This window comes from Variovorax endophyticus (assembly GCF_025376855.1).
In the GTDB taxonomy this organism is placed as follows: domain Bacteria; phylum Pseudomonadota; class Gammaproteobacteria; order Burkholderiales; family Burkholderiaceae_C; genus Variovorax.
The window spans coordinates 112173-168487 of the sequence record NZ_JAHUTH010000005.1; the positions used below are offsets into that span (position 1 = coordinate 112173).

Here is a 56315-nt window from a genome sequence, read left to right on the forward strand (position 1 = left end):
CCAACCTCGCCATCGCGACGCTGTGGGTGCATGCGCTGCGCGAGGACGGCGTGGCCGCGACGGTGCAGCGCGAGTACCTGGGCGCGGCGGCCGGCCAGCTGCCGCCCGACCAGTGCCTGCCCGAGATCTGGATCGACGACGAAAGCCAGTTCGAGCTCGCGCAGCGGCTGCTGCATGCGTTGCAGCACCGGCCGCAGCGCAGCTGGCAGTGCGTCTGCGGCGAGCGGATCGAGGGCGGCTTCGAGCAGTGCTGGCAGTGCGGCGAGATGATGCCGCACTGAGACGCCGGGCTTACTTCCAGCGCAGCAGCTCGATGTCGACGCTGTTCGCGCCGTCGCCGAGCGTCAGCGTGTTCTCCTGGATCGTCGCCTGCAGCTGCATCGAGCGCTGCGCCAGCGCCGCGAGCGCCTGCGAGGCCGCCGTGGGCACGCGGTAGACGCTCAGGTTCTGCGGCCGCGAGAGCTTGTTCTCGATGCCGCGCCACCAGATCTCGGCCGCGTGGTTGAAGCAGTAGACGATCACCTGGTCGGCCTTGCCGCAGGCCTTGATGACGGGCTTGTCCTCGGGCTGGCCGACCTCGATCCACAGCCGGGTCTGGCCCGTGAAGTCGCGCAGCCAGACATCGGGCTCGTCCACGTTCGACAGGCCGGCGCCGAAGGCCAGCGTGCCGTCGCCCTTGCAGATGTCCTGCAGCTGGTGCGCGTTGAGCGCCAGCGCGACCAGCCGGATCATCATCCGCTCGTCGGTCTCGCTCGGATGGCGCGCCAGCGTGAGCGCGTGGTCGGCGTAGTAGCCGTGGTCGATGTCGGCCACCGCGAGGCTGGCCTTGAAGATGGTGGATTTGAGCGCCATGGGTGCGCGAGTGTATGCGCGCGCTCCCGGGCCGGCGCCGGCCCGGGAGCTGCCCGCCGGCCGATCAATAGGCGACCGAGGCCTGCAGGTACACGGTGCGCGGCTGGCCCACGTACTTGCCGCCGTTGTTGTCCACCGAGCGGTTGAAGTAGCGGCGGTCGAACAGGTTCTTCACGCCCACGGCCAGCTTGAGGTTGCGCATGGTCGGGCCGAAGTCGTAGCCCGCGCGCAGGTTCATCACCGCGTAGCCGGGGATGTTGCCCAGGCGGCCGGTGCTGTCCTCGAGCGTGACGTAGCGCGCATTGGTGTCGGGCGAGCCCGGCGAGCGCTGCTTCGACTGCGCGTAGACGTCGGCGTTGAAGGTCCACGGGCCGCGCTCGTAGCGCGCGCCCAGCGTGGCCACCTGGCGCGAGTAGAACGGCAGGTCGCGGCCCGCGAAGGCGCCGGCCTTCTGCGTGGCCTGGGTGTAGGTGTAGGTCGCCGACAGCGACAGCCCCTTGAGGGCCGGGCTCAGGTCGCCGAGCTCGTAACGCAGCGCCGATTCCAGGCCGCGGTGGCGCGTGGCGCCCAGGTCGGTCCACTGGCCGACGTCGCCGGTGATCGAGCGCGCGAGCTGCAGCTCCTTGTCGAAGTCGATGTTGAACAGCGTGAGCTCCGAGCTCCAGGCCTCGCCCTTGTAGTGCGTGCCGATCTCATAGGTCTTCGCCTTCTCGGGATGCAGGCCGTCGGTGGACTGCGCGAGCTGCGCGTACTGCTGCGGCCCGAAGGACACGCCGGCGTTCGCGAACAGCGACCAGCGCTCGTTCATGCGGTACATCACCGACACGGTCGGCAGCCATTCGTTGGAGTCGATCTTCGGCGCGATCACGCTGGTGATGCGGCCGCTGGTGAGTCCCACCACGTCGTTGTGCGAGCGGATCGCCTCGTAGCGCACGCCGGGCGTCACGGTCCAGTTGCCGAAGTCGATGCGGTCGTCGATGTAGAAGGCGTTGGCGGTGGTGCCGCCGGCGCTGGTCTGGTAGGCCGGCTGCGCCAGCGTGCTGGCGTCGAAGCCCAGGCGCGGCCGGTAGTAGCTGCTGCGCGTGGCCACCTCGGAGCTGGCCTCCTTGAGGTAGCGGTAGCCCACGCTGACTTCCTGCACCACGCTGCCCGAGTCGATCAGGCGCGAGTAGCGCGGTTCGATCGCGAAGGTGTAGTACTCGCGCGGCGCGGCGGTCAGGCGGCGCTGGCCGGCGCTGGTGCCCGTGCCTTCCTGCTCGAGGTGGCTGCCGCGGAACGAGTCGGTGTAGTAGGTCAGCAGCTCGAACTTGTTGATGCCGTCGTTGTGCGTGTAGCGCAGCGAGCCGTCGGTGCGCCGTCCGGTGAATTCGTCGAAGGGACGGTCCGACTGGAACGGGTTCAGTGCGTACTGTGCCGTCGTCAGACCGCCGGGCATGCGGCCCTGGCCCTCGAAGTGGTGCAGCGACACCGCGATGTCGTCGGTCTTCGAGAAGCGGTAGCTGCCCTTGAGCATCAGGTCGTCGATGTTCGTCTTGTCGTTGCTCTGGCGGAAGCCCTCGCCGTGCGTGCCCGAGTACAGCAGCGCCAGGCCCAGGCCCTTGTCGTTGGTGCCGCCGACGAACACGCTGGGCGTCGACTTGGTGCCGCCGCCATGGCCCGCGCTCTCCACGCCGACGCTGGCCTCGGCGGCGAAGGTCTCGGGAATCGAGCGCGTCACGAAGTTGATGATGCCGCCCACGTTCTGCGGTCCGAAGCGCACCGAGCCGGCGCCGCGCACCACGTCCACGGTCTCGATGTTGCCCAGCGACAGCGGCGCGAGCGACAGCTGCGGCTGGCCGTAGGGCGCGTAGGCCAGCGGCACGCCGTCCATCAGGATGGTGGAGCGCGGCGACAGGCGCGAGGTCAGGCCGCGCACGCCGACGTTCAGCGAGATGTCGCTGCCGCCGGTGCCGTTGCTCTCCTGCACCTGCACGCCGGGGATCTGGCGCAGCACGTCGCGCACGCTGGACGAGCCGCTCTCGCGGATCTGGCGCTGCTCGACGATGGTCCGCGCGCCCGGATGCTCGACGACCTTCTTCTCGGTCGGGCTGCCGAGCCAGTCACCGGTGACGGTGATGGCCTCGAGCGCCTTGCCGTCGGCGCCCGCGGGCGCATCGCCCTCGGCGGCGAAGCCGGGCAGGCTCAGGGGAAGCAGGGCCATCGCGATGGCGGTGCGTTTGAAAGCAGACACGGGAACTCCTCGGTTTTTGAAATTGCAAAAGGAACGGGCGGGCGTGGGGCGCGTCGTTCGGGCAGGCCGGCGTCGTCGCGCCGTCGTCGAATCGTTTGGGCTCAGGAGGTGGGGCGCGCGACCGCGTCGCGGCGCGCCGTCGCGGCCGTGCGGCGGCGCCGCCACCAGAGCCAGATGCCGCTGAAGCCCAGGCCGCCGAGCGCCAGGCCCAGCAGCGCGGTCACGATCTCGTGGACCACGCCGCCGAGCTCGCCGGTGTGCAGCGGGAAGATCACCGCCACCGAGCCGTTGCCGGCATCGAGCTCCTGCCACTTGCGCGCGGCCAGCACCTCGCCCGTGACCGGGTGGAGCCAGGCCGAGCCGATGCCGTTGGGATGCGGGTCGTCGGGCAGCTTGAAGCGAACGCGCACGGGCCGGTCGGCCTTGCCGGGCACCGCCACGTAGCCGATCGGCTGGCCCGGGTAAACCTGCTGCGCGCGCGCCACGATCTCGTCCAGCGGCAGGCGCGGGCCCTGGGCCGTGCCCTTGGCGATCGTCGGCGCCTTGACCGGCTGTTGCCCCATGGCGGCGGAAATGAAATCGCCCAGTGGCCGCCAGGCCATGTAGGCGCCGGTGGCGACCGACACCGCGATCAGCAGGCCGAGCACCGCGCCGCCCGTGCGATGCAGGTCGAACAGCCCGCGCAGCAGGCCGCGGTTGAGCACGATGCGCAGCGACGGCGGCCAGCGCGTCGGCCACCACAGCACCAGGCCCGTCACCAGCAGCACCAGGTAGGCCAGCGCCACGAAGGCCAGGATGCCCTTGCCGGTCTTGTCGAGCAGCAGGCTGTTGTGGATCTTGTAGATCAGGCTGTAGGCACCTTCCTGGGTGCCGCGCCGGCCCTGTTCGGCGCCGGTGAAGGGATCGAGGTAGACCGTGCCGTCCCAGGGGCCGCGCACCAGCACCCAGTAGGTGTCGCCGGGCTGGCGCGGCGGTCGCAGGGTCAGGTTGGTGTCGGGGCCGAACTCGGCCAGCAGGCGCTGGCGCAGCGGTTCCAGCGGCAGCCGTGCCGCGGTGGCGTCACCGGCCGTGCGCGCGACGAAGAGCTCGGGGTGGGCCTGGCGGTCGAGGGGCTGGCCCACGACCAGCGCCGCGCCGAGCAGCGCGGTGACGGCGAGGATCGGGCCGAGCGTGAGGCCGACCCAGCGGTGGATCTTGAGCCAGAGACGTCGCAGGGAAGCGCGCAGCATGGACGACGGGGACGCCGAGGCGTCCCGCACGGAAGTGTTGCTGGCTGGCGCACGGCCGGCATGCGGCGTGCGTTGGCTAGGAAATTGGAAGGAAACCGGAAAGGGCGATCGAAACGAATCGCCCGCCCCTTAATTGGCCTCAGGCGGCCTCAGCGAGCGAACCAACCGCTTGGGAAAAGCGGTTGGTGCATCGATGCACAGGGCGTCAGATTCTACCGGCGAGTTCGGCCGCCTTGCCCACGTAGCTGGCCGGCGTCATGGCCAGCAGGCGGGCTTTTTCCTCTTCGGGAATCGCGAGCGAGCGGATCAGGCCATGCAGCGCCTCGGCCGTCACGGTCTGGCCGCGCGTCACTTCCTTGAGCTGCTCGTAGGCGCCCTGCACGCCGAAGCGGCGCATCACGGTCTGGATCGGCTCGGCCAGCACTTCCCACGAGGCGTCGAGGTCGGCCGCGAGCGCGTCGCGGTTGAGCTCGAGCTTGCCCAGGCCGGTGGCCAGGCTGGCATAGGCCAGGGTCGCGTAGCCGAAGGCCACGCCGATGTTGCGCAGCACGGTGCTGTCGGTCAGGTCGCGCTGCCAGCGGCTGATCGGCAGCTTCTCGCTCAGGTGGCGCAGCAGCGCGTTGGCCAGGCCCAGGTTGCCCTCGGCGTTCTCGAAGTCGATCGGGTTGACCTTGTGCGGCATGGTCGAGGAGCCGATCTCGCCCTTCTTGAGCCGCTGCTTGAAGTAGCCCAGGCTCACGTAGCCCCAGACGTCGCGCGAGAAGTCGACCAGGATGGTGTTGGCGCGCGCCACGGCATCGAACAGCTCGGCCATGTAGTCGTGGGGCTCGATCTGGATGCTGTAGGGCTGGAAGCTCAGGCCCAGGCCCAGCGGCGCCGGGGTTTCGACGACCTTGCGGCTGAAGGCCTCCCAGTCGAAGTCGGGCCAGGCGGCCAGGTGGGCGTTGTAGTTGCCGACCGCGCCGTTCATCTTGCCCAGCAGCTGCACCGAGGCGATCTGCGCGCGCGCCTTCGACAGCCGCACCGCCACGTTGGCGATCTCCTTGCCGACCGTGGTCGGGCTGGCGGTCTGGCCGTGGGTGCGCGAGAGCATCGACACGTCGGCGAACTGGTGCGCCATCTCGCGCAGCTTGGCGATCAGGCCGTCGATCGCGGGCAGCAGCACGGTGTCGCGCGCGGCCTGGATCTGCAGCGCGTGGCTGGTGTTGTTGATGTCCTCGCTGGTGCAGGCGAAGTGCACGAACTCGGCCGCGGCCAGCAGCTCGGGGCGGGCCTCGAACTTGGACTTGATCCAGTATTCGACCGCCTTCACGTCGTGGTTGGTGGTCTTCTCGATCTCCTTGATGGCCAGCGCGTCGGCCTCGGAGAAGTGCGAGACCAGGCCCATCAGGTACTTGCGGGCGCCGCCGGTCAGCGGCTTGAATTCGGCGAAGCCGCAGTCCGACAGCGCGATGAACCACGCCACTTCGACCTGCACGCGCCGGTGCATGTAGCCCTGCTCGCTCATCAGGGGGCGCAGGGCCGCGAGTTTGGCCGCGTAGCGGCCGTCCAGGGGGGAAAGGGCGGAGACGGTGGAGAAGCTCATGCCCGAATTTTAGGCGGGCCGCCCGGGGACGAACCCGGTACACCGAAAGCCGGGCTTTGGCGTTCCCCTAAAATGATTATGAACAAACGTTATCAAAATCGAGGGAGAGCGCCTTCATGAAACTGATCGGATCCGCCGCCAGCCCCTATGTGCGCAAGGTGCGCGTGGTGCTGGCCGAGAAGCGGCTCGACTACCAGTTCGTGATCGAGGACGTCTGGTCGCCCGACACGACCATCGCCCATTCCAACCCCCTGGGCAAGGTGCCGTGCCTGATCATGGAAGGCGGCGAGGCGATGTTCGACTCGCGCGTGATCGTCGAATACATCGACACCCTGTCGCCGGTCGGCAAGCTGATTCCGCAGCAAAGCCGCGAGCGCGCCGAGGTCAAGACCTGGGAAGCGCTGGCCGACGGCGTGATGGACGCCGGCGTGCTGTGGCGCCTGGAGCGCACCTGGTCCGGCCGCGCCGACGGCGAGCGCAGCGAGGCCTGGATCGACCGCCAGCGCGCCAAGGTCGAGGCCGGCGTGGCCGCCATGGCCAAGGGCCTGGGCGACAAGCCCTTCTGCAGCGGCATCCACCTGAGCCTGTCGGACATCGCGGTGGGCTGCACCCTGGGCTGGCTGAACCTGCGCTTCCCCGAGATCGAGTGGCGTGCCGACTATGCGAACCTCGCGAAGCTCTACGACAAGCTGATGCAGCGGCCGAGCTTCATCGACACCCAGCCCTGAGCGGCTGAACCGTTCTCGCCCATGAAAAAAGCGCCTCCCGGCGCTTTTTTGCCGTGGGCCCGGCCTCAGGGCTTGCGCAGCGTGTACTGCACCACGTCGATGCTGCGCTCGGCGAAGGCGGCCTCGCAGTAGGCCAGGTAGAACTCCCAGATCCGCATGAAGCGCTCGTCGAAACCGAGCTGCAGCACCTGGGCGCGCTGCGCCAGGAAGCGCTCGCGCCAGCGCCGCAGGGTCTCGGCGTAGTCGGCGCCGAAGGCGAATTCGTCGATCACCTCGAGCCCCGCGGCCTCGGCGGCGCGCCGGAACTCGCGCGGGCAGGGCAGGCAGCCGCCCGGGAAGATGTACTGCTGGATGAAGTCGGTGGCGTCCACGTAGCGCTCGAACAGCGCGTCGTCGATCACGATGCTCTGGATGCAGGCGCGCCCGCCCGGCTTGAGCAGCCGGCTCACGCTCGCGAAGTAGGTCGGCCAGTATTCGCGGCCCACGGCTTCCACCATCTCGATCGAGCAGATCGCGTCGAAGGGCGCGTCGCCGGTGGTCCGGCCGATGTCGCGGTAGTCCTGCAGCCGCAGGTCGACCGGCAGGCCCTCGGTGCGCCGGCGCGCGTGGGCGAGCTGTTCGTGCGAGAGCGTCACGCCGGTCACGGCGGCGCCGAATTCGGTCGCGGCCTTCTCGGCCAGCGCGCCCCAGCCGCAGCCGATCTCGAGCACCCGGTCGCCGGGCCGCACGCCCGCCATGGCGAGCGCGCGCCGCACCTTGGCGTGCTGCGCCTCGGGCATCGGCCGCGTCAGGTCGCCCTCGAACCAGGCCGACGAGTAGTTCATCGTCTCGTCGAGCCAGAGTTCGTAGAAGGCATTGCCCAGGTCGTAGTGCGCCTGGATGTTGCGCGCGCTGCCGGTCCTGCTGTTGCGGTTCAGCAGCAGGTGGCGCAGGCGGTAGAGCAGGCGGCCGGTCCAGCTGCCGTAGAACACGTTCTCGATCGCGCGCCGGTTCGCCACGAACACGCGCAGCAGCTCGACCAGGTTCGGCGTGGTCCAGTCGCCCGCGATGTAGCTCTCGGCGAAACCGATGTCGCCCGATTTCAGCGCGGCGCTGCACACCGTCCAGTTGCGCAGCGTGAGCGAGGCGGTCGGGCCCTCGCCCGGCGCGGCGCCAAAGTGGCGCACTGAATCGTCGGGCAGCCGCACGGTCAGCGAGCCGTGCGCGAGGCGCTGCAAGAGGCGCAGCACGCTGCGGGCCGCGCGCGGCGCGTCCTGCGGCAGGTGGAAGCCCGAGGCGGGCGAGTCGGCGGTGGTCGTCGTCGGGGTCATGGATTCGCCTGCGGCTGGCGCGGCTCGCCGCGCGACACGGAATGAAGCGGCGGGGCCGGCTTGTGGACGAAGGGCACGCGCTTGAGCCACAGCCGCGCGGCCTGCCAGTGGATGCGCGCGATCAGGCCCAGCGTCATCGCCGGGTAGCGCCAGAGCGCGCGCCGCAGGCTGGCCGCGTCGAGCGCCTGGAGTTCGCCACCGACGCTGGTCTGCAGCAGCGGGCCGTCGGCGTCGTCGTGGTCGATGCGCACCAGCGTGCGCGTGCGTTCGGCGTCGGTGAAGAAGCGGAAGCGGTAGCTGCCGTCGATGCGGCAGAACGGCGAGACGTGGAAGGCCTTGGTCGCGCGCAGCTCGGGGCCGAAGGCCGGCCGGTCGAGCAGGTAGCAGTGGCGCTCGCCGAAGGTGTTGTTGACCTCGACCACGATCGCGCGCAGCGCGCCCGCGCGGTCGTGGCAGTACCAGAAGCTGACCGGCTTGAAGGTGTAGCCGAACACCCGCGGATAGCAGTGCAGCCAGGCCTCGCCGTCGGCGTCGTCGATGCCGTGCGACGCCAGCAGCTCGTCGAGCCAGGCCAGCGCGCCGCCGGCACCGGGCGCGCGGCCGTCGCCATGGTCGACGTCGTGGAAGGACAGCGCGCCGCGGCGGTTGAACGCGAGCGCCGGGCTGCCGTCGCGGCGCAGGGCGCGCATCGGCAGCATGAGGAAGAAGGTGGGATAGGCGAAGGCGTTGCGGGCCGGGCGCAGCCGCGCATGCCGGACCTCGCCGAAGCCGATCAGCGGCAACGGCCCCGCCGTGGTCATGGGGCGTCTTTCCCGGTCGCCAGCTGCGCCTGCAGGCCGCGGGCCGCGGCCAGGCCGGCCTTCAGGCCGTCCTCGTGGAAGCCGTAGCCCATCCAGGCACCCGCGAACCAGGTGCGGCGCTGTCCCTGCAGCGCGGGCACCCGCGACTGGGCGTCGATCGCTTCGAGATCGAGTACCGGGTGGGCGTAGTCGTATTCGGCCATGACCTCACTACGCGCGATCTCGCGAACCGGATTCAGCGAAACGATCACCGGTTGCGACCAGGGCAGCGGCTGCAGCCTGTTGAGCAGGTAGTGCAGGCAGACCCCGCCCGATTCCCGCGCGCCGTCCGCGCGCTGGTAGTTCCAGGCCGCCCAGGCGGAGGGCCGCTCGGGCAGCACCGAGGCGTCGGTGTGCAGCACCGCGTGGTTCGGCTGGTAGCGGATGGCGCCGAGCACCGCGGCCTCGGCGGCGCTGGGCTCGGCCAAGAGAGCCAGGGCCTGGTCGGAATGGGTGGCGAGCACCAGATGGTCGAAGGCCTCGGTGCCGGCATCGGTGGCGATGCGCACGCCGTCGACATCGCGCTCGATGCGCCGCACCGGGGTGTTCAGCCGCGCATCGGACAGGCCCGCGACGATCTTCTCGACGTACTGGCGCGAGCCGCCGCGCACGGTGCGCCACTGCGGCCGGTTGGCGATCTGGATCAGGCCGTGGTTGTGGCAGAAGCGGATCATGGTCGCGACCGGGAAGGCCAGCATCTGCGCGGTCGGGCAGCTCCAGATGCAGGCCATCATCGGCAGGAAGTACCAGTAGCGAAAGGCCGGGCCGAAGCGGTGGGCATCGAGGAAGTCGCCCAGCGGCTGGGCCAGTTCGCCTTCGGTGCCGGCGAGCGCGATGCGCGTCGTCAGCCGGTTGAAGCGCATCAGGTCGGCCAGCATGCCCAGGAAGCGCGGGTCGACGAGGTTGCGGCGCTGCGCGAACACGGTCGCGAGGCTGCTGCCGCTCCATTCGAGCCGGCCGCCGCCGGGCCGCGTGGCCTGGACCGAGAACGACATGTCCGAGTCGGCGGTCGCCACGCCCAGGTCGGCGAACAGGCGGATCAGCTCGGGGTAGGTGCGGTCGTTGTAGACCAGGAAGCCGGTGTCGACGCCGTGCGCGACGCGTTCGCCCGAACCGGGCGAAACCGGCAGCGAGATCGTGGCCGTGTGGGCGTGGCCACCGAAGTAGTCACTGGCTTCGAAGAGGGTGATGCGGGCCGAGTCGCGCAGCGCGTGGGCCGCGGCCAGTCCCGAGATGCCGGCGCCGACGATGGCGACCCGGGCCGGCGGCCTCATGGCACCGCCCCGGGTTGGCTGGAAGACAAAAATGCTGCGAGGCGCCCCGACGCGAAGGAGGGAGGGAGGGAGGAGGAGAAGAATCGCCTCGGGATTTCGACCGGACGGCAGGCGCCCGGAAGACCTCGCAACATGAAAACCGTGGGGCATTCACTGCCCACGCGAGTTATGAGCGAGGACCTCGCCGCACGGTTCCCACCGCAGTGGTAAGCGTTTGTGACGATCGGTTCACAATCTGATTGACGCATCGGTAAATAATATTACCGATACGTCTCGGTGTGAACTGATCAGTTTCTATTTACATCGCTGGTGCGAACTCGCCGGCATCAGCCCGGATTGGCCGCCAACTGCTTCTCGATGATCGCGATGAAGGCGTTCTCGTCGGGCGCTGTCATGCTCGACCAGGCCTGCACGACCTTGCCGTCGCGGCCGATCAGGTACTTGTAGAAGTTCCATTTGGGCGTGGTGCCCGAGGCCTGGGCCAGTTGCTTGAACAGCGGATTGGCGTCCGAGCCGCGCACCGAGGACTTGCCGAACATCGGGAATTTCACGCCGAAAGTGCTTTCGCAGAAGTCGGCAATCTCCTTGTTCGAGGCCGATTCCTGGGCGAAATCGTTCGACGGGAAGCCCAGCACCACCAGCCCGCGCGCGCGGTACTTGGCGTCGAGTGCCTCCAGTCCCTTGTACTGCGGGGTGAAGCCGCAGAAGCTGGCCGTGTTGACCACCAGCACCACCTTGCCCGAGTACTGGCACAGCGACTGTGGTTTTTCGTCCTGCAGCCGCGGGAAGGTGTGTTGCAGTATGGCGGGACAGCCCGCCGCCTGGGGCGCGGCGGCCGGCGCCGGTGCCGCGGGTTGCTGGGCGAGGGCCGTTGCCGCGGTCAACAGGCCGGCCATCAGGGCCATTGCCGACGTACGGAGCATCGGGACCGACAATGGGGTGGGGGTTCGCATGGCGGGCTCCTGGTTCACAAAGGGGGGGCGCATCCGTGCCGCGACGGCGCACGTATCCGCATCATCGCGCGCTTGTCATGGACGCGCCAAACGTGCCGTTTAAAATCGGCGGCCTTAGAAAGATATAGATGCTCTATCCGGAACTCTTCAGACAACTCGAATCCGTCCGCTGGGACATGGACAAGGACATCCCGTGGCAGTCGTTCGACGCTTCGCTGCTGTCCGAAGAGCAGGCGCAAACCATCAAGATGAACGCCATCACGGAGTGGGCGGCGCTGCCGGCCACCGAGATGTTCCTGCGCGATAACCGCCACGATAGCGATTTTTCCGCTTTCATGTCGATCTGGTTCTTCGAGGAGCAGAAGCACTCGCTGGTGCTCATGGAGTACCTGAAGCGCTTCAGCCCCCAGCATGCGCCCACCGAGGCCGAGCTGCACGAGGTGCGCTTCGACTTCGACCCGGCGCCCCCGCTCGAAACCCTGATGCTGCACTTCTGCGGCGAGATCCGCCTCAACCACTGGTACCGCCGTGCCGCCCAGTGGCACACCGAGCCGGTCATCAAGCACATCTACACCACGCTGAGCCAGGACGAGGCCCGCCATGGCGGCGCCTACCTGCGCTACATGAAGCGTGCGCTCGAGAAGTTCGGCGACGAGGCCCGCTCGGCCTTCACCAAGGTCGGCGTGCTGATGGCGAGCGCCCGGCGCACCGCCCAGGCGCTGCACCCGACCAACCTGCACGTGAACAAGGCGCTGTTCCCGAACGACACCATCCAGAGCCGCATGCCCGATCCGGACTGGCTCGAGCACTGGCTCGACAAGCAGATCAAGTTCGACGCCGTCTGGGAAACCAAGGTCGGCGAGCGCATCCTGCACAACCTGAGCCTGCTGATGAACCGCAGCTTCAAGACGGTCCAGGAACTGAACCGCTACCGCAAGGAACTGGCGGCCAGCCTCGGCCCCAAGCCCGAATACCAGGGCGCGTAAAGCCAGGACCGCAGAAAATCGCCCCGCACGCCGGGGCGTTTTTTTTGGGGCGCCCCTGTCACAAACCGGGAACGCCAGCCGTCTTGGCCTCATGGACGCCGCCACCCTCGCCTTCGATCGCCACCGCCCGCGCCTGCAGGGCATCGCCTACCGCATGCTCGGCTCCGTGGCCGAGGCCGAGGAGGTCGTGCAGGACGCCTGGCTGCGCTGGCACGAAACCGCCACCGAGGCGCTCGACAGCACCGAGGCCTGGCTGGTCACGGTCGTGACCCGGCTGTCCATCGACCGGCTGCGCGCGGCCAAGGTGCAGCGCGAGCACTACAGCGGCCACTGGATGCCCGAGCCCATGCTCACCGAGTCGCCGGTCACGCCCGAGCAGATGCTCGAACGCGCCGACGACGTCTCGGTGGCCTTCCTGACCGTGCTCGAGCGGCTGGCGCCCGAGGCGCGCGCGGCCTTCCTGCTGCGCGAGGTGTTCGACACCGACTACGACGAGATCGCGCGCATGCTCGGCAAGAGCGAGGCCGCCTGCCGCCAGCTCGTGCACCGCGCCAAGACCCAGGTGCAGGAGGGGCGGCCGCGCTACCGCGTCTCGCGCGAGACCCAGATGCGGCTGCTGCGCAGCTTCGCCGAGGCCTCGGCCAAGGGCAGCGTGCGCGAGCTCGAGGCCTTCTTCACCGAGGAGGCCGAGCTGGTCGGCGACGGCGGCGGCAAGGTCCAGACCTTCACGCACGGGCTGGTCGGCGCGCGCCGCATCGCGCAGCTCTACTTCGCGGTGCAGCGGCGCCACGCGGGCGGCGAGCCGGAACGCAGCGTGCGCACCGAGCTGGTCGACCTCAACGGCGAGCCGGGCCTGCTGCGCTTCATCGGCGGCGTGCTCGAGTCGGCCCAGACCTTCGAGTTCGACGGCGACCGCATCGCGCGCGTGCGCGCGCAGCGCAATCCCGACAAGCTCGCGCGCATCGCCGCGGCCTTCGCGCGCTGATTTTTTTCGGACTTCGTGTCACAGGCCGGCAGGCCGGCGCGTCTTCAGTGTGTAGCCCGATTTCATCGTCAACCACTGGAGAACATCGCCATGAGCACCACCCCCCGCCTCAACTGGTTCAAGACCGTGCCCAAGGCCTTCGAGGCCCTGCTGTCGGTCAACACCGCCATCGCCAACACCACGCTCGAGAAGAAGCTGGTCGACCTCGTGTTCGCCCGCGTCTCGCAGATCAACGGCTGCGCCTACTGCCTCGACATGCACGTGCGCGACCTGCGCAAGGAGGGCGAAGGCTGGCAGCGCATCAACAGCCTCCCGACCTGGCGCGAGATGAGCTTCTACGACGCGCGCGAGCGCGCCGCGCTGGCCTGGGCCGAATCGCTCACGCGCATGGCCGATCGCCACGATGCGCGCGATGCCGAGTACGAGGCGCTGAAGGCGGCCTTCAGCGACCTCGAGATCGCCGAGCTCACGGTCGCGGTGGCGCAGATCAATTCGTGGAACCGCATGAACGTCGCGATGCACGTGCCCGTGCCGGTCAAGCCGCTCGAATAAGTGCAGCGGCCGGGCGCTCCTAGCGCCGCTCGACCACCATCGGCGAGATGCGCAGGCTCTCGCGCACCTGCGACACGGCCTCGCCCGCTTCGCCGCGCGATGCGAAGGGGCCGGCCTGCAGCCGGTGCGTGCCGGCTTCGCTGAACACGCGCAGCTGCGGCGCGAGCGAGGGCAGGCCGCGCGCGGCCTGGGCGCGCAGGGTCTCGGCGCCGCCGCGTTCGCGGAAGGCGCCGAGCTGGACCCAGAAGCCGGCCGAGGGCGTGTCGGGCCCGGCCAGCGAAGCCGCGGCCGCGGCGGCCACGGCGGCGGGCGACGGCCCGCTCGGCGGCGCGGACGCGGCCGGTGCCAGCGGCGGCAAGGTGTTCACCACCATCGGCGGGCGCGGTCCCGGCGGCGGCTCGACCTCGTCGTCGGCGCCGGGTGCGGGCCCAGCCATGGTGGATGGCGCCACCGGCATCGTCGAAGCCTCGGGCGCGTTCGTTCCCACCGTCGAGACCCAGGCCGAGGGCACGGCCACCGGGGCGGCCACTGGTGCGGGAGTTGCGCGCGCCGGCATCGGCGGTGGCGGTATGTAAGCCGGTGCCGCGGGCGAGGGCGCAGGAACGGGCGCCGCGGCCAGCATCGTGTCCGACCCGCGCCGCCACGCGCCGGTGCGGATGTCCTCGTTCGTGATGCGCTCGATCTCCACCGGCGCCACGCCGCGCAGCAGGTCGAGCTTGAGCGCGGCCGTGTAGCTCAGGTCGATGACGCGGCCGTCGACGAAGGGCCCGCGGTCGTTCACGCGCACGATCGCCTCGCGGCCGTTGGCCGGGTTGCGCACGCGCACGTAGCTCGGCAGCGGCAGCGTCTTGTGGGCCGCCGTCATCGCGTACATGTCGTAGGGCTCGCCGCTGGCCGTCGAGCCCGCGTGGAACTTGTGCCCGTACCAGGAGGCCAGGCCCGATTCGCGGAACGGCCGGTCGTCGGTGATCGGCGTGTAGCCGCGGCCGAGCACGGTGTAGGGCTTGCTGGTGCCGCCGCTGCCGCGGATGGGCTCGATGCGGGGCTCGGCGTCGGGCACGCGCTCGAGGTTGGACGGCGGGCTGGTGCCCGGACCGTCGCGGCCACCGCCGCCGCGCGGGCCGCTCGCGCATCCCGCGAGCACGATGGCGACAGCCACCGCACAGGCGGCGCCGGCCGCGCTGGATCGGCGGGCGCCGCGCGCCTCAACCAAACACGGCCCTCCACAGCGCCAGCATCGCCTCGCGCTGCGTGGCCAGCGCGGGCGGCGTCACCTGCGTGGGTTCTTCGTTGAGGCGTGCGCGGTGCTGCACGCGCCGCAGCTCGCGGTAGGCCGCGGCCGCGTTGCGGCCCACGCCCGGAGGCAGCAGGCCGGCGTCTTCGGCGCGGATCAGCAGCGCGATGTTGCCGAGGTTGGGGATCAGTTCGGGATGCTCGCCCGAGGCCGACAGCACCAGGAACTGCACCGCGAACTCGGCATCGACCATGCCGCCAGGGCTGTGCTTGACGTCGAAGCGGTCGGCCTTCACGGGCCGCGCGCCGCGCAGCTTGTCGCGCATCGCGATGATCTCGGCCTTCAGCGCCTCGCGGTCGCGCGGCGCCACCAGCACGGCCTCGCGCACCTGGTCGAAGCGCGCGCCCAGTTCGGCGCCGTGGTCCTCGCTGCCGAGCACGAAGCGCGCGCGCGTCATGGCCTGGTGTTCCCAGGTCCAGGCGGTGTTGCTGCCGCGGCCGAGCTGGTACTTCTCGTAGGCCTCGAAGCTCGTGGTCAGCAGGCCCGAGTTGCCGTTGGGCCGCAGCGCGGTGTCGATCTCGAACAGGTCGCCCTCGCGCGTCTTCACCGTGAGCCAGTTGATGAGCTTGCGCACGTAGGCCGCGTAGACCTCGCCGGCGCGCTCGTCGTCGTCGTCGTAGACGAACACGATGTCGAGGTCGCTGCCGTAGCCGAGCTCTTTGCCGCCCAGCTTGCCGTAGCCGATGATCGCGAACTGCGCCACCTCGCGGTGCCGGTTGCGCACATGCGGCCAGCACCAGCGGGCGGTCACGCGCAAGGTGGTGTCGGCCAGCGCACTCAGGTCGTCGGCCACCTGCTCGACGCTGATGCGGCCGTCCACGTCGCGCGCCAGGGTGCGGAACACCTCGGCATGGTGCGCGTGGCGCAGCAGGTTCAAGAGGCGCTCCTCGTCGGCCTCGCCGGTGCGGCTCAGCGAGGCATGGCGCGCCTCGAGCTCGCGCTCGAATTCGGCGGCCACGAAGCGGCCCGACAGCATCTCGTCGCTGGCCAGCTCGTCGATCACGCCCGGGTGCTGCATCAGGTAGCGCGCCGGCCAGCGCGCCGAGCCCAGCAGCCGCAGCAGGCGTTCCTGCACCGCGGGCCGCTCGACCAGCAGCGCGAGGTAGCTCTCGCGGCGCAGCAGCGGCTCGATCCAGTCGGCCCAGCGCAGCGCGGCATCGACGTGGTGCGCGGTCTGGCCCTGGCCGTCGCCGTCGGGTTCGCGCAGCCACTGGCCGGTGCGCTGCACCAGCTGGCGCAGCCGCGCGCGCGTTTCATCGCGCAGCGCCATCATGCGCGGCGTCTCGCACCAGTCCTTGATGCGTTCGGCGAAGGCCGGCGGCAGCTCGTCGAGCAGGTCCGAGAGCTCGGCCGGCGCGGCCGCCTTGCGCGCGCCGTTGCACTTGCCGTTGCAGGGCTTGTCGCCGCCCAGCAGCTTGTCGAACTCCTGCGCGACGAACTCGCGGTGGGTGTCGAGCTGGGCCAGGAACGGGCAGCAGTCGGCATAGCCGAGGGTCTGCGCGATCCAGCGCAGGTCCTCGTCGGCCACGGGCAGCGCATGGGTCTGCTGGTCGTCGAGGTACTGGATGCGGTGCTCGACCCGGCGCAGGAACTCGTAGGCCGCGGCCAGCGTGTCGGCGGTTTCCTGCGGCATCAGGCCGGCGCGCGCGAGCCGCTGCAGCGCATCGAGCGTGGGCCGGGTGCGCAGCTCGGGGAACTGGCCGCCGCGCACCACCTGCAGCAGCTGCACGGTGAATTCGATCTCGCGGATGCCGCCGCGCGACAGCTTGACGTCGTTCGCGCGCTCGGGCCGGCCCGCGCTGCGGCGCGCCGACTGCTCGCGGATCTGGCGGTGCAGCACGCGCAGCGAATCGAACACGCTGTAGTCGAGGTAGCGGCGGAACACGAAGGGCAGCACCGCGCCGCGCAGGCCCTGGGCCTGGCCTTGCGCAACCACCTCGGTGGGCGCGACCACGCGGCTCTTCATCCAGGCGAAGCGCTCCCACTCGCGACCCTGCACCTGGAAATACTCCTCCAGCGCATCGAGCGAGACCACGGGCGGCCCCGAGTTGCCGTTGGGCCGCAGCGCCAGGTCGACGCGGAACACGAAGCCGTGCTCGGTGGTGTCGCCCACCAGCGCGTAGATGCGCTTCACGGCGCGCGCGAAGTACTCCTGGTTCGCGAGCTTGCCGCGGCCCTGGGGGTCGCCGGCGGTGTCGCCGTCCTGGTCGTAGAGGTAGATGAGGTCGATGTCGCTCGACACGTTGAGCTCGCGCGCGCCGAGCTTGCCCATGCCCACGATCCACAGCTGCGAGCGCTGGCCGTCGGCGCCCTGCGGCGCGCCATGCGCGGCGTCGAGCTCGGCGCAGGCCTCGCGGCAGGCGGTGTCGAGCGCGAACTCGGCGAGCTCGGTGACCGCGGTGGTCACCACGGCCAGCGGCGCCTGGCGGTCGCAGTCGAGTGTGACAAGGCGTTCCATCACCAGCTGCCGCACGATGCGCAGGGCGTCGCCCACGCCGTCGCCGCGCGCGCGCAGTGCCTCGTAGGCCTGCGTCATCGATGCGCGGCGCGGTTCGCCCTCGGGCAGCAGCGCGAGTTCGCCCGCATAGCGGCGGCGCAGGCGCTGCACGAAGCGCGAATAGGAGGACAAGGCGGGCTTGTCCGCGTCGGGGTTCGTCGATGCTGTAGCTGACAACTGATTCAAACTGGTGCTGGTTGCGGCGGAACCCGTCCCGATGGTGGCGGTCATAATTCCCGGCACAGCGCGATCCTCAATGAACGACACGGTGTCTTCCCCTTCACGTCTGCTCAAGATCACCGCTGTGACGGCGCGCTGGCTCCTGGGTCTTCTCGTGGCTGCGTGGCTTCTCCTGGCCCTGGCAGTCGTGGTCCTGCACGCGTGGATTGTGCCGCGAATCGGCGATTACCGTGGTGCGCTGGAAGCGCAGGCCAGCAAGGCGATCGGGGTGCCGGTGCGCATCGGTTCGATCACGGCCCGTTCGGGCAGCCTGTTCCCCGCCTTCGAGCTGCGCGACGTGGTGCTGCAGGACGCGCAGCAGCGCGAGGCGCTGCGCCTCGTGCGCGTGGTGGCCAGCGTCTCTCCGCGCTCGCTGTGGCGCTTCAATTTCGAGCAGCTCTACATCGAGGGCCCGGCGCTCGACGTGCGCCGCGACACTCAGGGAAAACTCCATGTCGCGGGCCTGCACATGTCGACCGATACGACCGGAGAAACCCGCGCCGCCGACTGGTTTTTCGCGCAGCGCGAACTGGTGATCGAAGGCGGCACGGTGCGCTGGACCGACGAGCAGCGCCAGGCCGAGCCGCTGATGCTGACCGACGTGCGCTTCGTGGCGCGCAACGGCGGCCGCCGCCATGGCCTGCGGCTCGATGCCACGCCGCCGGCCGGTTGGGGCGATCGGTTCACGCTGCGCGGCGAGTTCCGCCAGCCGCTGCTGTCGGTGCGCACCGGCCGCTGGCAGACCTGGGACGGCCAGATCTACGCCGACCTGCCCTACATCGACGTGACCCGGCTCGGGCGCTATGTGTCGATCGACGCGCGCATCCGCGAAGGCAACGGCGCGCTGCGGCTGTGGGCCGACGTGGACGACGGCCAGATCGTGGGCGCGGCCGCCGACCTCGGGCTCGACCGCGTCGATGCCTCGCTCGGCCAGGGACTGCAGCCGCTGGTGCTGCGCGCGGTCACGGGCCGGCTCGCGGGCCGGCTCACGGTCGACACGATGGAGTTCTCGACCACCGCGCTGCAGTTCGACACCGCCGACGGCCTGCGCTGGCCCGGCGGCAACCTCTGGCTGCAGCACACGCCCGCCAAGGGCCGCACGCCCGAGCACGGCGCCTTGCGCGCCGACCGCCTCGACCTTGCGGCGCTGGCGCTCATCGCCGACCGGCTGCCGCTCGGAGACGCCACCCACCGCGTGCTCGATGCCTACGGCCCGCGCGGGCTGGTCGAGCGCATCGACCTGAACTGGCAGGGCTCGCTGGGCGCGCCCGACCGCTACCAGGCCAAGGGCCGCATCAGCGGGCTGCGCATCGCCTCGCAGCCAGGTGCGGCGCCGGCCGAGACCCCCGCTGCCGCGCCCGCCACGCCCGCGGCCAAGCCGCCCGCTCCGGCACCCTCGACGAGCGGCGCGACCGCGGCCGCCCCGCCGCGCGTGCACCCCGGCACCCCGGGCCTCAGCGGTGCCACGCTCGACTTCGACGCCAGCCACACGGGCGGCAGCGCCACGCTCGCGATCGCGCAGGGCGGGCTCGAATTCCCCGGCGTGTTCGAGGAGCCCGCGATCCCGGTCGACCGACTCTCGGCCCAGCTGCAGTGGAAGATCGACAACGGCAACACGCAGCTGCAGGTATCGAAGCTGCGCTTCGCCAACGTCGATGCCGAGGGCGATGCCGAGGCCAGCTGGCGCACCAGCGACCCGGCCACCTCGAGCAGCAAGGCGCGCTTTCCCGGCGTGCTCGACCTGCGCGGCAAGCTGACCCGGGCCGACGGCACGCGGGTCTACCGCTACCTGCCGCTCGACATCCCGCAGCACACGCGCGACTACGTGCGCGACGCGGTCACCAAGGGCGTCGCGAGCAGCGTCGACTTCCGCGTGCGCGGCGACCTGCACGACATGCCCTTCATGGACCCGCGGCTCGGCGAGTTCCGCATCGCGGCCAAGGTGCAGGACGTGCACTACGCCTACGCGCCGCCGCACGTGCCCGCGGCCACGCCCGTTCCCGCCGCGCCGGCGCCCGCACGCGGCACCGCGGCCTCCCGCGTCGCCGCCGCGCCCAATCCGCCGACCGTCGCCTCGCCCGCCGCGCCCGGCGTGGCCCAGTGGCCCGCGATCACCGGCCTGTCGGGCGAGCTGATCTTCGAGCGCGCCGGCATGCAGGTGCGCAACGCGCGCGGCCGGCTCGCGGGCGCCACCGCCATCGAGGTGTCGAAGGCCGAGGCGCAGATCCCCGACATGTCGCACCACGCCGCGCTGCTCAAGGTCGACGCGCAGGCGCGCGGGCCGCTGGGCGAGCTGCTGCGCGTGGGCGCGCCGCTGGCCGGCGATGCCGGCGAGTTCCTGCGCGGCGTGCGCGCCAACGGCGTGGCCGACTACAAGCTGCACCTCGAGTTGCCGCTCGAGGCCATGGACAAGGCGAAGGTGCAGGCCAGCGTGGCCTTCGGCGACAACAACGAGGTGCAGCCGGTGCCCGAGGCGCCGCTGCTGACCCAGGCCAAGGGCACGCTGAACTTCACCGAGACCGGCTTCGCGCTGGCCGGCGTGCAGGCCCGGCTGCTCGGCGGCGACGTGCGCATCGACGGCCGCGGCCGCTACACCGGCCCGGCCGCGAGCCACGAGCTCGCCATCCGCGCGCAGGGCAGCGTCAGCGCCGAGGGCATGCGCGCCGCGCGCGAGGTCGACTGGCTCGCGCGGCTGGCGAAGAAGGCCACCGGCGGCGCGCCCTACAGCGCGAGCTTCTCGATGCGCGAGGGTGTCTCCGAGTTCTCGGTGGCCAGCAGCCTGCAGGGCCTGGCGCTGCAGCTGCCGGCACCGCTCGCCAAGAGCGCCGAGGAGCAGATGCCGCTGCGCATCGAGAAGAAGATCGTGCAGCGCGAGGCGCGCGCCGGCACGGCGGGCAGCGCGGCCGCGGCCAGCGTCGCCACGCAGGACCAGATCGGCCTGGAGATCGGCCGCGTCGGCTCGGTGCAGTACGTGCGCGACATCTCGGGCAGCGAGCCGCGCGTGCTGCGCGGCGCCATCGCGGTCGGCCTCGCGGCCGGCGAGACCGCGAGCGTGCCCGAGCGCGGCGTGCTCGCCAACATCAATCTCGCGCGGCTCGACATGGCGGCCTGGCAGGCGGCCTTCGGCGAGGCCACCGGCGCGAGCAATGCCGAGGTGCAGGCCGCGGCCGGCGACGAGGCCTCGCCCTACCTGCCCACGCGCATCGCGGTGCGCGCGCAGCAGCTCAGCGTGGCGGGCCGCACCCTGCACGAGGTGGTGCTCGGCGGAACGCGCGACGGCGCGCTGTGGCGCGCCAACATCGACGCCACCGAGCTCAGCGGCTATGCCGAGTACCGCCACACCCAGGCTGGCCGGCTCTATGCGCGGCTCGCGCGGCTGAAGATCGCGCCGAGCGAGGCGCCCCAGGTCGAGGCCCTGCTCGACGAGCAGCCCGGCACCCTGCCCGCGCTCGACATCGTGGTCGACGACTTCGAGCTGCTCGGCAAGCGCCTGGGCCGCGCCGAGATCGACGCGGTCAACCGCGGCGGCGTGGGCCGCGAATGGCTGCTCAACCGGCTGAGCTTCACCATGCCCGAGGCCAGCTTCGTGGCCAAGGGCACCTGGGCCGCGATCCCGGGCTCGGGCGGCGGCGGCCGCGCCGAGCAGCGCCGCACCGCCATGACCTTCCGCCTCGACATCAACGATGCCGGCATCCTGCTCGGGCGCTTCGGCATGCCCGGCGTGCTGCGCCGCGGCAGCGGCCGGCTCGAGGGCAACGTCGACTGGCGCGGCTCGCCGTTCTCCATCGACTACCCGAGCCTGGGCGGCCAGCTCGGCGTGAACGTCGAGTCGGGCCAGTTCCTCAAGGCCGACCCGGGTCTCGCCAAGCTGCTCGGCGTGCTGAGCCTGCAGGCGCTGCCGCGCCGGCTCACGCTCGACTTCCGCGACGTGTTCAGCCAGGGCTTCGCCTTCGACTTCATCCGCGGCGACGCCAAGATCGCGAACGGCACCGCGAGCACCAACAACCTGCAGATGAAGGGCGTGAACGCCGCCGCGCTGATGGACGGCTCGGCCGACATCGTCCACGAGACGCAGAACCTGCGCGTGGTGGTGGTGCCCGAGATCAATGCCGGCACCGCCGCGCTGGTGGCGACCGCGATCAATCCGGCCATCGGCCTCGGCACCTTCCTCGCGCAGTGGGTGCTGAGCAAGCCGCTGTCGAGCGCGGCCACCCAGGAGTTCCAGATCGAGGGCACCTGGGCCGACCCCAAAATAGCGAAGGTGGCGCGCCCGCTGCTGCCCAATATTTCCAACAATCTGCCGCACCTGCCGGCCATCCCCAGCCTGCCGGGCATCCCGGGGCTGCCGGCCGCGGGCGAGAGCAAGAGACCGGAGACCACGCAATGAGAGTCGCAGCGATCCAGATGGTGTCGGCCATCGCCCGCGAAGCCAACCTCGCGCGCGCGCACGACCTGCTCGCGCGCGCCGCCGCCGAGGGCGCCGAGCTCGCGGTGCTGCCCGAGTACTTCTGCATGATGGGCGCGCGCGACACCGACAAGCTGGCCTTGCGCGAGACCGCCGGCGCGGGCACGGTGCAGGGCTTCCTGGCCGACGCGGCGCGCGAGTTCGGCCTGTGGATCGTCGGCGGCACGCTGCCGATCGAGAGCACCGATGCCGACCACGTCTTCAACAGCTCGCTGGCCTTCTCGCCCGAGGGCAAGTGCGTGGCGCGCTACGACAAGATCCACCTGTTCTTCTTCGACAACGGCCGCGAGCGCTTCGACGAGCGCCGCGTGATCGCGCCGGGTGCCGAGCCGGTGCTGTTCGAGCTGCCCTCGCGCGACGGCCATGCCTGGCGCATCGGCCTGAGCGTGTGCTACGACCTGCGCTTTCCCGAGCTCTACCGCGCGCTCTCGCGCCAGGGCGCCGACCTGCTGCTGGTGCCCAGCGCCTTCACCCACACCACGGGCGCCGCGCACTGGGAGGTGCTGCTGCGCGCGCGCGCCATCGAGAACCTGGCCTGGGTGGTCGCGCCCGCGCAGGGCGGCACGCACGAGAACGGCCGCCGCACCTGGGGCCAGTCGCTGATCGTCGATCCCTGGGGCACGGTGGTCGCGCAGCAGGCGAGCGAGGAGGGCGTGGTGCTGTTCGACATCGACACCGCGCAGGTCGAGCGCGCGCGCACGCAGCTGCCCGCGCTGTCGCACCGCATCCTGTAGGGCCGGGCGCGATGGCGGTGGATGCGGCCGATCTTGCGGTGCCCGGCGCGCCGGAGCCCGGCTTCGCGCCACCGCCGATGCCGGTGCCGCCCTATCGCCGCGTCGTGACCGGCCTCGCGCGGCTGCGCTCGCTGTGGCAGCGCTGGTTCCTCTGGCTGCTGCTCGCGATCCTGGTGCTGGCGCTGCTGGTCACCGTGGTCTGGCTCGCGGGCAAGCACGAGGTCGAGCAGGTGCAGGCCGCGCTCGACCGCGACACCGCCGACGCCGTGACCGACCTGCGCAGCGGCATGCAGCGCAATGCCCAGAGCCTGCGCGCCACGCAGGCGCCCGGCCCCGACCGCTCGCACTGGCCCGAGGCCGCGGCCGCGCTGCTGCGCGAGCACCGCGAATGGCTGCGGCTCGAATGGCGCGACGCGCGGCTGCGCACGCTCGACGCGGTCGACACGCCCTACCGGCTGCATGTGCTCGATCCCGCGACCCGCACCGCCGAGCAGTCCGACGTCTCGCTCGCCTGCGCCGCTGCGCGCAAGCTCGGCACGCCGGCCTACTCGCCGAGCCACTACGTGCCGCTGGGTGGCGGTGGCGGCATGGAGGTGATGGAGCTGTGCGTGCCGATGGACGCCGGCGGCGGCTTCCTGGTGGCCAGCTACTCGCTGCGCGACACGCTGGCCGAGCTGGTCGGCCCCACGCTCACGCGCGGCCAGGAGGTGGCCTTCACCGAGACCGACGGCACGCGTCTCGTGGCCATCGGCACCGCGCGCCGCGTCGGCACGCGCGTGTTCACCTCGCAGCAGCTGATCGACCTGCCGGGCGCCGCGCTGATGCTGCGCGTGGACGGCTGGCGCTCCGCGCCCGACCTGTTCCCGAACGTGCTGACCGCGCTGGTCACGGCGATCTCGATCGCGCTGGTGTCGGTGCTGGTGCTGCTGGCGCGCGACACGCGGCGGCGCCTGCGCGCCGAGCGCGACCTCGCCGACTCGCTGGCCTTCCGCAAGGCGATGGAGGACTCGGTGATCACCGGCCTGCGCGCGCGCGACCTGCAGGGCCGCATCACCTACGTCAATCCGGCCTTCTGCGAGATGGTGGGCTTCAGCGCCGAGGAGCTGATGGCACGCGAGGCCAACGACGCGCCCTACTGGCCGACCGAGCTCGCGCACGAGTACCAGCAGCGCCAGGCGCGCCGGCTGGCCGGCGGCATGCCGCCGCGCGAGGGCTTCGAGTCGGTCTTCATGCGCAAGGACGGCACCCGCTTCCCGGTGCTGATCTTCGAGGCGCCGCTGCTCAACGCGCAGCGCGTGCAGACCGGCTGGATGAGCGCCTTCATCGACGTCAGCGAGCAGCGCCGCATCGAGGAGCTCTCGCGCGCCAGCCAGGAGCGGCTGCAGGCCAGCGCGCGATTGGCCACCGTGGGCGAGATGGCCTCGCTGCTGAGCCACGAGCTCACCCAGCCGCTGGCCGCGATCGCCAGCTACGCCACCGGTTCGCTCAACATGCTCGGTCCCGACGCGCGCGGCGAACAGGGCGAGGTGGCGATGGCGGTGCGCCGCATCGCCGAGCAGGCCGACCGCGCGGGCCAGGTGATCCGCAGCGTGCACGACTTCGTGCGCCGGCGCGACCGCACGCGCGAGGCGGTGGCGCCGCAGGCGCTGATCGATGCCGTGCTGCCGCTGGTGCGGCTGCAGGCGCGCAAGCTCGGCGTGATCATCGAGGTGGTGCTCGAGGACCGGCTGCCGGCCGCGATGTGCGACCGCACGCTGGTCGAGCAGGTGCTGCTGAACCTCGCGCGCAACGCGATGCAGGCCATGGACACGGCCGACAACATCGGCAACCGCGTGCTGCGGCTGCGCGTGGCGCGCGCGGTGGCGGTCGGCGGCAGCGGCACGGAGGATGCACGGCGCTGGCTCGAGTTCTCGGTGGCCGACCTTGGCAGCGGCATTGGCGAGGAGGTCGCCGCGCGCCTGTTCACGCCCTTCTTCACCACCCGCGCCGACGGCATGGGGCTGGGCCTGAGCCTGTGCCGCACCGTGGTCGAGCAGCACGGCGGCGCGCTGATGTTCGAGCCCAACCGGCCGCGCGGCACCGTGTTCCGGTTTACCCTCCCGGCCGCGGCCTGAGGCCGCCACCCCCCGACTTCTCTTCGATTTCCTTCCCGACCGATATGCAACCGCTGATCGATGGCCTGATCTTCATCGTCGACGACGACGCCAGCGTGCGCGAGGCGCTGGCCTGGCTGCTGCGCTCGCGCCGCCTGGCCAGCGAGGACTACGGCAGCGCCGAGGCCTTCGAGCAGCGCCTGGCCGAGGGCCCGCTGCCCGAGCAGCCGCTGTGCCTGCTGCTCGACGTGCGCATGCCCGGCACCAGCGGGCTGGTGCTGTTCGACCGGCTGGTCGAGCGCGGCCTGCTGGCGGCCCTGCCCGTGATCTTCCTGACCGGCCATGCCGACGTGCCGACCGCGGTCGACGCGGTCAAGCGCGGCGCCTTCGACTTCTGCGAGAAGCCCTTCTCGGACAACGCGCTGGTCGACCGCATCGAGCAGGCGCTGCTGCTGTCGCAGGACGCGCTCGAGGCGCGGCGCGCGCGGCGCGGGCTGTCCGACCGCATCGCGGAGCTGACCGAGCGCGAGCGCGACGTGATGCGGCTGGTGATCGAGGGGCTGCCCAACAAGCTGATCGCCGACCAGCTCGCGATCAGCGTGCGCACGGTGGAGGTCCACCGCGCGCGCGTGTTCGACAAGATGGAAGTGAAGTCGGCGGTGGAGCTCGCGAACAAGCTGCGCGGGCTCTGAGCCGCGCGAAAAAAAGCCCTCCGCGAAGGGAGGGCTGGCGATGCGTCCGGCGGGCCGGCGCTCAGGCCTTCTCGGCCACGAACAATTCGACGCGGCGGTTCTGCGCGCGGCCGGCCACCGTGCCGTTGTCGGCCACCGGCTCGCGCGAGCCGCGGCCGTCGGTGGTGATGGCGGTGGTCGACACGCCGCGGCCCACCAGGTGGTTGCGCACGCTGTCGGCGCGGCTCACCGAGAGGCGCTCGTTGCCTTCCTCGCTGCCGGTGTTGTCGGTGTGGCCGATCACGCGCACGCTGGCGGCGGTGGCGCTCTTCAGGCCGTCGGCGACCTTGTCGAGCACCTGCGCGAGGTTGCGCTTCACGTTGGCGCGGCCGGTGTCGAACGACAGCTCGTTCGGGATCACGAGGTGCAGCTGGTTGTCGGCCGTCTGCTCGATCACCACGCCCGTGCCCTTGGTGGCGGTCTCCAGGTCGGTCTTCAGCGTGGCCAGCCGCGCGGTCCAGCTGTTGGCGGCCGGGGCTTCGGTCTTGGCGGCGGGCGCGGCGGCGTCGGCCGGTGGCGCGGACGATTGCGAGGCGCAACCGGCGATGAACAGGAGCACGGCGGCGGCCGCGCTCGAAACAGCGAGCTTCCTCATGAAATTTCCCTCTGATGAACCATTGGACAAGACGTGGATGTGGGCGCCGGTGGTCCGGCGCGCCTGCCTTCCCTGCAGGGGGACGGCCGCTTGGCGGCCGTCCGGTCGTCAGCCGCGCGGTCCGCGCTCGCCGACGTAGATCTCGACGCGGCGGTTCTGCGCCCGGCCCGCGTCGCTGTTGTTGTCGGCGATCGGCTCGTGCGAGCCGCGGCCCTCGATGCGGAAGATGGCCGCGTTCACGCCGCGCGCCACCAGGTAGTCGCGCGTGCTCGCGGCGCGATCGACCGACAGCGGGTTGTTGATGGCGTCGGAGCCGGTGCTGTCGGTGTGGCCGATGATGCGCACCTCGGCGGCCGGGTTGTTGCGCAGGCCGCTGGCGAACTGGTCGAGCACCGGCGCGAAGTTGGGCTTGATGTTCGAGCGGCCCACGTCGAAGGAGACGTCGCTCGGGATCGCGAGCTTGAGCTCGTTGTTGGGGGTTTGCGTCACGGCCACGCCGGTGCCTTGGGTGGCGGCTTCCATCTGGCGCTTCTGCGCTTCCATGCGCTGCGACCACAGGTAGCCGCCGAGCGCGCCGGCCGCCGCGCCGACCACGGCACCGGTGCCGATCGCCCCGCGGTTGCCGCCGGTGGCCGAGCCGATGACGGCGCCGCCCAGGGCGCCAGCGCCCGCGCCGATGGCGGTGTTGCGCTGCGTGTCGGACATGCCGCCGCCCGCGCAGCCCGCGAGAACGATGGCGAGCGAGGTGGTGGCGAGTACGAGTTTCTTCATGGCGATCCCTTTCGAGGTTGGTTCAAGCGGGCACAGCTTAGCCTTGCGGCGGCTGGGATGGTACGGCTTCCGGGGCCGTCCTGAAACACCGGAAGCCGTGACAGGGCCCGTGATTGCTCGCTGGATTGCTACCAAAGTAATAGCCAATGGGCCGTTCTCCGACAGCGCGCGTCGACCCGGGACTGCAGGAGGAATTCACGGATGCGGCGGCGGGTCTTGTTGGTCCTTCGCGTCCCCCGCCTTGGGCTCGTCCTCCTCGTGCAGCTCGCCTTTCTTGCGGCCCGAGAACATGGTCCACCAGACGATGCCGATGAACAGGAGTCCGGCCGCGAGGGCTTCAAGCAAAATCAAACCCATGAGAAATGGACTCCAGTGGCTGGTTGGGCTCGCGATCGTAGCAACGCTGGCCGGCTGCTCCGTCGGGCCGCGCGTGCCCGACACCCCCACCCGCCCCCCCGTCGTGCAGCCGCCGCGCGACCTCGGCCCCCTCACCGGATCGATGGCGCATCCCAAGAGCCGCTGGGTGCCTGTCGGCTGGGCCGAGCTGCCGGGCTTCGGCGAGGACCCGTTGCACGAGGCCTGGATCGCGCTGGTGGCGAACTGCTCGCGGCCCAACGCCGCCTTCGCGCCGCTGTGCCGCGAGGTGCGCCAGCTCGCGATCGCGAGCCTGGACGAGCAGCGCCAGTGGATGACCCAGCGGCTGCAGCCCTACCGCGTCGAGTCGCTCGCCGGCTCGAGCGAGGGCAAGCTCACCAGCTACTACGAGCCCGTGTACGAGGCCTCGCGCGTGCCGACCGCGCAGTTCAACATCCCGCTCTACCAAGTGCCCGCGGGCTTCGTGCCGCGGCGTCCCTGGTACACGCGCCAGGAGATCGAGACCCTGCCCGAGGCCCAGGCCGCGCTGCGCGGCCGCGAGATCGCGTGGATGGCCGACCCCATCGACGCGCTGATGCTGCACATCCAGGGCTCGGGCCGGCTGCGCCTGACCGAGGCCGACGGCTCGCAGCGCACGGTGCGCATGGCCTTCGCCGGCACCAACGAGCAGCCCTACCGCAGCGTGCAGCAGTGGCTGATGTCGCAGGGCGTGACCAAGGTCGGCCGCTGGCCCGACGACACCAAGGCCTGGGTGGCGCAGAACCCGCAGCGCGTGTCGCAGCTCCTGTGGAGCAATCCGCGCTACGTGTTCTTCCGCGAGGAGGACCTGAACGAGGTCGATGCCGCCTTCGGCCCGCGCGGCGCCCAGGGCGTGCCGCTGACCGCGGGCCGCTCGATCGCGGTCGACCGCGAGAGCATCCCCTACGGCACCCCGGTATGGCTGGCCTCCGCGGGCCCGTCCGCGCAGCTGCAGAAGCTGGTGGTGGCGCAGGACACCGGCAGCGCCATCGTCGGCGCGGTGCGCGCCGACTACTTCGCGGGCACCGGCGCCGATGCCGGGCGCTTCGCGGCCAGCATGAACCAGTCGCTGCGCCTGTGGGCGCTGTGGCCGAAGCAGCTGCCGCCGCCTTGACTCCGCGCGGGGCTCGATGCCTCGTCCATTCATCGGGGGCTCGAAGCCCCCTTTTTTTCGTCCGCATCTGGATGCCGGGAGCCGTCGCATGGCGGCATCGTGACAACCACAAAAACACAAGTCGAATGAACCTGAACAGAAGCTGACCAATTCACGGAACTGTCATTCGTTCTACCTAACTTCGCGGGCTGGTTTCTTTTCCAACCCACGAGAAAGACAGCGCGCATGACCGCACCTACCCGCGACGACCCTTCGTACGATCTCGACGACGTCGGCACCAATCCCAGCAAGAACCCGTCGTTCAACGACCTGATCGCTTCGCGCCTGAGCCGCCGCCATCTGTTCGGCCTGGGCGTCGGCACCGCCGGCACCGCGCTGCTGCAGGCCTGCGGCGGTGGCGGCGGCGGTGGCGGGTTCCTGCCCATCGTCCCGCCCCCGCCCGCGCCGGCTCCCCCGCCGCCCGCGCCCCCGGCACCGCTGAAGCTCAACTTCAACCCCGTGGCCAAGAGCCTCGCCGACGTGGTCACCGTGCCCGCCGGCTACACCGCCAGCGTGCTCTTCCGCCTGGGCGACCCGATGGCCGCCGGCGTGGCCGCGTACAAGAACGACGGCACCGACGATCCGGCCACCTACGACCGCCGCGCTGGCGACCACCACGACGGCATGACCTTCTTCGGCATGAACGGCTCGAACAAGTGGGATGCCGTCAACGCGACGCGCGGCCTGCTGGTGATGAACCACGAGGCCATCACGCCGCTGTTCCTGCATCCCACCGGCCAGACCGTGGCCGGCGGCGTGCGCACCGTGGCCGACGAGGTCAAGCGCGAGTTCTACCTGCACGGCGTCAGCGTGATCGAGGTCCTCAAGAACGGCAACGCCTGGAGCTACAAGCAGGACTCGAGCTTCAACCGCCGCGTCCACACGCTGACCGAAATGGCTTTCTCGGGCCCGGCCGCCAGGACCGACTACCTGAAGACCAAGTTCTCGGCCGACGGCAGCAAGACCCGCGGCACGGTCAACAACTGCGCCAACGGCACCACGCCCTGGGGCACCTACCTGACCTGCGAGGAGAACTGGGCCGGCTACTTCCGCCGCGTCGCCGCCACCGACAACCCCAAGCGCAGCGACAAGGAAAAAGCGTCCTTCGCGCGTTACGGCGTCTCCGGCACCGGCCGCGAACTCTGGGCCACCGTCACGCCCGACACCGCCGACAACCAGTACGGCCGCTGGAACACCGAGCTGCTCGGCGCCAGCGCCACCGCCGACTACCGCAACGGCCACAACACCTACGGCTGGGTGGTCGAGATCGATCCCTTCAACCCCTCGAGCACGCCGAAGAAGCGCACCGCGCTCGGCCGCTTCGGCCACGAAGGTGCCTGCCTCGGCCCGGTCGTGGTCGGCAAGCCGCTGGTCTGGTACATGGGCGACGACTCGCGCAACGAGTACATCTACAAGTTCGTCTCGACGAAGAACTGGGATGCGGCCGACATCGGCGGCGGCATGGCCGCGGGCGACAAGTACATGGACGACGGCCGCCTCTACGTGGCGCGCTTCGATGCCGACGGCACCGGCAAGTGGCTCGAGCTCAAGCTCGGCGTCAACGGCATCACCTCGAGCAACACCGTCTACGCCTTCGCCGACGCGGCCGACGTGCTGATCAACGCGCGCCTGGCCGCCGATTCCGCCGGCGCGACCAAGATGGACCGTCCCGAGTGGACCGCCGTGAACCCGAAGAACGGCGACGTCTACGTGACGCTGACCAACACCAACGCGAGCTCGCGTCCGATCGCCTCGACCGATGGTGCCAACCCGCGCTTCTACAACGACAAGAAGAACAACGAGACGACGAACCAGATCGGCAACCCGAACGGCCACATCGTGCGTTTCGCGGACGACAACGCCGACCCGGCGGCGCTGAGCTTCAAGTGGGACGTCTACCTGTTCGGCGCGCGCTCCACCGCCGCGGCCGACGTCAACGTGTCGCAGCTCTCGGCCGACAACGACTTCTCGAGCCCCGACGGCATGTGGTTCAGCCACGCCGCGCCGGGCCTGCTGTGGCTGCAGACCGACGACGGTGCCTACACCGACGTCACCAACTGCATGCTGCTGGCGGCCCTGCCGGGCAAGCTCGGCGACGGCGGCGCGAAGGTGATCACCAACACCGACGGCACGACCACGCGCACGCAGAACACCTTCGTGGGCAAGGCCCCCGGCACCGACGGCCTGCGCCGTTTCCTGGTGGGACCGAAGGACTGCGAGCTGACCGGCATCGCCGAGTCGGGCGACGGCCGCGCGCTGTTCGTGAACATCCAGCATCCCGGCGAGACCACGCCCACCGGCGACATCGGCGATCCGGCCAAGTTCGGCAGCCACTGGCCGCAGGGCGGCAATGCCCGCCCGCTCTCGGCCACGCTGGTGATCACGAAGGACGACGGCGGCCTGATCGGCCTCTGAGCGACCGTGCCGCGGACCGGCCTCGCCGGTCCGCGGACACGATTCCCGAGCGTGGACGACACGCGGCCGTCGTCACGGCCGCGTGCGTGGTGTCACGGCCTTGTCATGTGCGATGCATGCCGTCGTCACAGTAGTTAACTAAGGTTCGCGGCTGACCGGCAGCGGAGAGAAACAGAGGCTGCACGGTCGTCCTCGACACCCCACGACAACTCGGGAGAAATCCATGTCCGATTCCACCAAGGCGCAGTCCGGCGCCTCGCGCCGCCACGCCCTCAAACTGCTCGGTGCCGCACCGATGCTGCCGCTCGGCGGCGTTGCCTTCCTGACCGCCTGCGGCGGTGGCGGAGGCGGCGGCGGCTTCCTGCCCGTCATTCCTCCGGCACCCGCGCCCGCACCCGCACCGGCGCCCGCCGCGCAGTTCAAGTCGGCCGAATTCACCGGCATGGCCGCCCCCACGCTGGCCGACCCCGCGGCCATGGCCACCACCACGGTCGGTTCCACGCTGAAGATCTCGTTCGACAACGGCAGCTCGACCGAGTACCGCCTTGCCTACCAGCCCTTCTTCCTGACCGGCGACCTGGTGTCGGACGGCAAGGGCGGCAAGGTCCTGGCCGGCGGCTACTACGACATCAAGAACCAGCCCATCCTCGACAAGTCGGTGCCGGCCAACACGCGCCAGTTCTACTCCGACAGCCCCGATGGCACCTCGCTGCTGACCGTGCCGAATGCCAAGGTCGACGGCGTCAAGGGCAAGCCGGTGTTCGCCGTGGTCCAGTTCGAATACACCACGCGCGACCTCGCCGGCAACAGCACCTACGGCACGCTGCCCTCGCCCATCGCCGTGCTCACGCTCGACCAGGACCAGGCCACCGGCAAGCTCAGCCTGGTGAAGTACCACAACGTCGACATGTCGAGCGCGCACGGCCTGTGGATCACCTGCGGCGCGAGCCTGTCGCCCTGGGGCACCCACCTGTCGAGCGAGGAGTACGAGCCCGACGCGGCCAGCATCTCCACCAACACGATGTTCAAGGCCTACAGCAAGAACGTGTTCGGCGACGAGACCACGGCCAACCCCTACCACTATGGCCACCTGCCCGAGATCACCGTCAATGCCGACGGCACCGGCAGCGTGAAGAAGCACTACTGCATGGGCCGCATCTCGCACGAGCTGATCCAGGTCATGCCCGACATGCGCACCGCCATCATGGGCGACGACTACACCAACGGCGGCTTCTTCATGTTCGTCGCCGACAAGGAGAAGGACCTGTCGGCCGGCACGCTCTACGTCGCCAAGTACGACGCGGGCTATTCGATCGACCCGGCCGCCGCCGCCACGAAGATGTCGTGGATCAAGCTCGGCCACGCCACCAGCGCCGAGATCGAGGCCCTGGCCAATACGCTCAAGGCCAGCGACATCATGGACGTGGTCTACACCGACCCGTCGGACGCGAGCTACACCAAGATGTTCTGCGACGGCGCCGCCAACTGGGTCCGCCTGAAGCCGGGCATGGAGAAGGCCGCCGCCTTCCTCGAGACCCACCGCTACGCCAACCTCAAGGGCGCGAGCATGGCCTTCACCAAGATGGAAGGCACGACCGTCAACATCAAGGACAAGGTCGCCTACTCGGCATTGCAGAACATCCAGGACTCGATGGTCAGCGGCGGCAAGGGCTGGACCGCCGCCACCAACATCGCGCTGCCGAAGAAGCTCAGCGCGGGTGGCGTGATGGCCCACAACCTCGCGGGCGGCCAGAAGGACGGCGACGGCGCCGCGATCGTCAGCGAATGGGTGCCGACCCAGACCCGCGCACTGATCGTGGGCGAGGACATCGCGTCCGACGCGCTGGGCAATACCTCGAACCCGGACATCATCGGCAACCCCGACAACCTGAAGTTCTCCGAGAAGATGCGCACCCTCTTCATCGGCGAGGACAGCAGCAGCCACGTCAACAACTTCCTGTGGGCGTACAACGTCGACACCAAGAAGCTGGCGCGCATCATGTCGATCCCCGCGGGCGGCGAGTCGACCGGCCTGCATGCCGTGGACGAGATCAACGGCTGGACCTACATCATGAGCAACTTCCAGCACCCGGGCGACTGGGGCGGCATCCACTCGAAGGTCCAGGCCACGCTCGATCCGTACGTGCGCGCGAACTACAAGGAACGCTACGCTGCGGCCGTCGGCTACCTCACGGCCGACCCGATCCAGCCGAAGCTCTCGAAGTAATCGGCCCCGCCGAAGAGATCAGGACGGCGCTGTCGGCAACGGCAGCGCCGTTTTGTATCGCACCTGCTTGAGCGCAAAGCTCGAGCGGATCTTCTCGATCCCCGGGATCGGCGTGAGCTGCTCGAGGATGAACTTCTCGAGCGCCGCCATGTCCGCCACCGCGATGCGGATCAGGTAGTCGCTGTCGCCGGTCATCAGGTAGCACTCCATCACCTCGTCGTGCTCGGCGATGCGCTGCTCGAAGTCGGCCAGCGACTGCTTGCTCTGCGTCGTGAGGCTGATCGAGATGAACACGTTGAGGCCCAGGCCCAGCGCCTTGGCGCTCGCGAGCGCCACGTAGCGGTCGATCACGCCCTCGGTCTCGAGCAGCTTCACGCGCGCGAGGCAGGGCGAGGGCGACAGGTGCACGCGGCGCGCGAGCTCCACGTTCGACAGCGCGCCGTCGCGCTGCAGTTCGTCGAGGATGCGCAGGTCGATCGCGTCGAGTTGCATGAAATGCCGTGATCTGATGGATTGGCGGAATTTTATGCCGACGAGCCGTCAAGTTGCGGGCCGCAGCAGTAGCCAATTCTTTTCGTGGCGGCTTAAAGTGCCGACATGAACGCCCCGATTTCCGCCGACCAGATCCGTGCCCTGCTGCTCGACGTGGCAGCGCTGTCGCACGACCCCGATCCCGCCGAGACCGCCGAATGGCGCGAGTCCTTCCTCGCGCTGGCGCAGGTCCACGGCCCGCAGCGCGCGCGCCAGATGCTCGACGAACTCGCGCGGCTCGCGCGCCAGCAGCGCATCGGCTGGCAGCCGGAGCTGTCGACGCCGTACGTCAACACCATCGCGGCCGAGGACCAACCGCCGTTCCCGGGCGACCTCGCGGTCGAGGAGAAGCTGGCCTCGCTGATGCGCTGGAACGCGCTCGCGATGGTGGCCAAGGCCAACCAGGCCTACGGCGAGCTCGGCGGCCACATCGCGAGCTATGCGAGCGCGGCCGACCTGTTCGAGACCGGCTTCAACCATTTCTTCCATGCGCGCAGTGCCGCCCATGGCGGCGACCTCGTGTTCTTCCAGCCGCACAGCGCGCCCGGCGTCTATGCGCGCGCCTACCTCGAGGGGCGTCTGAGCGAGGACGACCTCGCCCACTACCGCCAGGAACTCACGTCGCCCGCCTTCGTCGACGGCAGCGGCGCGCGCGGCCTGTGCAGCTACCCGCATCCCTACCTGATGCCGGACTTCTGGCAGTTCCCCACCGGCTCGATGGGGATCGGCCCGATCAGCTCGATCTACCACGCGCGCTTCATGCGCTACCTCTCGCACCGCAACCTGCTGAACTGCGAGGGCCGCAAGGTCTGGGGCGTGTTCGGCGACGGCGAGATGGACGAGCCCGAGTCGATGAGCGCGCTGACCCTGGCCGCGCGCGAGAAGCTCGACAACCTCGTGTGGGTGGTCAACTGCAACCTGCAGCGGCTCGACGGCCCGGTGCGCGGCAACGGCCGCATCATCGACGAGCTCGAGAAGCTGTTCGCGGGCGCCGGCTGGAACGTCATCAAGCTGGTCTGGGGCAGCGACTGGGACGGCCTGTTCGCGCGCGACACCAGCGGTGCGCTGGCGCGCGCCTTCGCCGCCACCGTCGACGGCCAGATGCAGACCTTCGCGGCCAAGGACGGCCGCTTCAACCGCGACAACTTCTTCGGCCAGAACCCCGAGCTCGCGCGCCTGGCCGAGGGCATGACCGACGAGCAGATCGACCGCCTCAAGCGCGGCGGCCACGACCTCGTGAAGATCCATGCCGCCTATGCCGCGGCGGCCGCCCACAAGGGCCGGCCCACCGTGATCCTGGCCCACACCAAGAAGGGCTACGGCATGGGCAGCGCGGCCCAGGGCAAGATGACCACGCACTCGCACAAGAAGATGGGCGAGGTCGACCTGATCGAGTTCCGCGACCGCTTCGACCTGCCGCTGAGCGACGCGCAGGCCGCCGCCATGGACTTCTACCGCCCGGCCGAGGACAGCGCCGAGATGCGCTATCTGCGCCAGCACCGCGAGGCGCTCGGCGGCGCCATGCCGCGCCGCGAGACCGCCTGCGAGGCGGTGGCCAAGCCCGACCTCGCGAACTACGCGCAGTTCGCGGTCGCGGCCGCCGGCAAGGAGATGAGCACCACCATGGCCTTCGTGCGCCTCTTGGGCAACCTGCTCAAGGACAAGGCGCTGGGCCCGCGCATCGTGCCGATCGTGGCCGACGAGGCGCGCACCTTCGGCATGGCGAACCTGTTCAAGCAGGTCGGCATCTATTCGAGCGTGGGCCAGCGCTACGCGCCCGAGGACATCGGCTCGGTGCTCAGCTACCGCGAGGCCACCGACGGCCAGATCCTCGAGGAAGGCATCAGCGAGGCCGGCGCCATCGCGAGCTGGACCGCCGCGGCCACCAGCTACAGCGTGCACGGCCTGGCGATGCTGCCGTTCTACATCTACTACTCGATGTTCGGCTTCCAGCGCGTGGGCGACGCGATCTGGGCCGCGGCCGACCAGCGCGCGCGCGGCTTCCTGCTCGGCGCCACCTCGGGCCGCACCACGCTCGGCGGCGAGGGGCTGCAGCACCAGGACGGCAGCAGCCACCTCGTGGCCGCGACCATTCCCAACTGCAAGGCCTACGACCCGGCCTATGCGGGCGAGATGGCGGTGATCGTCGACGCGGGCATCCGCGAGATGATGGTCGAGCAGCAGGACGTGTTCTATTACGTCACGCTGATGAACGAGAACTACGCGCAGCCCGACGTGCCCGCGGGCGCCGAGGCCGACATCCTGCGCGGCTGCTACCGCTTCGGCACCTACGCGCCGGCCTCGGGCAAGGCGAAGAAGAAGGTCACGCTGATGGGCTCGGGCGCGATCCTCACCGAGGTCGTGAAGGCCGCGCAATTGCTGGCCGGCGAAGGCATCGAGGCCGAGGTGTTCAGCGTCACGAGCTGGAGCGAGCTCGCGCGCGACGGCCTGGCCTGCGAGCAGCGCGCCATCGCGGGCGAGGAGGCGGGCGAGGCCTTCGTCGCGCGCCAGCTCGGCCAGGGCAAGGCGCCGATCGTCGCTGCCACCGACTACGTGCGCGCCGTGCCCGAGAGCATCCGCGCCTTCCTGCCCGCGGGCCGCCGCTACCTCACGCTGGGCACCGACGGCTTCGGGCGCAGCGACACGCGCGCCGCCCTGCGCGGCTTCTTCGGCGTCGACGCGCAGAGCATCGCGAAGGCCGCGCGGCACGCGCTGGGCTGACCCGCCACACGGGCCGGCCACGCCGAAAGTGGCCGGATCCGTGGGGTCGTTGTCGTTGCGGCCAATTGCGGGGCGCACGACACTGCCGGCATGCAAACGCCGCGCGCCATCGGCTGCACGATCTACCCCGATGTCCAGGTGCTGGACGTCACCGGTCCGCTGCAGGTGTTCGCCTCGGCCAATGTCGAGCTGCAGCGCCAGGGCCGCCCGGCCGGCTATTCGCTGCACCTGCTGGCCGACGCGGTGGGACCGGTGGCCTGCTCGGCCGGCTTCTCGCTGCTGGCCGAGGCCGCGCGCGAGGACCAGGACCCGGCGCGCTTCGACACCGTGCTCGTGCCCGGCGGCTGGGGCGCCGAGGCCCAGCTGCGCAACGCGCCGCTGCTGGCCTGGCTCCAGCGCGCCGAGCCGCGCGTGCGCCGGCTCGGCTCGGTCTGCTCGGGCGCGCTGATCCTCGCGCAGTCCGGCCTGCTCGACGGCCGCCTCGCCACCACCCACTGGGACAGCGTCGAGGCGCTGCGCACGCGCCATCCCGCGGTCGAGGTGGCGGCCGACCGGCTCCATACCTACGACCCGAGCGGGCGCGAGGGCGATGGCCATGTCTTCACCTCGGCCGGCGTCACCACCGGCATCGACCTCGCGCTGGCGCTGGTCGAGCACGACCTCGGCCGCGCGATCGCGCTGGCGGTGGCGCGCCGGCTCGTGATGTTCCTGCGCCGGCCCGGCGGGCAGGCGCAGTTCAGCCGCTTCCTCGCGCCCGAGGCCACGCATGCGCCGCGGCTGTCGTCGCTGCTCGAATGGATCCCGGGCCAGCTCGCGGGCGACCTCTCGCTCGAGGCGCTGGCCGAGCGCGCCTGCATGCCGCCGCGCACCCTGAGCCGCGTGTTCCGGCGCGAGCTCGGCATGACGCCCGGCCACTACGTCGAGCGGGTGCGCGTCGAGGCCGCCTCGGCCTTGCTGGCCCATGCGCAGACCTCGGTGTCGACGGTCGCGCGGCTGTGCGGCTTCGGCCATCCCGAGACGCTGCGGCGCAGCTTCCACAAGCACCTCGCCGTGAGCCCGCAGGCCTTCGTGCAGCGCTTCGGCGCCGGGGGCTGAGCGATGCAGCTGCTGCGCAATCCCGCGATCCGGCTGCTGTTCCTTGGCCAGGCGCTCTACTGGTCGTGCTCGATCATCGGCATCACGCTGACCTCGGTCGCGGGCCTGCGGCTCGCGCCCTGGCCCGCGCTGGCCACCCTGCCGCTCGCGCTGCTGGTGCTCGGCAATCTCGCGGCCGTGTCGCCGCTGTCGATGTTCATGCAGCGGCGCGGCCGCCGCCATGGCCTGATGGGCGGCGCGCTGCTCGGCGTGGTGGGCGGGCTGGTCTGCGCCACGGGCCTGGGGCTCGGCAGCTTCGCGCTGTTCTGCCTCGGCGCCGCCTGCATCGGCGGCTACCAGGCCTCGGCCGGCTTCTACCGCTATGCCGCGCTCGAGGCCGTCGAGCCGCGCCACAAGGGCCGCGCCGCCGCGCTGGTGGTCGGCGGCGGTGTCTGCGCAGCGGTGTTCGCGCCCGCCATCGCGGTCTGGACGCGCAATGCGCTGCCCGTGCCCTTCGCGGGCGCCTACCTCGCGATCGCGGTGCTGGCGCTGTGCGGCGTGGCCGCCATGTCGCGCTTGCGCGAGGGCGCGGCGCCGCCGGCCGTGGCGCGCGGCTGGGCCCAGATGCGCGTGCTGCTCGCGCGGCCGATGCTGCGCGCCGCCATCCTCATGACCGCCATCGGCCACGGCCTCATGGTGCTGGCGATGAACGCGACCCCGCTCGCGATGGACTTCTGCGGCTTCTCCGCCGCCGCGGCCGCGCAGGTGATCCAGTGGCATGTGCTCGGCATGTTCGCGCCGGCCTTCTTCGCCGGCGCGCTGGTCGACCGCTGGGGCAGCCGCCGCGTCGCGATGCTGGGCTCGGCGATCCTCGCGACCAGCGCCGCGGTCGCGCTCTCGGGCCAGGACTTCGCGCACTTCCTCGCGAGCTCGCTGCTGCTGGGCCTGGGCTGGAACCTGATGCTGATCGCCGGCACCACGCTGCTGGCCGAGGCGCATGCCGAGCACGAGCGCGGACCCGCGCAGGCGCTGATGGAGCTGAGCAACGGCACCACGGCCGTGCTGATGTCCTTCGGCTCGGGCGCGCTGCTCGCGGGCGTGGGCTGGACTGCGATCAACCTCGCGATGCTGCCGCTGCTGGCGTTCGCGCTGACGCTGCTGTGGTTCAACGCGCGGCCGGCGGTCGGACGGGCCTAGGAGGCGTTGCAAGGGCCTGCGTTAGAGTCGCAGCCCATTCATGACCGCCCGCTTCCAATCGCTCGCCCCCGCCGTCCGCCTGGCCGACCAGGTGGCCGATGCGCTGGCGGCCGAGGTGCGCAGCGGGCGCTTGTCCGAAGGCGACCGGCTGCCGACCGAGTCCGCGCTGGCCGAGCAGTTCGGCGTCAGCCGCACGGTGGTGCGCGAAGCGGTGTCGCGGCTCAAGTCGCTCGGGCTGGTCGATTCGCGCCAGGGCAGCGGTGTGTATGTGCGCGCGGCCGGGGTCGAGCCGCTGCGCTTCGAACTGCCGCACGTGGCCTCGCGCGAGGCGGTGATCCAGATGGTCGAGCTGCGCCGTGCGCTCGAGGCCGAGGTGGCGGCGCTGGCGGCCGAGCGCCGCACGGCCGAGGACGTGCGCCGCATCCGCGACGCGATCGCGGCGCTGCATGCGGCCGTGGCCGTGGGCGGCAACGGCGCCGAGGAGGACGTGCGCTTCCATCGCGCCATCGCCGAGGCCGCGCGCAACCCGTTCCTGATCGGCACCCTGCAGTACCTGCGGCAGTTCCTGCATGGCGCCACCCGCGTCACGCGTGCCAACGAGGCGCGCCGCGCCGACTTCGCGCGCGAGGTGGCGCAGGAACACGCGCGCATCGTCGAGGCGATCGAGGCCGGCGATGCGCTGCGCGCGCGCGAGGCCGCCAAGACCCACATGGACAACGCGATCCGCCGCATCGAGCAGGCCGACCCGGCCTTCTGGCAGCAGGAGGGCGCGCAGCTCGCGCGGCCGCTGGTCGAGGGGCTGCAGGAGAGCGCGGCGGCCGGCAAGGGGCGGCGCAAGAAGGCTTCCTGAGAGTCGGTCGGGGGGGGCGGTCGGGGGAATTCCGGGCAAGACAAAGTCGCTTCAAATTTGTATGATGACCTGACAAATCATCCTGCCCCTTCCTCCATGACCACTTCCTCCCCTCCCGTCGTCGGCCTCGTGGGCCTCGGCGCCATGGGCGCCGGCATGGCGCGGTCGCTGCGCCGCGCGGGCCATGCGCCGCACGTGTTCGACCTGCGCCGCGAGGCCGCGCAGGCCTTCGCGCGCGACGGCGGCACCGCCTGCGACACGCTGGCCGCGCTCGGCGCCGCCAGCGACATCGTGATCTCGGTCGTCGTGAACGCGCAGCAGACCGAGGCGGTGCTGTTCGGCGACGGCGACACGCCGGGCTGCGCGGCCTCGATGAAGCCCGGCAGCCTGTTCGTGATGTGCTCGACCGTCGACCCGAACTGGTCGGTAGCGCTCGAGGCGCGGCTCGCGAAGCTCGGCCTGCTCTACCTCGACGCGCCGATCTCGGGCGGTGCCGCCAAGGCCGCGAACGGCCAGATGACGATGATGACCGCCGGCACGCCCGCGGCCTACGATAAGGCCGCGGGCGTGCTCGACGCGATGGCCGCCAAGGTCTACCGGCTCGGCGACAGCGCGGGCGCGGGCAGCAAGGTGAAGGTCATCAACCAGCTGCTGGCCGGCGTGCACATCGCGGCCGCGGCCGAGGCCATGGCGCTGGGCCTGCGCGAGGGCGTGGACCCGGCCGCGCTCTACGAGGTCATCACCCACAGCGCGGGCAACAGCTGGATGTTCGAGAACCGCATGGCGCACGTGCTTGCCGGCGACTACACGCCGCTGTCGGCGGTCGACATCTTCGTGAAGGACCTGGGCCTGGTGCTCGACGTGGCGCGCGCGAGCAAGTTTCCGCTGCCGCTGTCGTCGACCGCGCACCAGATGTTCATGCAGGCCTCGACCGCGGGCCATGCGCGCGAGGACGACAGCGCGGTGATCAAGATCTTCCCGGGCATCACGCTGCCTTCCTCGACATCCACTCCAGAATGACGACCATGAACATCCTCATCACCGGCGGCTGCGGCTTCCTCGGCGCGCGCCTCGCGCGCACGCTGCTCGCCCAGGGGCCGCTGGCGCTGGCCGGCGCCGCGCCGCAATCCATCGAACGCATCGTGCTGGCCGACCGCGTGGCGCCGCCGGCCGACCTCGCGGCCGACGCGCGCGTGCAGTTCCTGCAGGGCGACCTGCTCGAGCAGGCGCAAAGCGGCGCGCTGCCGATCGCCAGCAGCCAGCTCGTGTTCCACCTGGCGGCCGCCGTCAGCGGCGAATGCGAGGCCGACTTCGACCTCGGCATGCGCAGCAACCTCGACACCACGCGCGCGCTGCTCGAAGCCGCGCGCCGCGCCGGCCATGCGCCGGTGTTCGTGTTCTCGAGCTCGGTCGCGGTGTTCGGCGATTCGCCCGAGCAGCGGCTGCCGGCCCTGATCGAGGACACGACGCTGCCCACGCCGCAGAACAGCTACGGCATCCAGAAGTTCGTCGGCGAGCAACTGGTGGCCGACTTCACGCGCAAGGGCTTCGTGCAGGGCCGCAACGTGCGGCTGATGACGGTGTCGGTGCGTCCGGGCCGGCCCAACGGCGCGGCCTCGAGCTTCCTCAGCGGCATGCTGCGCGAACCGCTGGCGGGCGAACGCGCGCGCTGCCCGGTCGCGCCCGACACGCCGGTGGCGCTGGCCTCACCCGGCAACACCATCGCGGGCATCGTGCGCGCGGCCACGGCCAGCGGCGCCGAGTGGGGCGCGCGCACGGCGGTCAACCTGCCCGCGCTGACCACCACCGTGCGCGAGATGGCGCAGGCGCTCGAGCGCATCGCGGGAACCGAGGCAACGAGCCTGATCGATTGGGAGCCCGACGCGGCGATCGCGAAGATCGTCACGAGCTGGCCCAGCCGCGTGCATGCGGCGCGTGCCGAGGCGCTGGGCCTGAAGGCCGATGCCAGCTTCGACGCGATCCTGCGCGACTACGTGCGCGAGAACCCGCAGGCGGTCAAGCTCGCGGTGAAGGGCTGAGTCATGGCGAAGCTGCTGCTCGGCTGCATCGCCGACGATTTCACCGGCGCCACCGACCTCGCCAACAACCTGGTGCGCGCGGGCATGCGCGTGGTGCAGACGATCGGCGTGCCCGCGGGGCCGCTGGCGGCCGACGTGGATGCGGTGGTGGTGGCGCTCAAGTCGCGCACCATCGCACCGGCCGAGGCCATCGCGCAGTCGCTCGAGGCGCTGCGCTGGCTGCAGGCGCAGGGCGCGCAACAGATCTACTTCAAGTACTGCTCGACCTTCGACAGCACGCCGCAGGGCAACATCGGCCCGGTGACCGAGGCGCTGATGGAGGCGCTGGGCTGCGACTTCACCATCGCCACGCCGGCCTTCCCCGACAACAAGCGCACGGTGTTCAAGGGCTACCTGTTCGCGGGCGAGGTGCTGCTCAACGAGAGCGGCATGCAGAACCATCCGCTGACGCCGATGACCGACCCGAACCTGGTGCGGGTGCTGCAGGCGCAGTGCCGGCGCAAGGTGGGGCTGATCGATCACGCGGTGGTGGCGCGCGGCGCGGAAGCCATCGAAGCGCGCATCGCGCAGTTGAAGGCCGAGGGCGTGTCGATCGCGATCGTCGACGCGGTATCGAACGACGACCTGCTGCGCATGGGCCCGGCGCTCGCGAAGTTGCCGCTGGTCACCGCGGGCTCGGGCGTGGCCATTGGCTTGCCGGCCAATTTCGGGCTCGCACCCTCCTCGCAGGCCAGCGCGCTGCCGAAGGCCGGCGGCCGCACGGCGGTGGTGTCGGGCAGCTGCTCGCTGGCCACCAACCGGCAGGTGCTCGACTTCATCGGCCGTGGCGGCGCGGCATTGGCCATCGATCCTCTGCGCATCGCGGCCGGTGTCGATGTCGCGGCGGAGGCGTTGGCCTGGGCCGCGCCGCTGATCGACAAGGGGCCGGTGCTCGTCTACTCCACGGCCGAAGCCGGTGCCGTGAAGTCGGTGCAAGGCCAACTGGGCGTGGAAGAGGCCGGCGCGATGGTCGAGCGCACCATCGCCGCGATCGCGCGCGGGCTGGTCGAGCACGGTGTGCGCCAGCTCGTGGTGGCAGGCGGGGAAACTTCCGGGGCTTGCGTGCAAGCGCTCGGCATCGCGCAGATGCAGATCGGGCCGCAGATCGATCCGGGGGTGCCGTGGTGTCATGCGCGTTCCTCGTTGGCGCCTGACACTGGGGTGCATATCGCGTTGAAGTCGGGGAACTTTGGGGGGGATGATTTCTTTACCAAGGCGTTTGCGGTGTTGGGGTGATGCCTTGGGGTGTTGAACGATCGGGGCGGGCGTACGCCGATGGGGTACTCCCCTCCGCGAATGTCCCCCGCCTTCGGCTCCTCCTTTATTTCGCTGCGGGGAGTACCCCATCGACGCGCGCCTGGACGCAATCGTTGTTGAACCGCCCGCACCACCGCAGTGCCTCTCGTGCACAGGGCAGTGGGTGCTTCCCGCAGCGAAATAAAGGAGGAGGCCGAAGGCCGGGGGACATTCGCGGAGGGAAGTACCCGCTGTCCTGTGCACGCGCCCCGAACAAGCCAAAAAAACCATGACCGAAACAGAAGCAAGAGAAGAAATCTGCCGCACGGCAAAAAGCCTGTTCGACCGAGGCTACGTCCACGCCACGGCCGGCAACATCAGCGTGCGCCTGGAAGACGGTGGCTTCCTCATCACCCCCACCGATGCCTGCCTGGGTTTCCTCGACCCCGCGCGGCTCGCGAGGCTCGATGCGCAGGGGCAACAGACCAGCGGTGACCGCGCCAGCAAGACCATCGCACTGCACATGCGCATCTACCAAGCAGCGCGAGCATTCGATGCCGGCACCGCCTGCGTGATCCACACCCACAGCTCCCACTGCGTCGCACTCACCTTGAGCGGAACCAGCGACGAACTGCTGCCCGCCCTCACGCCCTATTTCGTGATGAAGGTCGGCCACGTGCCGCGCATCCACTACCACCGCCCGGGCGCGCCCGAAGCGGCGGCCGAGGTCGCCCAGGTCATCGCGCAGCGCGGCGCGGCCGGCGTGCCCATCCGCGCCGTGATGCTCGACCGCCTCGGCCCCAACGTGTGGCACGACACCCCCGCCGCCGCGATGGCCGTGCTCGAGGAACTCGAGGAGACCGCCAGGCTCCACCTCATGACGCGCGACCATGCCACGCCACCCGCGCCGCTGTCGCCCGAACAGATCGCCGAACTGCGCGCGACTTTCGGCGCGCGCTGGTAAGTTCGTTCGAGACCACAATCGCCAGAACTTCAAAGAGACAACGCCATGCCACGCTTCGCCGCCAACCTCTCGATGCTCTATCCCGAGCTGGACTTCCTCGATCGCTTCGATGCCGCCGCGAAGGACGGCTTCGAGGCCGTCGAGTACCTGTTCCCCTATGCCTTCTCCAAGGAGGACATCGTCGCGCGCCTCCGGCAAAACGGCCTGCAACAGGTGCTCTTCAATGGCCCGCCCGGCAATTGGGAGGGCGGCGAACGCGGCCTGGCCTGCCTGCCGGGGCGCGATGCCGAGTTCCGCGAAGGCATTGCCAAGGCCATCGACTACGCGGTCGCGCTCGACTGCCCGCGCATCCACGTCATGGCCGGGCTGGTGCCCGAGGGCCTCACGGCCGATGCCGTGCAGCAGGTGTACGTCGACAACCTGCGCTGGGCCGCCGAGGAGGCCGCCAAGGCCGGGCGCGACGTGCTCATCGAGCCGATCAACACGCGCGACATCCCGCGCTTCTTCCTCAACCGCCAGGACCATGCGCACGCCATCGTCGAGAGCATCGGCGCGCCCAACCTCAAGGTGCAGATGGACCTCTACCACTGCCAGATCGTCGAGGGCGACGTCGCGATGAAGATCCGCCAGTACCTGCCCACCGGCCGCGTCGGCCACATCCAGATCGCCGGCGTGCCCGAGCGCCACGAGCCCGACATCGGCGAGCAGAACTATCCCTACCTGTTCCAGGTGATCGACGAGGTGTCGGCGCAGACCGGCTGGCAGGGCTGGGTCGGCTGCGAATACCGGCCGCGGCGCGGCAGCGAACCCGGCGGCACCTCGGCCGGGCTGGGCTGGCTGCGCGCGTGGCGCGAGGCGCAGTGAAGCTCGAGGCGCTGCGCATCCCGAAGCCGCTGCGCGGCTTCGCGTCGGAGGCCGAGCTGTTCGACCTGGTGCTGGACGGCGATCGCGTGGCCTCGGTCGCGCCGAGCGCGCAGCAAGAGGTGGCGTGCGGCATCGTGCTGAGCGCCTGCGTCGACGCGCATGCGCACATCGACAAGAACTACACCGTGCAGGAAGTGGGCGCGGCGCAGGGCAACCTGTTCGCGGCCATCGAGCGCATGAACGGCCACCGCGCCGGCTGGACCGCCGGCTCGCTGCGCCCGCGCATGGAGCGCGCGCTCGAGGACGCCTGGCGCAGCGGCACGCGCGCGCTGCGCACCCACCTCGACTGGGTGCAGCCCGAGGCGCCGGTCTCGCTCGCGGTGTTCGAATCGCTGCGCGAGGCCTGGCGCGGCCGCGTCGAGCTGCAGTTCGTCTCGCTCACGCCGCTCGACCTGTTCGCCGATGCCGAGGCCGGCGAGCGCATCGCGCGCGAGGTGGCGCGCGCGGGCGGCGCGCTCGGCGCCTTCGTCTACCGCAACGAGGCCCTGCTGCCCAAGCTCGACCGCGTGTTCGAGCTCGCGCACAGGCACGGGCTGTCGCTCGACTTCCATGTCGACGAGGGCCTCGATGCCGACGCCAGCGGCCTGCGCGCCATCGCGCAGCTGGTGCGCGCGCGCGGCTTCGCGGGCCGCGTGGTCTGCGGCCATGCCTGCTCGCTCTCGGTGCAGGACGATGCCGTGGCGCACGAAACCCTGGCGCTGTGCGCGGGCGCGGGCCTGCACCTGGTCGCGCTGCCCACCACCAACCTCTACCTGCAGGGCGCCTGGGACCGCACGCCGGTGCCGCGCGGCATCACGCGCATCCGCGAGGCCGCGGCACGCGGCTTGCGTGCGAGCCTGGCGACGGACAACGTGCAGGACGCCTTCTATCCCTACGGCAGCTACGACCTCGTCGAGACCTTCGGCCTCGGCGTGCAGGTGGCGCACCTCGCGCCGGCGCTCGACTGGATCGACAGCATCACGCTCGCACCGGCGTGCGCGCTCGGGCTGGCCTGGGACGGTCGCATCGCCGCGGGTTGTCCGGCCGACCTGGTGGTGCTGGCCGCCACCGACGAACACGAACTCATCGACCCGCGCGGCCGCCGCCGCAGCGTCATCCGCGCGGGCCGGATCCTGGAGCACACCGCATGAGCATGGGCAAGCCGATGGCCAACTATGCCGCCGCCAAGCGCGTCGGCGATTTCGTCTACATGAGCGGCGTGGTCGCCGTCGATCCGGCCACGCGCCGCGCGGTCGCCGGCTACGACGCCATTCCCGAGGCCGGGCGCAGCGCGCTGCAGGGCCTGGGCTATGCCACCGGCCAGATGTCGGTCGACGTGTTCGAGGCGCCGATCGTGGCGCAGAGCTGGTTCGTGCTCGAGCGCATCCGCCAGATCGCGGCCGAGCACGGCGGCACCATGGAGGACGTGGTGAAGCTGGTGCAGTACTTCCGCCACCTGCCGCACTACGCCTTCTACAACCGCGTGCGCGGTTTGTTCTACCCAGGCGAGCCGCCGGTCAGCACGGTGGTGGAGGTGTCGCGCTTCCTGCCGGGCGACGAGGTGCTGGTGGAGGTCGAGGCCACCATGTACCTGCCGGTGCGCGCTACCTGACGCCCGCGCCCTTGAACAGGAACGCCGTCACCTGCTCGACCAGGTATTCGCGGTCCTGCGCGTCGCCGTGCTGCGCGGTGTTGCGGAAGTACGCGGCCTGGGTCGCGTGGTCGGCGTAGAACTGCGTCACGGCCCAGATGTGGAACAGCACCAGCATCGGGTCGGCCTCGTCCATCAGGCCCTGGTCCATCCAGTTGCGGATCACGGCGGCCGCCTGGTCGGTGCGCTGCTTGCTCGTGTCCATCAGGGGGTTGAGCACCGGCGCGCCGCGCAGCATCTCGGCCGTGAAGATGCGCGAGCGCAGCGGGTGCTCGAACGAGAACGCCATCTTGCGGCGGATCAGATCGCCGAGCACCTTGCGCGGGCCCAGGGCCTCGTCGTCGAAGCCGAACACCACGATCCAGTCGGTGAGGATGTCCTGCAGGATCTGCCGGTACAGCGCCTCCTTGCTGTCGATGTAGTAGTGCAGCTGCGCCTTCGAGAGCCCGGCCTTGTCGGCGATCGCCTGCGTCGAGGCGCCGGCCAGGCCCTCGCTCGCGAACACCTCGATCGCGGCCTGGTTGATCACGCCGAGCACCTGCGCGTACTTGCGCGAGCGCCCGCGCGTGGCGGGGCCCTCGGCGTCCTCGGCGGTGTCGACGGCGGTGGTCCTGGCCATGCGCGGTCTCAGAGCTGCACCACCAGCTCGGCCCCCTTGGCGCGCGAACAGCACAGCGCCACCTTGTGGCGCCGCTCGCTGCCCGTGAGGCAGAAGTCGCGGTGCTCGGCGCCCTCGCCTTCGGCGCCGACCACGCAGGTGCCGCACAGGCCCTGCTCGCAGGACACCGGAATGTCGATGCCGACCTCGTGCAGCGCATCGACCGCGGTCTGGTCGGCCGCCACCGGCACCACGATGCCGCGCTGCGCGAGCCGCAGCACGAAGGGCTGGCCCGCGGTGGCGGCGGCATCGGTGGGCGCGGCGAAGTACTCGGCGTGGATCGCGTCCTCGGGCCACCGCGCGGCGGCGGCCGCGTCGCGCACCGCCTGCATGAAGCCGCCGGGGCCGCAGACATAGAGATGGGCGGCACCGGCATGCGCGGCCAGCAGCGCGCGCAGGTCGATGCGCTGCGAGGCGTCGCCCTGGTCGAGGTGCAGCCGCACGTGCGGTGCCAGCGCCGGATCGCGCAGCGCCTCGGCGAAGGCCAGGTGCTCCTCGGCGCGCGCGAACACGCACAGCGTGAAGCCCTCGCCGCGCGCGGCCAGTGCCTGCGCCATCGCCAGCAGCGGCGTCATGCCGATGCCGCCGGCCAGCAGCAGGTGATGGCGCGCCCGCGCCTGCAGCGGGAAGGTGTTGCGCGGCGTGCTGATCGGCAGCAGGTCGCCCTCGCGCACGCGCTCGTGCATCGAGGCCGAGCCGCCGCGGCTCGCGGCCTCGCGCTTGACGCCGATCAGGTAGGACGAGACGGTGCCGTCCGAGGGCGCGCGCGCCAGCGAGTACTGGCGCGAGAAGCCGCCGGGCATGTGCACGTCGATGTGCGCGCCGGCCTCGTAGCCGGGCAGCGCGCGGCCCCAGGGATGGGCCAGTTCGAAGGCCAGGATTTCGGGCGTCTGGCGCGCGATGCGCGTCACGCGGACGGTGAGCGTGCGTTCGAGGCTCATGGTGTTTTCTCCCGGATCGTTGGGGTCGTGGTCACAGCGTTTGCAGCTTGCGCGCCACGCGCTCGATGAAGCGCGTGCGGTCGAGCGCGGTCACGGCGTTCATGTCGTGCAGCTGCAGCCAGGTCACCTTGCAGCGCCAGGCGAACAGGGCGCGCAGCGCGCGCGTGAACAGCCGCCGCCCGGGGTCGCCGATGGCCATCACGAACCAGCGCGGCGAGCCGCCCGTGGTGACCACCGTGAGCCGCTGGATGTGGCGCATGCCCGAGCGCGCGGCCTGGCCCTTGCGCTCGGCCGGCAGGAAGGCCACGCCGGGCAGCCACACCCGCTCCAGCCAGCCCTTGAGCATCGAGGGCGGTCCGTGGAACCAGGTGGGATAGACGAACACCAGGTGCTCGGCCCACAGCAGCGCTTCGACGTGGGGTTGCACGCGTTCGCGGATCAATTGGGTGTTGTCGAGGTACGCGATGCGTTCCTCGCGGGTCAGCGTCGGGTCGAAGCCCTCGGCGTACAGGTCGATGGCCCGGACCTGGTGGCGGGGTTCGAGGGCGGCGAGCGCCGTGCGGTAGAGCGCGTGGTTGAAGCTGTCAGGGTTCGGATGGCAATGAACGACGAGCGTTTTCATGGAAGGGCCGGTTCGCCGACGCAGCGGCGATACGGGGTCAGAGCCCAGCGAATGAAGAGCCGCACGGTGCCTTATGGCATCCCAGGCGCCGGCATCTGACCCCGGCGCAAGCACCGCGCGGCCCGCGGAGAAATCGGTGTGGTCGTGGATCGGATCCCTGGTCGCGGCTTACTTGCCCGTGAGCTTCTTGCGCACGTCCAGGCCCACGCCCTTGTTGACGAACTGGGTCGTGACCACCTTCGACAGGTCGACCTCGCCGGGCTTGTAGAGGCCGGCCTTGACCATCTTGTCGTAGAAGTCTTTCACGCGCGCCTCGTCCATCGCGCCGATGCCCTTGGTCAGCGACTCGCCGCTGTCGACGATGCCCATCTTCTTCATGAGCTCGATCGAGCCCTGCAGCGCGGCCACGGGCGAGTCGGGGTTGGTCTTGGCGATCAGCTCGTTGGCGGCCTTGTTGTCGCCGTAGAGGTAGTTGTTCCAGCCGATGATCGAGGCCTCGACGAACTTGCGCACCGTCTCGGGCTTGGTCTTCACGAGGTCGGCGCGCGTCTCGATGGTGGTCGAGTAGGTCGAGAAGCCGTTGTCGGCCAGCAGCTGCACCACCGGGTCGAAGCCGGCCTGGGCCTTGATCGACAGCGGCTCGGAGATCGCGTAGCCCTGCTGGATCGACTTCTTGTCGGCCAGGAACGGACCCACGTTGAAGGTGTAGGGCTTGAGCTGCGAGTCCTTGAAGCCGTGCTCCGACTTCATCCACTGCCAGAAGCTGAACTGGCCGTCCTTGCCGATGAAGGCCACGGGCGCCTTGGTCATGTCCTTGAAGGTGTCGAAGCCCTGGCCCGGGTGCGCGAACATGGCCTGCGGGTCCTTCTGGAAGAAGGCCGCGACCACCACCGTGGGCACGCCGTTCTTCACGTTGTCGAAGGACTGCAGCAGGTTGCCGGTCATCAGGAAGTCGATCTTGCCGGCCGGCAGCATCGGCCGGTTGTTGACCATCGGGCCGCCCTGCTGGATCTCGACGTCGAGGCCGTACTTCTTGTAGGTGCCGTCCACCAGCGCCTGGTAGAAGCCGCCATGGCCGGCCTGCGCCTTCCAGTTGGTGGCGAACACCACCTTCTCCTGCGCCTGCGCGGCGAAGGCGGCGGCGGTCAGCGCCAGGCCGAGGGCCAGGCTGCCGAGCGGGCGGATGCGGAAAGCGGGGATGCGCATGAGGACGTGCTCCTGTGGAGGTTTCTTGGAAAAGGGACGGGACGCGAAGCCTAAATCTTTTCAGCCCTCGGTGGCCATGTCAGCGGTCCAGCCGCGCGTCTTGCCGGGGTTCATCAGCCCCATCGGGTCGCTGCGCTTCTTGAACTCGATCTGCTGCGTGTCGATGGTCTTCATGCCGCCGTCCTCGATGGTCACCACGTGCGGGTTGAAGATCTTGCAGCCGCCCTGCGACTCGATCTCGCGGATCAGCTCGTACTGGCGCGCCTCGCCGGTCCAGCGCACCAGCAGGATGCCGAAGGTACCGGCCTCGCCGCCCGCGCGCGCGAAGTCCTGGTGCTGCAGCACCTCGTCGCCGAAGATCTCGAGGTGGCGCTCGACCACCGCGGGATCGAAGGGCTGCGCATAGGCCACCTGCAGGTAGGTCCAGCCGCGGTCCATCTTGAGCGCCTGCAGCGTCGTGTGGTTGAACGCGCATTCGTAGGCCGGCGGCAGGCCGGCCGCGAGCAGCTCGGCCTCGGTGCCGGCCAGCGCGACGTGGCCGCCGTGCGCGGCGGCGAGCGCGCGGAAGTCTTCCATCGACGCGGGCGCGACCATCGTGAAGACCGCATGCCGGTCGGCGGGAAAGTGCTCGCCCATCGCCGTGTAGTAGGGCGAGAAGCGCGCCTCCACGGTCGACAGCAGGAACAGGTCGAGATCGGGCGTGCTGGCCGCGATGCCGAAGTCCAGCGCCGCGCGGTAGCGCTCGAACAGCACCGTGCAGTGCACCCAGTCGACGGCCGGGCTCAGCGCCACCTCCACGTCTAGGATCACGCCGTTGGTGCCGTAGGCATGGTGCACCTGCTGGATCTCGTCGCCCGCGAGCTCGATCACGCGCGGCTCGCGCTCCACCGTCATCACGCGCGCGCGCAGCAGGTTGCCGGGGTCGCGCAGGATGCCGTGGCGGAACGAGCCGATGCCGCCGAAGCCGCCCGCGATGAAGCCGCCGATGCTGGCCACGTGCCAGGTCGAGGGCCACATGCGCAGCGCCTGGCCGGTCTCGCGCGCGGCCAGGTCGATGTCGTGCATGCGCGCGCCGGCCTCCACCCGCATGCGGCCGTCGCCGATGTCGAGCACGCGGCACAGCTGCGTCACGTCCATCACCAGGCCGCCCTCGAGCGGCACGCACTGGCCGTAGTTGCCGGTGCCGCCCGCGCGCACCGTGAGCGGCAGCTTCCACTTGGCGGCGGTGGCGCAGACCTGGCGCACGTCGTCCTCGGTGCCGACCTTCACGACCAGCTCGGCCACGCAGCCCGAGAGCTGCGCCGTGAGGATCGGGCTGTACCAGAAGAAGTCCTTCGACAGCTGCTTGCGCTGGCCCGGCGCGGTGACCAGGTTCAGGCCCGCGAGGTCGCGGCGCACCGCGTCCCAGTCGATGGCCGGGGCGAGCGAGGTCCTAGCGTTCACGGCGCATTTCGCTTTCATGCCAGTGGCCCAGCACCAGGCGCGACAGCGCGGCGAAGACGATGAAGATCACGATCCCGAGCAGCGACACCAGCAGCAGCGCCGCGAACATCATCGGGATCTCGGTGCGGAAGCTCGACTCGAGGATGCGCGAGGCCAGCCCGGTTTCCTTGCCGGCCGTGCCCGCGGTGAACTCGGCCACCACCGCGCCGATCAGGCTCAGGCCGCCCGCGATCTTCAGGCCCGCCATGAAGTAGGGCAGCGCGCTGGGCGCGAGCAGGTAGCGGAAGGTCTGCCAGGGCGAGGCCTTGTAGAGCTGGAACAGGTCGCGCAGGTTGCTGTCGGCGCTCTTGAGGCCCACCACCGTGTTCGACAGGATCGGGAAGAAGGCCACGATCCAGGCGCACAGCAGCAGTGCCGCGGTGGTGCTCGAGACGTAGATCAGGATCAGCGGCGCGATCGCGATGATCGGCGTGACCTGCAGGATCACCGCGATCGGGAACAGCCCGATCTCCACCCACTTGAACAGCGCGAAGGCGATCGCCAGCAGCACGCCGCCGACGATGGCCGCGGCCAGCGCGAGCAGCGTGAGCCGCACGGTGAACCACAGCGCGCTCGAGAGCGACTCCCAGTTGTCGAACAGCGTCTTCAGGATCAGCGAGGGCGCGGGCAGGATGTAGTGCGGGATGTTGTTGGCGCGCACGGTCCATTCCCACAGCAGCAGCAGCGCGCCGACCACCACGGCGGGCACCACGATGCGCAGCAGCGATTCGCGCCGGCGCTGCCGGTCCTCGTGGGCGCGCTGGGCATCGGCCGAGGGCGTGGCGAGGTCGTCGTCGTGCAGGGCGGTGACCGCGGGCTCAGTGATCGATGTCGACGCCATGCAGGGCTCCATGCAGGGATTGGGACACCGCGGTGCAGTGCGCGTTGTAGCGGCTCGAGGTGCGGAAGGACTCGCCGCGCGGGTAGGGCTCGTCGATGCGGATCTCGTCGATCACGCGGCCCGGGCGCGCGGCCATCACCACGATGCGGTTCGAGAGGTAGACCGACTCGTAGACGCTGTGCGTGACGAACACCACCGAGAAGCGGTGCTCGCGCCAGATCGCGAGCAGGTCGTTGTTGAGCTTGATGCGCGTCATCTCGTCGAGCGCGGCGAAGGGCTCGTCCATCAGCAAGAGGCGCGGGTGCGTGACCAGCGCGCGCGCGATCGACACCCGCATCTTCATGCCGCCCGAGAGCTCGCGCGGATAGACGTCGGCGAAGCGCGAGAGCCCGACCATCTCGAGCACCTGCTGCACCACGGGCGCGGCGGCGTCGCGCTTCATGCCCGCGAGCTTGAGCGGCAGCCAGACGTTGTCGAACACCTTGGCCCAGGGCATCAGCGTGGGCTCCTGGAACACGAAGCCCAGGTCGCGGTCGGTGCGCGCCGCGGCGCCGCCGGTCCAGGCCATCTCGCCGCTGCTGGCGCGCGTGAGGCCCGCGATCAGCCGCAGCGCCGTGCTCTTGCCGCAGCCCGAGGGGCCGAGGAAGCTGATGAAGTCGTGCGCGCCGATGTCGAGCGACATGCCCTGCAGCGCGAGCGTGCCGTTGGCGAAGCGCTTGCCGACGTTGCGCAGCCGGACCAGCGGCGCTTCGGCATCGGGGGTGGATGGCGTGGTGCTTTCCATGGGGTGTTCCGAAGGGCGTGGCGGAGAGGGGCGCGAGCCTAGCGCCAGGCGGGCTCGTTGGCCAGGCGCGACAGCGGGAAGCGGTCGATCTCGTGCAGCAGGTCGACGAAGCGCCGGCCCACGTGGTCGAGCACCGCGGCGCCCTTCTCGGCGGTGGCGCGGGTGGCGTCGCCGGCCGCGCCCATCGGGTTGATGTCGTGCATCTGCCAGCCGAGCTTGCCGCTGGGCGTGATCGAGAGGTACTTGTTCTCGGCCGCGAGGTCCTCGGTCATCGAATGGAAGTTGCGGAACTGGTCGGCGCGCACGTAGTCGGGCGTGAGGTGCAGCATCACCGAGCTCTCGAGGTCGCCGGCGTGGATGCCGTGCTTGCCCTCGTGCGCGGTGAACAGGCCCTCGGGCAGGCCCAGCGTGTACCAGTTGGCGGCCACCACCATCATCCCGTGCGCCTCGCGCAGGTCGCGCGCCACGATGTCCATCACGCTCATCTGGCCGCCGTGGCTGTTGTAGAGCACCAGCTTGCGCACGCCGGCACGCGCCACGCAGGCGCCGATGTCGGTCCACATCGCGATCAGCGTGCTGGCCGAGACCGTGAGCGTGCCCGGGTAGCGCGAGTGCTCGTTGCTCTTGCCGTAGGGCACCGTGGGCAGGAACAGCACGGGCAGGTCGTCGGGCAGGTGGGGCAATGTCGCGCGCACCATGCCGTCGATGGTGGCGGTGTCGGTCGACATCGGCAGGTGCGGACCGTGCTGCTCGGTGGCGCCCACCGGCAGCACGGCGATCAGCCGTTCGCGGTCGAGGCGGGAGAACTCTTCGCTGGTCAGGTCCGACCAGAAGCGGCTGCGCGGGGTGACCGGGTTCATCGGGGTGGTCCTCGTTCGTGGCGACGGCGCGGATGATGACCTAAATCATCCGAATGGTCAAAAAAAGTCGCGTCAGGGTTTTCCACGGCGTGCCGCCGCCCTGCGCTCAGGTCGTCGCGCTCAGGTCGTCGCGATCCCGGACTTGCGCCACGGCCACGGCAGCAGCAGGCAGGCGCCGACCAGCGTCACGCCGCCGGCCAGCGCGCAGAACACTTCCACGGGGAAGCGCGGCACCACGCTGCCGAGCAGGAACGAGACCGAGAAGATGCCGAGGTTGAGCAGGCTCGCGTGGTACGAGTTGATGGTGCCGCGGTAGCGCTCCGACAGCGCGCTGAGCCGCGCATGGTGCAGCGGCCCCGCGCAGCCGTAGCCGAAGGCCCAGGGCAGGCCGAGCAGCACCAGCTGCGTGGTCGAGCCCACCGGCAGCGCCAGGCCCAGCAGGCCCGCCGCCGCGGCCAGCGCCGCGAGCGGCAGCGCGGCCTCGCCGAGCGCGCGCTGCAGCCGGCCGCTGGCGAGGTTGCCGGCGATCACGGCCAGGCCGAACAGGCCGGCGATCAGGCCGGTGTCGGTCGACGACAGCACCAGCTTGCGCGCCGCCACCTCGGCCACCACGGCGCCGAAGCCCGCCACCCAGCCGAGCCAGAGGTAGCTGACCGCGAGCCGCCGCCGCACGCCGGGCGTGCGCAGCGCCCGCGCGTGCGTGGCGAGGAAGCCCGCGTGCGACGCGGCCGCGGGCACGCGTTGGACGAAGGTGCGCGTCACCGCGAGAAAGGCCAGCGCGGCCATCGCCGCGAGCGTGTAGTAGGCCGAGCGCCAGCCCGCGGTGTCGCTCAGCCAGCCGGCCACCACCGGCGTGAGCACGAAGGCCAGCATCAGGCCGACGAACACGTGGCTGAGCCGGCGGCCGATCTGCTCGGGCGGCGATTCGTCGGCCACCAGCGACAGCGCATTGGGCTGGATCAGACCCGCGCACAGCCCCGCCAGCGCCGACAGCACGATCGCCACCGCCAGGCTCGGCGCGCTCGGGAGCGCGGCGCTCAGCAGCGCGAAGCCCAGCAGCCCGGCCTGCAGCGGCCGCCGGCGGCCCCAGCGGTCCGACAGCGGCCCGGCGATCAGCGCGAAGGCGCCGTAGGCGAGACCGTAGGCGGCCGGCAGGTAGGCGATGGCGCTCGAGCGCACGCCGAGGTCGGCGCTCATCGCGCCCATCATCGGGCCCGCCACCACCTCGGCCGAGCCGATGAGGAACAGGCAGCAGAACAGCGTGGCGACCTGGGTCGTCTTCATGGCGTCAGGGGGCTTGTGTGGATCAGCGGCGCACGACGTAGCGCGTGACCACCGGCGGCGATTCGCCCAGGTGGAAGGCCAGCCGGCGCTCGCGCAGCGCCATGTCGGCGGCGGTCGCGCGGTTGAAGCGGCGCAGGTGCTCGGTCCAGCTCTCGTCGACGATCTGCTCGACGTAGCGGCCCGGCTCGCCGATGTCGTGCAGCAGCTCCCAGCCGATCGCGCCCTGGCTCAGCCGCGCGCGGCGCGTCTGCTGCATCACCAGGTGAAAGGCGGCGGCGCGCGCCGGGTCGATGATGAACTCGACGTGGATCACCACGCGGCCGTTCTCCTGCGGCGCCTCGGACGGCGGCCCCGAGGCCCAGCCGGCCTTGGCGGGCGTGGTGTCGTCCTCGCCCGAGACGTCGGTGACCCAGCGCAGCGCGGCCAGCATCAGCAGCGTGCCGGTGACCGAGGCCACCACCAGGCTCACCTGCAGGTCGGTGACCGTGGCGACCTGGCCCCACAGCGCGGCGCCGATCGCGCTCGCGCCCATGATCGCCATCTGGTAGGTCGACATGCCGCGCGCGCGCACCCAGTCGGGCAGCGCGAGCTGGGCCGACACCGAGAGCGAATTGGCCACCGTGATCCAGGCCATGCCGCCGAAGAACATCGCCGGCACCGCGACCCAGGCATTGGGCGCGAAGGCCATCACCGCCGTGGCGGCCGACTGCAGCGCGGTGCCGCGCAGCACCAGCTGGTCGCGCCCCAGCGCCTGGCGCAGCCGCGGCAGGAACAGCACCGCCACGATCGCGCCCGAGCCCATGGCCGCCAGCAGCAGGGTGAAGGTGCCGGCGCCGCCGCCCTGGAGGTTGCGTGCCAGCAGCGGCAGCAGCGCCAGCAGCGCCGTCGAATGGAAGAAGAAGATCGTGATGCGGCTGAGCACCGCGCGCATGCGCTGCGACTGCCAGACGAACTGCACGCCCACGCGCATCGCGCTGATCAGCCGCTCGCGGCCCAGCGGATTGGGCGTGTGCTCGCGGCGCCAGCGCAGCACCACGAAGCCCGAGGCCACCGACAGCACCGCGTTGAGCGCGAACACCCAGACGCTGCCCGCGCTCGCGATCAGCATGCCGGCCGTGAGCGGGCCGATGATGCGCGAGGCATTCATCGCGATGCCGTTGAGCCCGAGCGCGGCCGGCAATTGCGGGCGCGGCACCAGCTCGGGCACGATGGCCGAGAACACCGGCCAGCGCAGCGCCAGCCCGATGCCGTTGGCGAAGGTCAGTGCCAAGAGCAGCGGCGCGGTCATCATGTCGAGCGCGATCGCGGCGCACAGCACGATC

47 protein-coding genes (2 of these 47 cut by a window edge) are annotated in these 56315 nt (G+C 70.6%); 23 read left to right on the top strand and 24 right to left on the bottom strand.

Features of this window, described 5'->3' with window-relative positions; translation table 11 throughout:
* Positions 1-281, top strand: the 3' portion of a protein-coding gene (locus KV106_RS08495; protein ID WP_057593681.1) for a hypothetical protein. Its footprint begins 22 nt before the window's first position; the window shows 281 of its 303 coding nt (coding positions 23-303); its start codon lies beyond the left edge, outside the window; it ends in the stop codon at positions 279-281.
* A gap of 10 nt (positions 282-291) precedes the next feature.
* Here the strand turns inward: KV106_RS08495 and KV106_RS08500 are convergent, their stop codons facing one another.
* The 4 genes from KV106_RS08500 to purB all read right to left on the bottom strand — a co-directional run bounded on the left by KV106_RS08500 (position 292) and on the right by purB (position 5896).
* Positions 292-852 (bottom strand): YaeQ family protein, encoded by a 561-nt coding sequence (locus KV106_RS08500; protein WP_261208947.1) that lies wholly within the window; start codon positions 850-852, stop codon positions 292-294.
* A gap of 64 nt (positions 853-916) precedes the next feature.
* Positions 917-3052, bottom strand: coding sequence for a TonB-dependent receptor family protein (locus KV106_RS08505; protein WP_261208949.1), 2136 nt, complete (start codon positions 3050-3052; stop codon positions 917-919).
* Between the two features lie 131 nt (positions 3053-3183).
* Complete coding sequence (locus tag KV106_RS08510) at positions 3184-4311, bottom strand: PepSY-associated TM helix domain-containing protein (RefSeq protein WP_261208951.1); 1128 nt, start codon at positions 4309-4311, stop codon at positions 3184-3186.
* Positions 4312-4516: 205 nt separating this feature from the next.
* Positions 4517-5896, bottom strand: coding sequence for an adenylosuccinate lyase (gene purB, locus KV106_RS08515; protein WP_261208953.1), 1380 nt, complete (start codon positions 5894-5896; stop codon positions 4517-4519).
* A 116-nt stretch (positions 5897-6012) separates the two neighbouring features.
* Here purB and KV106_RS08520 point away from each other — a divergent pair, with 116 nt between their 5' ends.
* Positions 6013-6624 (top strand): glutathione S-transferase N-terminal domain-containing protein, encoded by a 612-nt coding sequence (locus KV106_RS08520; protein ID WP_057593676.1) that lies wholly within the window; start codon positions 6013-6015, stop codon positions 6622-6624.
* 65 nt (positions 6625-6689) lie between these two features.
* On the opposite strand, the gene KV106_RS08525 is transcribed toward KV106_RS08520, so the two are convergent.
* The 4 genes from KV106_RS08525 to KV106_RS08540 all read right to left on the bottom strand — a co-directional run bounded on the left by KV106_RS08525 (position 6690) and on the right by KV106_RS08540 (position 11000).
* Positions 6690-7934: an SAM-dependent methyltransferase gene (locus KV106_RS08525; protein ID WP_261208956.1), complete on the bottom strand. Its 1245-nt coding sequence runs from the start codon at positions 7932-7934 to the stop codon at positions 6690-6692.
* Positions 7931-8734, bottom strand: coding sequence for a DUF1365 domain-containing protein (locus tag KV106_RS08530; protein ID WP_057599009.1), 804 nt, complete (start codon positions 8732-8734; stop codon positions 7931-7933). The genes KV106_RS08525 and KV106_RS08530 overlap by 4 nt, the downstream gene beginning before the upstream one ends.
* Positions 8731-10047 carry an NAD(P)/FAD-dependent oxidoreductase gene (locus KV106_RS08535; RefSeq protein ID WP_261208959.1) on the bottom strand — a complete coding sequence of 439 codons (1317 nt, stop codon included), beginning with the start codon at positions 10045-10047 and terminating at the stop codon, positions 8731-8733. The genes KV106_RS08530 and KV106_RS08535 overlap by 4 nt, the downstream gene beginning before the upstream one ends.
* A 326-nt stretch (positions 10048-10373) precedes the next feature.
* Complete coding sequence (locus tag KV106_RS08540) at positions 10374-11000, bottom strand: glutathione peroxidase (RefSeq protein ID WP_409976496.1); 627 nt, start codon at positions 10998-11000, stop codon at positions 10374-10376.
* 128 nt (positions 11001-11128) lie between these two features.
* Between KV106_RS08540 and KV106_RS08545 the strand changes: the two genes are divergently transcribed.
* From KV106_RS08545 to KV106_RS08555, 3 genes are all read left to right on the top strand, one after another.
* Positions 11129-11986 (top strand): ferritin family protein, encoded by an 858-nt coding sequence (locus KV106_RS08545; protein ID WP_057597796.1) that lies wholly within the window; start codon positions 11129-11131, stop codon positions 11984-11986.
* A 91-nt stretch (positions 11987-12077) separates the two neighbouring features.
* The gene (locus KV106_RS08550) at positions 12078-12971 is read left to right on the top strand and encodes an RNA polymerase sigma-70 factor (protein WP_261208960.1); all 894 of its coding nucleotides are present in this window, start codon (positions 12078-12080) and stop codon (positions 12969-12971) included.
* A gap of 90 nt (positions 12972-13061) precedes the next feature.
* Complete coding sequence (locus KV106_RS08555) at positions 13062-13523, top strand: carboxymuconolactone decarboxylase family protein (RefSeq protein ID WP_261208961.1); 462 nt, start codon at positions 13062-13064, stop codon at positions 13521-13523.
* Between the two features lie 19 nt (positions 13524-13542).
* On the opposite strand, the gene KV106_RS08560 is transcribed toward KV106_RS08555, so the two are convergent.
* The gene (locus tag KV106_RS08560) at positions 13543-14682 is read right to left on the bottom strand and encodes a septal ring lytic transglycosylase RlpA family protein (protein ID WP_261208962.1); all 1140 of its coding nucleotides are present in this window, start codon (positions 14680-14682) and stop codon (positions 13543-13545) included.
* Positions 14683-14728: 46 nt separating this feature from the next.
* Positions 14729-17545, bottom strand: coding sequence for a bifunctional [glutamate--ammonia ligase]-adenylyl-L-tyrosine phosphorylase/[glutamate--ammonia-ligase] adenylyltransferase (gene glnE, locus KV106_RS08565; RefSeq protein WP_057597442.1), 2817 nt, complete (start codon positions 17543-17545; stop codon positions 14729-14731).
* 25 nt (positions 17546-17570) lie between these two features.
* Between glnE and KV106_RS08570 the strand changes: the two genes are divergently transcribed.
* From KV106_RS08570 to KV106_RS08585, 4 genes are all read left to right on the top strand, one after another.
* The gene (locus KV106_RS08570; protein WP_261208966.1) at positions 17571-21920 is read left to right on the top strand and encodes a YhdP family protein; all 4350 of its coding nucleotides are present in this window, start codon (positions 17571-17573) and stop codon (positions 21918-21920) included.
* On the top strand, positions 21917-22732 hold the full coding sequence (locus tag KV106_RS08575; protein WP_057597444.1) for a carbon-nitrogen hydrolase family protein: 816 nt from the start codon (positions 21917-21919) through the stop codon (positions 22730-22732). Before KV106_RS08570 ends, KV106_RS08575 begins: the two co-directional genes overlap by 4 nt.
* Before the next feature lie 77 nt (positions 22733-22809).
* Entirely contained in the window at positions 22810-24846 is a 2037-nt protein-coding gene (locus KV106_RS08580) for a two-component system sensor histidine kinase NtrB (RefSeq protein WP_057597448.1), read from the top strand.
* Between the two features lie 44 nt (positions 24847-24890).
* A complete protein-coding gene (locus tag KV106_RS08585; protein ID WP_261208968.1) occupies positions 24891-25517 on the top strand; it encodes a response regulator transcription factor in 627 nt (208 codons plus the stop codon).
* Between the two features lie 61 nt (positions 25518-25578).
* Here the strand turns inward: KV106_RS08585 and KV106_RS08590 are convergent, their stop codons facing one another.
* The 3 genes from KV106_RS08590 to KV106_RS08600 form a co-directional block, all read right to left on the bottom strand.
* On the bottom strand, positions 25579-26151 hold the full coding sequence (locus KV106_RS08590) for an OmpA family protein (protein ID WP_057597446.1): 573 nt from the start codon (positions 26149-26151) through the stop codon (positions 25579-25581).
* Between the two features lie 108 nt (positions 26152-26259).
* Positions 26260-26922 (bottom strand): OmpA family protein, encoded by a 663-nt coding sequence (locus KV106_RS08595; RefSeq protein WP_057597447.1) that lies wholly within the window; start codon positions 26920-26922, stop codon positions 26260-26262.
* 195 nt (positions 26923-27117) lie between these two features.
* Positions 27118-27279 carry a hypothetical protein gene (locus KV106_RS08600; RefSeq protein ID WP_172705778.1) on the bottom strand — a complete coding sequence of 54 codons (162 nt, stop codon included), beginning with the start codon at positions 27277-27279 and terminating at the stop codon, positions 27118-27120.
* On the opposite strand from KV106_RS08600, the gene mltA reads away from it, so the two are divergent.
* The 3 genes from mltA to KV106_RS08615 all read left to right on the top strand — a co-directional run bounded on the left by mltA (position 27278) and on the right by KV106_RS08615 (position 33110).
* A complete protein-coding gene (mltA, locus tag KV106_RS08605) occupies positions 27278-28429 on the top strand; it encodes a murein transglycosylase A (protein WP_261208972.1) in 1152 nt (383 codons plus the stop codon). The two genes, KV106_RS08600 and mltA, sit on opposite strands and share 2 nt — an antisense overlap.
* Before the next feature lie 225 nt (positions 28430-28654).
* Positions 28655-30883, top strand: a complete 2229-nt coding sequence (locus KV106_RS08610; RefSeq protein WP_261208973.1) for a PhoX family protein — start codon at positions 28655-28657, stop codon at positions 30881-30883.
* Positions 30884-31106: 223 nt separating this feature from the next.
* The gene (locus KV106_RS08615; protein ID WP_261208974.1) at positions 31107-33110 is read left to right on the top strand and encodes a PhoX family protein; all 2004 of its coding nucleotides are present in this window, start codon (positions 31107-31109) and stop codon (positions 33108-33110) included.
* A gap of 18 nt (positions 33111-33128) precedes the next feature.
* Here KV106_RS08615 and KV106_RS08620 read toward each other — a convergent pair whose 3' ends face one another.
* Positions 33129-33602 carry an Lrp/AsnC family transcriptional regulator gene (locus tag KV106_RS08620; protein WP_057595886.1) on the bottom strand — a complete coding sequence of 158 codons (474 nt, stop codon included), beginning with the start codon at positions 33600-33602 and terminating at the stop codon, positions 33129-33131.
* A 105-nt stretch (positions 33603-33707) separates the two neighbouring features.
* Here KV106_RS08620 and mdeB point away from each other — a divergent pair, with 105 nt between their 5' ends.
* The 11 genes from mdeB (at position 33708) to KV106_RS08675 (ending at position 46276) form a co-directional block, all read left to right on the top strand.
* Positions 33708-36362, top strand: a complete 2655-nt coding sequence (gene mdeB, locus KV106_RS08625; protein WP_261208975.1) for an alpha-ketoglutarate dehydrogenase — start codon at positions 33708-33710, stop codon at positions 36360-36362.
* A gap of 90 nt (positions 36363-36452) precedes the next feature.
* Positions 36453-37457: a GlxA family transcriptional regulator gene (locus tag KV106_RS08630; RefSeq protein ID WP_261208977.1), complete on the top strand. Its 1005-nt coding sequence runs from the start codon at positions 36453-36455 to the stop codon at positions 37455-37457.
* A 3-nt stretch (positions 37458-37460) separates the two neighbouring features.
* Positions 37461-38633 carry an MFS transporter gene (locus tag KV106_RS08635; RefSeq protein WP_261208979.1) on the top strand — a complete coding sequence of 391 codons (1173 nt, stop codon included), beginning with the start codon at positions 37461-37463 and terminating at the stop codon, positions 38631-38633.
* A gap of 40 nt (positions 38634-38673) precedes the next feature.
* Entirely contained in the window at positions 38674-39483 is an 810-nt protein-coding gene (locus tag KV106_RS08640; RefSeq protein WP_261208980.1) for a FadR/GntR family transcriptional regulator, read from the top strand.
* Between the two features lie 96 nt (positions 39484-39579).
* Positions 39580-40503, top strand: coding sequence for an L-threonate dehydrogenase (gene ltnD, locus KV106_RS08645; protein ID WP_261208983.1), 924 nt, complete (start codon positions 39580-39582; stop codon positions 40501-40503).
* Between the two features lie 5 nt (positions 40504-40508).
* The gene (gene denD / locus KV106_RS08650; RefSeq protein ID WP_261208985.1) at positions 40509-41522 is read left to right on the top strand and encodes a D-erythronate dehydrogenase; all 1014 of its coding nucleotides are present in this window, start codon (positions 40509-40511) and stop codon (positions 41520-41522) included.
* A gap of 3 nt (positions 41523-41525) precedes the next feature.
* On the top strand, positions 41526-42797 hold the full coding sequence (gene otnK, locus KV106_RS08655; RefSeq protein ID WP_261208987.1) for a 3-oxo-tetronate kinase: 1272 nt from the start codon (positions 41526-41528) through the stop codon (positions 42795-42797).
* Positions 42798-43086: 289 nt separating this feature from the next.
* On the top strand, positions 43087-43761 hold the full coding sequence (locus KV106_RS08660) for a class II aldolase/adducin family protein (protein WP_261208988.1): 675 nt from the start codon (positions 43087-43089) through the stop codon (positions 43759-43761).
* Between the two features lie 45 nt (positions 43762-43806).
* On the top strand, positions 43807-44625 hold the full coding sequence (gene otnI / locus KV106_RS08665) for a 2-oxo-tetronate isomerase (protein ID WP_261208993.1): 819 nt from the start codon (positions 43807-43809) through the stop codon (positions 44623-44625).
* Complete coding sequence (locus tag KV106_RS08670) at positions 44607-45815, top strand: amidohydrolase family protein (RefSeq protein ID WP_261208994.1); 1209 nt, start codon at positions 44607-44609, stop codon at positions 45813-45815. Before otnI ends, KV106_RS08670 begins: the two co-directional genes overlap by 19 nt.
* Entirely contained in the window at positions 45812-46276 is a 465-nt protein-coding gene (locus KV106_RS08675) for a RidA family protein (protein ID WP_057595876.1), read from the top strand. The genes KV106_RS08670 and KV106_RS08675 overlap by 4 nt, the downstream gene beginning before the upstream one ends.
* On the opposite strand, the gene KV106_RS08680 is transcribed toward KV106_RS08675, so the two are convergent.
* The 10 genes from KV106_RS08680 to KV106_RS08725 form a co-directional block, all read right to left on the bottom strand.
* A complete protein-coding gene (locus tag KV106_RS08680) occupies positions 46269-46934 on the bottom strand; it encodes a TetR family transcriptional regulator C-terminal domain-containing protein (RefSeq protein WP_261208996.1) in 666 nt (221 codons plus the stop codon). The two genes, KV106_RS08675 and KV106_RS08680, sit on opposite strands and share 8 nt — an antisense overlap.
* Positions 46935-46942: 8 nt before the next feature.
* On the bottom strand, positions 46943-47914 hold the full coding sequence (locus tag KV106_RS08685) for a PDR/VanB family oxidoreductase (protein WP_261208998.1): 972 nt from the start codon (positions 47912-47914) through the stop codon (positions 46943-46945).
* A 31-nt stretch (positions 47915-47945) separates the two neighbouring features.
* Positions 47946-48536 carry an NAD(P)H-dependent oxidoreductase gene (locus KV106_RS08690; protein WP_057595873.1) on the bottom strand — a complete coding sequence of 197 codons (591 nt, stop codon included), beginning with the start codon at positions 48534-48536 and terminating at the stop codon, positions 47946-47948.
* A gap of 168 nt (positions 48537-48704) precedes the next feature.
* Positions 48705-49742 carry an ABC transporter substrate-binding protein gene (locus KV106_RS08695; protein WP_057595872.1) on the bottom strand — a complete coding sequence of 346 codons (1038 nt, stop codon included), beginning with the start codon at positions 49740-49742 and terminating at the stop codon, positions 48705-48707.
* 60 nt (positions 49743-49802) lie between these two features.
* Positions 49803-51203, bottom strand: coding sequence for an FAD-binding oxidoreductase (locus tag KV106_RS08700; RefSeq protein ID WP_261208999.1), 1401 nt, complete (start codon positions 51201-51203; stop codon positions 49803-49805).
* Positions 51175-52065 (bottom strand): ABC transporter permease, encoded by an 891-nt coding sequence (locus tag KV106_RS08705; RefSeq protein WP_261209000.1) that lies wholly within the window; start codon positions 52063-52065, stop codon positions 51175-51177. Before KV106_RS08705 ends, KV106_RS08700 begins: the two co-directional genes overlap by 29 nt.
* Positions 52043-52849, bottom strand: coding sequence for an ABC transporter ATP-binding protein (locus KV106_RS08710; protein WP_057595869.1), 807 nt, complete (start codon positions 52847-52849; stop codon positions 52043-52045). The genes KV106_RS08705 and KV106_RS08710 overlap by 23 nt, the downstream gene beginning before the upstream one ends.
* Positions 52850-52887: 38 nt before the next feature.
* The gene (locus tag KV106_RS08715) at positions 52888-53709 is read right to left on the bottom strand and encodes a creatininase family protein (RefSeq protein WP_261209001.1); all 822 of its coding nucleotides are present in this window, start codon (positions 53707-53709) and stop codon (positions 52888-52890) included.
* 120 nt (positions 53710-53829) lie between these two features.
* Positions 53830-54993, bottom strand: coding sequence for an MFS transporter (locus KV106_RS08720; RefSeq protein ID WP_261209002.1), 1164 nt, complete (start codon positions 54991-54993; stop codon positions 53830-53832).
* Between the two features lie 22 nt (positions 54994-55015).
* Positions 55016-56315, bottom strand: partial view of an MFS transporter gene (locus KV106_RS08725; protein ID WP_261209003.1) — the 3' portion only. 326 nt of this gene lie beyond the right edge of the window; only the last 1300 of its 1626 coding nucleotides appear in the window; its start codon lies beyond the right edge, outside the window; the stop codon is at positions 55016-55018.

Excerpts from the sequence above, each read along its gene's own strand:
- KV106_RS08500 (WP_261208947.1), bottom strand. The coding sequence starts at position 852 with ATGGCGCTCAAATCCACCATCTTCAAGGCCAGCCTCGCGGTGGCCGAC.
- KV106_RS08505 (WP_261208949.1), bottom strand. The coding sequence starts at position 3,052 with ATGGCCCTGCTTCCCCTGAGCCTGCCCGGCTTCGCCGCCGAGGGCGAT.
- KV106_RS08510 (WP_261208951.1), bottom strand. The coding sequence starts at position 4,311 with ATGCTGCGCGCTTCCCTGCGACGTCTCTGGCTCAAGATCCACCGCTGG.
- purB (WP_261208953.1), bottom strand. The coding sequence starts at position 5,896 with ATGAGCTTCTCCACCGTCTCCGCCCTTTCCCCCCTGGACGGCCGCTAC.
- KV106_RS08520 (WP_057593676.1), top strand. The coding sequence starts at position 6,013 with ATGAAACTGATCGGATCCGCCGCCAGCCCCTATGTGCGCAAGGTGCGC.
- KV106_RS08525 (WP_261208956.1), bottom strand. The coding sequence starts at position 7,934 with ATGACCCCGACGACGACCACCGCCGACTCGCCCGCCTCGGGCTTCCAC.
- KV106_RS08530 (WP_057599009.1), bottom strand. The coding sequence starts at position 8,734 with ATGACCACGGCGGGGCCGTTGCCGCTGATCGGCTTCGGCGAGGTCCGG.
- KV106_RS08535 (WP_261208959.1), bottom strand. The coding sequence starts at position 10,047 with ATGAGGCCGCCGGCCCGGGTCGCCATCGTCGGCGCCGGCATCTCGGGA.
- KV106_RS08540 (WP_409976496.1), bottom strand. The coding sequence starts at position 11,000 with ATGCGAACCCCCACCCCATTGTCGGTCCCGATGCTCCGTACGTCGGCA.
- KV106_RS08545 (WP_057597796.1), top strand. The coding sequence starts at position 11,129 with ATGCTCTATCCGGAACTCTTCAGACAACTCGAATCCGTCCGCTGGGAC.
- KV106_RS08550 (WP_261208960.1), top strand. The coding sequence starts at position 12,078 with ATGGACGCCGCCACCCTCGCCTTCGATCGCCACCGCCCGCGCCTGCAG.
- KV106_RS08555 (WP_261208961.1), top strand. The coding sequence starts at position 13,062 with ATGAGCACCACCCCCCGCCTCAACTGGTTCAAGACCGTGCCCAAGGCC.
- glnE (WP_057597442.1), bottom strand. The coding sequence starts at position 17,545 with ATGACCGCCACCATCGGGACGGGTTCCGCCGCAACCAGCACCAGTTTG.
- KV106_RS08570 (WP_261208966.1), top strand. The coding sequence starts at position 17,571 with ATGAACGACACGGTGTCTTCCCCTTCACGTCTGCTCAAGATCACCGCT.
- KV106_RS08575 (WP_057597444.1), top strand. The coding sequence starts at position 21,917 with ATGAGAGTCGCAGCGATCCAGATGGTGTCGGCCATCGCCCGCGAAGCC.
- KV106_RS08580 (WP_057597448.1), top strand. The coding sequence starts at position 22,810 with ATGCCGGTGCCGCCCTATCGCCGCGTCGTGACCGGCCTCGCGCGGCTG.
- KV106_RS08585 (WP_261208968.1), top strand. The coding sequence starts at position 24,891 with ATGCAACCGCTGATCGATGGCCTGATCTTCATCGTCGACGACGACGCC.
- KV106_RS08590 (WP_057597446.1), bottom strand. The coding sequence starts at position 26,151 with ATGAGGAAGCTCGCTGTTTCGAGCGCGGCCGCCGCCGTGCTCCTGTTC.
- KV106_RS08595 (WP_057597447.1), bottom strand. The coding sequence starts at position 26,922 with ATGAAGAAACTCGTACTCGCCACCACCTCGCTCGCCATCGTTCTCGCG.
- mltA (WP_261208972.1), top strand. The coding sequence starts at position 27,278 with ATGAGAAATGGACTCCAGTGGCTGGTTGGGCTCGCGATCGTAGCAACG.
- KV106_RS08600 (WP_172705778.1), bottom strand. The coding sequence starts at position 27,279 with ATGGGTTTGATTTTGCTTGAAGCCCTCGCGGCCGGACTCCTGTTCATC.
- KV106_RS08610 (WP_261208973.1), top strand. The coding sequence starts at position 28,655 with ATGACCGCACCTACCCGCGACGACCCTTCGTACGATCTCGACGACGTC.
- KV106_RS08615 (WP_261208974.1), top strand. The coding sequence starts at position 31,107 with ATGTCCGATTCCACCAAGGCGCAGTCCGGCGCCTCGCGCCGCCACGCC.
- KV106_RS08620 (WP_057595886.1), bottom strand. The coding sequence starts at position 33,602 with ATGCAACTCGACGCGATCGACCTGCGCATCCTCGACGAACTGCAGCGC.
- mdeB (WP_261208975.1), top strand. The coding sequence starts at position 33,708 with ATGAACGCCCCGATTTCCGCCGACCAGATCCGTGCCCTGCTGCTCGAC.
- KV106_RS08630 (WP_261208977.1), top strand. The coding sequence starts at position 36,453 with ATGCAAACGCCGCGCGCCATCGGCTGCACGATCTACCCCGATGTCCAG.
- KV106_RS08635 (WP_261208979.1), top strand. The coding sequence starts at position 37,461 with ATGCAGCTGCTGCGCAATCCCGCGATCCGGCTGCTGTTCCTTGGCCAG.
- KV106_RS08640 (WP_261208980.1), top strand. The coding sequence starts at position 38,674 with ATGACCGCCCGCTTCCAATCGCTCGCCCCCGCCGTCCGCCTGGCCGAC.
- ltnD (WP_261208983.1), top strand. The coding sequence starts at position 39,580 with ATGACCACTTCCTCCCCTCCCGTCGTCGGCCTCGTGGGCCTCGGCGCC.
- denD (WP_261208985.1), top strand. The coding sequence starts at position 40,509 with ATGAACATCCTCATCACCGGCGGCTGCGGCTTCCTCGGCGCGCGCCTC.
- otnK (WP_261208987.1), top strand. The coding sequence starts at position 41,526 with ATGGCGAAGCTGCTGCTCGGCTGCATCGCCGACGATTTCACCGGCGCC.
- KV106_RS08660 (WP_261208988.1), top strand. The coding sequence starts at position 43,087 with ATGACCGAAACAGAAGCAAGAGAAGAAATCTGCCGCACGGCAAAAAGC.
- otnI (WP_261208993.1), top strand. The coding sequence starts at position 43,807 with ATGCCACGCTTCGCCGCCAACCTCTCGATGCTCTATCCCGAGCTGGAC.
- KV106_RS08675 (WP_057595876.1), top strand. The coding sequence starts at position 45,812 with ATGAGCATGGGCAAGCCGATGGCCAACTATGCCGCCGCCAAGCGCGTC.
- KV106_RS08680 (WP_261208996.1), bottom strand. The coding sequence starts at position 46,934 with ATGGCCAGGACCACCGCCGTCGACACCGCCGAGGACGCCGAGGGCCCC.
- KV106_RS08685 (WP_261208998.1), bottom strand. The coding sequence starts at position 47,914 with ATGAGCCTCGAACGCACGCTCACCGTCCGCGTGACGCGCATCGCGCGC.
- KV106_RS08690 (WP_057595873.1), bottom strand. The coding sequence starts at position 48,536 with ATGAAAACGCTCGTCGTTCATTGCCATCCGAACCCTGACAGCTTCAAC.
- KV106_RS08695 (WP_057595872.1), bottom strand. The coding sequence starts at position 49,742 with ATGCGCATCCCCGCTTTCCGCATCCGCCCGCTCGGCAGCCTGGCCCTC.
- KV106_RS08700 (WP_261208999.1), bottom strand. The coding sequence starts at position 51,203 with ATGAAAGCGAAATGCGCCGTGAACGCTAGGACCTCGCTCGCCCCGGCC.
- KV106_RS08705 (WP_261209000.1), bottom strand. The coding sequence starts at position 52,065 with ATGGCGTCGACATCGATCACTGAGCCCGCGGTCACCGCCCTGCACGAC.
- KV106_RS08710 (WP_057595869.1), bottom strand. The coding sequence starts at position 52,849 with ATGGAAAGCACCACGCCATCCACCCCCGATGCCGAAGCGCCGCTGGTC.
- KV106_RS08715 (WP_261209001.1), bottom strand. The coding sequence starts at position 53,709 with ATGAACCCGGTCACCCCGCGCAGCCGCTTCTGGTCGGACCTGACCAGC.
- KV106_RS08720 (WP_261209002.1), bottom strand. The coding sequence starts at position 54,993 with ATGAAGACGACCCAGGTCGCCACGCTGTTCTGCTGCCTGTTCCTCATC.